Origin of the sequence: Kushneria marisflavi (genome assembly GCF_002157205.1) — a bacterium.
GTDB lineage: Bacteria > Pseudomonadota > Gammaproteobacteria > Pseudomonadales > Halomonadaceae > Kushneria > Kushneria marisflavi.
In genome coordinates this window covers 57672-113909 of record NZ_CP021358.1, presented here as the reverse complement: position 1 = coordinate 113909, position 56238 = coordinate 57672, and the positions used below count along the sequence as shown (strand labels likewise).

The following is a 56238-nucleotide window of genomic DNA, read 5'->3' as shown; positions in this document are numbered from 1 at the left end:
AACCTGACACCCGCAGGGTTACATCCACCCGCGGTCGGCCCAGCAAAAATCCGGGGATGATTTCAAAATCGATCACGCGCTGTGATCCCGAGGCCCAGATCGGGCGCACGCCCATCAGGGCAAAGGCCTGGGCGATATCATCGCCGCCCGTGCGCATGGTGGCGGTGCCCCAGACCGAAAGCCCAAGACTTGTCGGATAGTCACCGTGCTCCTGAAGATGGCGCATGATCAACGCGTCGGCCGATTTCTGTCCCAGCGTCCAGGCGGTTTTTGTGGGCATGGCGCGGCTGTCGACGCTATAGAAGTTGCGCCCGGTCGGCAGCGTGTCAAGTCGGCCACGGCTGGGGGCGCCGCTCGCCCCGGGGGGCACGAATTTACCGGCAAGACCGTCCATGAGCGCAGAGAGTTCGTTGTCCACGCTCTGGTGCAGCAACGGCAGCAGCGTATCGTTCATGAAATCGATCACGGCGCGTGTTTGCGGCCAGTCGTGATGATCAGGCGGGGCAGTATCATGAGACAGAACATGCTGCTCGATCAGCTGTGCGCCGAGCAGTTCAAGACGCTCGCGGGTATGAGTTGAACTGCGCCAACCAGTGGCTTCAAGTGCCTTGAGCCGATCAGGCCACGGCCCCTGCCAGGGCCACGCATCGAGGGCGAGCGGGTCGAAATCGTCATGCACTTCGAAAAGCCCCAGATCCATGGCCATGGCGTTCAAAAGGCTCTGTTCGTGGGGCTGACTGCCGCGCGACAGTCGTACCAGCGCCATCAGCGTGTCGCGCAGCGAGGCATGCTCCGGCAGTTCGCCCAGCACGTGCAGCCCGTCGCGAATCTGCGCTTCCTTGATGTCACAGAGGTAGTTGTCCAGGGCGTCCAGCAGGGTCTGATCGTCTTTTAACGCCTCATCAATGCTCGGACGCTCGCCGACACTCGCCGAAGGCGACAGGCTCAGTTCTTCAAGCACATGAGTGTTGCGCACCCGCTCGATGATGGCCTCGCGCAGAAACTGCTCCCGGCGTTGATCAAGGCCAAGGGCCTGATAATACTCATCGGTCAGTCGCTCGAGTTCGGCCAGGTCATCGTGGATACCGGCACGCGTCATGGGCGGCATCAGGTGATCAATGATGACCGCCTGCGCGCGTCTTTTGGCCTGGGCGCCTTCACCGGGGTCGTTGACGATAAACGGATAGAGATGCGGCATGGGGCCCAGCACGATATCCGGCCAGCAGGTGTCGGAAAGGGCCGTTCCCTTGCCGGGCAGCCATTCCAGATTGCCATGCTTGCCGACATGAACAAACGCATCGACCCCATAGACATGTCGCAACCAGAAATAAAACGCCAGATAGCCATGGGTAGGGGGCAGATCCGGGTCGTGATAGGCCGCGTTCTGGTCGATATCAAAACCGCGCGCCGGCTGGACGCCGACAAAGGTCTCGCCCAGTCGCATGCCGGCGATCATCAAACGGCCCTGACGATGAAGCGGGTCGTTTTCCGGGGCGCCCCAGCGCTCAAGCACGGCCTGTTGACAGACGGTGGGCAGCTGCGCGAAGTGCTGCTCATAGGTCTCAAGCGCCAGACTCTGCGCTGCTGGCCGGGTCTCGATGCCGGTCGCGTCATTGGTTACGGTCTGCGTCAGCCATTCGATCAGTGCCGTCGGGTCATGGGGCAGGGCCTGTGTCACCGGGTAGCCCGCTTCTCGCAGGTGATGGAGAATGTTGAGCGTCGAGGCCGGCGTATCGAGCCCCACGCCATTGCCGATGCGCGCATCGCTTGAGGGGTAGTTGGCCAGCACCAGCGCGATACGCTTGTCCTGATTGGCTTTTTCGGCAAGCCGGACCCAGCGCCGGGCCAGTTCGGTGACAAAGCGGGCCCGCTCCTCGTGAAGCGCATGAATCACGATGTCGTGCTGACAGCGCGTCGAGTGATAGTGCGCCGACTTGAAGGCGATCGGGCGGGTGATGATGCGCCCATCCAGCTCCGGCAGCGCGACTTGCATGGCAATGTCACGCGGTCTGAGCCCCATGGGCTGAGCCTGCCAGTCTTCCAGTGTGGTGCCCACCATGATCAGCTGCAGGATGGGGATGTGGCGCGTCCAGGGGTGCTGATAGCCGGTCTGCGTGACATCCGCGGTGGCGGCCAGGGCAAAGCCGGTGGTATTGAGCATGATGGCGGCATGGCTCTGCTCGATCAGCTCATCGAGGGTGTCCAGACACAGGCGCTCCTTGAGCGAGGCCACGGCGACCGGCAATACATTGAAGCCGCCCGCTTCCAGAATGCCGATCAATGCGTCAAAGACGCTGGTGTTGCCCTGCTGGAGATGGCTTCGATAGAACACCAGTGCCGCCACCGGCTGCTCGGGCTGCCAGCGCGTCCGCCATTGATTCAGGGTGATGTGACCGGGTGTGGCGGTGAGATCATTGGGCGGGGCATGTAAAACGACCCGCGGCAGCGGCTGAGGTTCGCGCCACGGCCGGGGGCGATTCAGGAAGCGATCCTCGAGCCAGTTGAGCAGGGCGCGGGTGTTGTCGGCACCGCCTTCGCGCAGGTAGCGCCACACCCGATGCGCTTCCTGGTAACTCACCGTTCCGGCCTCGAGCAGGCTTTCATCCTCGACGTCTTCACCGGGCACCACGATCAGCGTGCGGCCATCCCGCTGTGCCCACGCCTTCAACTGCTCGAGACCATAGGTCCAGTAGGAAGCGCCCCCCAGCAGGGAGAGCACCACCACGCGAGCGCCCTTTGGCGCCTCATCGCCGCGTTGATCCAGCACCCGGTCGCGATAGAGATCAAACGCGGCGGGTTTTAACAGGTTCATCCAGTTGGCCAGGCGGATGCTGGTATCGCGCTGGGCGTCATCGGCCTCGATCACGGTGGCCAGCAGGGCCAGTGCACTGTCGGCAGCCGACAGGATCACCAGTTCGGCAGGCGACTGACCGAGATCGACAATGCCGTTGTCATCGCTGAACCCGCCGGGCTGGGCGGCGAAAAGGTGCATGCGTCACCCTCCACTAAAGGACTGTCGGGGCTGATATCAGCGGATGTGCTCGTGGTGCTCGGCCTCGGACAGTGCGGCCTGCAGGCGATCGCGATCCAGACCCTTGCCGATCACCACCAGCCGGGTCTGGCGCGTCTCGTCGCTGCGCCACGGCCGGTCGAAGTGATGGGTGAGGCGATTGCCCACCGCGTGCAGCACCTGGCGCATGGGCTTGCCGACATCGACAAATCCCTTGACCCGATAGATGGTCTGTTCGGCCAGTGCCTGTTCCAGCGCCCTGACCAGGGTGGGGCTGTCCACGCTGCCCAGCGTGATGACGCAGGAGTCAAAATCATCGTGAGCATGGTGGTGCTCGCGTCCGTGGGCGTGATGATCATCATGATGGGTGTGAATGTCGTCGGCCCGACCTTCCGAGGCCAGCTGCAGGCCCATGACGGCGGCCACATCGACTTCGCCATGCGTGGCCCAGAGCGTCTTGACCCGCTCGGGCAGCTCCCCGCGCAGCTGTTGCTCCAGTACCCGGCGCGCCTCGTCGTCCAGTGCATCGCCCTTGCTGATAATGACAAGATCTGCCGAGGCGAGCTGGTCATCGAGCAGCTCCTGCAGGCTCGGGTCGTGATCCAGGCTTTCGTCGGCCTGACGCTGCGCTTCGATGCGGTCGTGGTCATGCGCCACGCGCCCGGCGGCCAGTGCCGGGCCGTCGACAACAGTGATGACGCTGTCCACGGTGCAGAACTGCTTGATGTCGGGCCAGTTGAAGGCTTGCACCAGCGGCTTTGGCAGAGCAAGGCCCGAGGTCTCGATCAGGATGTGATCGATCTGGTCGCGTCGCTCGACCAGCTTTTGCATGACCGGCAGAAATTCTTCTTCCACGGTGCAGCAGATGCAGCCGTTGGCGAGTTCAAAGACGCCCTGTTCGCGCTCGATGGCCTCGTTCTCCTCGCAGGCTTCGAGCTGACAGCTGCGTACCAGTTCGGCATCGACATCCAGCTCGCCGAATTCATTGACGATCACGGCGATGCGTTTGCCGTCGGCGTTGCGCAAAAGATGCGACAGCAGGGTGGTCTTGCCGCTACCCAGAAAACCGGTGACGACGGTAGCGGGGATCTTGTGGAGTTCGGGACGCGAGGTCTCGATGGATGTCATGAGAATCTCCTGAAAAGGGGGTGTCGGGAAATGTTCGTGGTGGCGTTCGGTACGGCCAGCGCACAGGTGGCGCGGTCGCACTGCTGGCGGGCTACGAGCAGTCTGGCCGGTGCGTCGCAATGCGCTCTGATGGCAGCCAGAGCTGCGGCCTCGGCCACACCGGGCACACCATGAAGACGCCTTGTGGTATCGCTGGTCTGACTCATGGCCGGCTCGCTTTCCCTCAGAGCCTCTGCCGGGAAGGCCATCAGTGGGCAGCCCCAGGCCTTGGCCAGCGAGGTCATCGCAACTTCATGCTGACGACCCACCAGGGTGGCCACCAGGGTGATCTGATCCGGATGCAGTCCAGTGCGTGTCAGCATGTCTGTCACCAGTTGCATGAGGACCTCTGGCGGACAGTCACGCCGACAGCCCACCCCCAGAGCGATCGGGATGTTGCTGGTGTCATGGCCGCAAGGGTCACTCGACATGCGAACATGACTTGGCATGTGCCGATGCGCCGGGCGTGGGACTGCCATCCATTGTTCCATCCAACAGAGCCGCGACAGCCTCGGGATTGGAAGGGAAAAACAGGTGCAGATAGCTGGCATTCAGCCGGCCGCGGCGAAAGATGGCCTCGCCCGGCGCGGGATGACTGGCACGACGGCCGTGTGCCATCGGTGTCAGGGTGTCGTGGCTTCGAGAGTGATGATGGGCGTGGCCGCGAATTTCACCTTCCGGCAGAGGGGCGCTCTGCATGCCCTGACAGCCTCGTTTGGTACGCATCTCCCCGTGACCGGGCAGCACACCGGCCATGGGATGGCAGGTACCGTGCTGGTCGGTCAGGGTCTGCTGTAGATAGAGCATACCGCCGCACTCGGCCAGAATTGGCAGCCCGCGGGCATCGAAGTGGCGAATGGCCTGACACATGCCGTGATTGGCGCCCAGTGCCGCGGCGTGAAGCTCCGGGTAACCGCCCGGCAGCCACAGTGCGTCGAGACCTTCGGGCAGCGAGGTATCGGCAAGCGGTGAAAACCAGCAGAGTTCGGCCCCCATGGCTTCCAGCAGGCGGACATTGGCGGCATAGATAAAGCTGAAGGCGGCATCACGCGCAATGCCGATGCGCTTGCCGGCCAGAGCAGGCGGGGGCGTATCGATATTTTGCGGCTCAAAGGCCACCGTGGGTGGCAGTTCGGTCAGGGCCTGGCCTTCCAGCAGATTGGCGGCAGCCTCGAGTCGCGCTTCAAGTGACAGGTTGTCCGGGTCATCCTGCTCGCCAGGCTGAACCAGTCCCAGGTGACGTGAGGGCAGGGCGAGGTGCTCCTCTCTGGGCAGGGCCGCCAGTAGCCGAACATCATCAGGCAGGCTGTCTTCGATCAGCTGGCGGTGACGCTCACTGCCGAGTGCGTTGGCCACAAGGCCATGAAACTGCATTTCCGGGCGATAGCGGGCGAGCCCCAGGCCGATGGCAGCCACGGTCTGGGCCATGCCGCGGGCGTTGATGACACAGGCCACTGGAATATCGAAGGCGATCGCCAGATCGGCGCTGGAAGGCGTCCCGTCGTGGAGGCCCATGGCGCCTTCCACCAGAATCAGATCCGAGACCTGAGCGGCGCGATAGAGCTGCTCGCGACAGAAGGCTTCCCCGGCCATCCAGAGATCCAGTGGCTCGACCGGCTGATCGGAGGCCAGTGCCAGAATCTGCGGATCCAGATAGTCCGGGCCGGTCTTGAACACCGTGACGCGTCGACCCTGACGACGATGATGTCGAGCCAGTGCGGCGGTGACGGTGGTCTTGCCCTGACCGGAAGCCATGGCCGAGAGGAAAAGCGCTGGACAGTACGCGGTCGTTGACATCAGTACTCGATCCCCGCCTGTGCCTTGACGCCAAGCCGAAAGGCATGACGTTCATCGTGAATGATGCTGATGGTGTCAGCGATCTCCTGAATCTCGCGCGCCATGGTACGGCCGGTGATCATCACGTTCTGATGCGCCGGCCGTGTGCTGAGAGCCTGAGCAATCCGTTCGGCATCGAGATAGCCGTACTTGATCATGTAGGAGAGCTCGTCAAACAGGAGAAAGTGATACTGATCATCGGCCAGCAGCCTTTCCGCCAGTGCCCAGGCCTCCTGTGCGGCCTGACGTTCGCGTTCCGGGTCGCGGACTTCCCAGCTGAACCCGTGCCCCATAACGTGAAAGTCGACCTGTGGGTGATCGTTGAAGAACAGATACTCGCCGGTGGCACGTCGCCCCTTGATGAACTGGATGACTGCACAACGCTGACCATGTCCCATGGCACGTGCCATGGTGCCAAAGGCAGAGCTGCTTTTGCCCTTGCCGTTGCCCTTGAGCACGATCAGCACACCACGTTCCTGATCTGCGCGGGCAATGCGCTCATCGACAATGCGCTTTTTGGTGGCCATGCGCTGCTGGTAGCGAGTGTCGTCCTGGTCAGTGGCGCTGTCATCACCATGGTGCTGGCTCATGGCTGTCTCCCGGGAACTGTCGTTTTGGTGGCATTCATTGCCGGTGCGGCTGGCGTGCGGATCAGATCGTCAAGGTGATGGCAGGTGGCTTCAAGCGCGGCGGCCAGCTCTTTTGCCCGACCCAGTGCTTCTTCCCGTGGCTCACAGTCCACGATGTGGGTCTCAAGGCCAAACGGCGCAAGTTCGAGATCGTCCCGGCTACGGGCATCGGTCAGTATCCAGAGGTGAATCGCTGTCGGGTCTACAGACTGAAGGCGCGCCAGGCGCTGGCGAGTATCGTCCAGACCACGTCGTAGCGGGGTACCGCCACCCGGTGTGAGCCGGTTCAGCGTGGAAGCCATCGAGCGTGGGGCACGACGAGGGGACATGACTTCGGTGACGCCGTCACCACTCAGGGTCATCAGCATCAGCTGCTCGCGGGCGAGATAGGCATCAAAAGCCAGCTGCTCGACCAGCGCCATCGCCTTTTCAATCTGGCGGGCACGTTGAGAAGAGGTCTGCCGGCTCAGGCTGGAGCCGGAAATGTCCAGCACGATACAGGTGAGTCTTTCAGGACGGCGTCGCTCGCGATGCCATGCCAGTGCCTCAACAGTATCGGGTGTCGGGCGGCCGTGAGTAATGGCTGCCCTGCGTAGACTGCCGGGCCAGTCGATACGCGCCTGCCCAATGGCATGGCGACCTTTCGTTCGTGACGCCTGCTGCCTGATGGAAGCGCTAGCTGATGCAGTCGGCTGTTGAATGCGCCTGCTGGCAGCACTGCCCAGCGTCAGAGGGGGCTGATGAGCCGGCAGAGTGCCCCAGTCACCGCTGCCATGATTATCGCCATCATGATTCTGGTGATCACTCTGACGCTGATCGTTGTCCGTCGGTGCAGGCATTCGAGCCGATTCACTATCAGCCCGAGCGTTTGACGTGTCCTGATCGGAAGACATATCCGGTCGGCCCGGAGCATCGGCTGGCGTTCGGCGTCCTGGATATCGTCCCGTCGGCGGCACGGAGGTAGCCTCCGGGGAGGTCTCTTCTTCGAAAGCAGACGTTTCACCATCATTGTGACGATGACGTCCATTGCCCGGGTTGCCATCATCATGGCCCTGCTCGGGATCATAACCGGGGGCACGATGCGCCATGACCAGCGGAGCCAGAGTCTCGACGTCTTCAAGCGTGACGATATGACGCCCCTGCCATGCGGCGTGGGCCAGTGCGCCACGTCGCCAGGCCAGATCGGCGCGCACGCCTTCCACGCCGGCTTCGACACAGCGGGTGGCAATCACGCGGGCCAGGTCGTCGGAGAGAGTGACCGTCGAAAGTCGCTTGCGGGCAGCGGATAGCCGCTCACCTAACAGCGCCTGCTCTTTCTGCCATTTGGCCGTGAACGCCTCGGGATCCCGATCAAAGGCCAGGCGGCGTTCGACAATCTGCAGACGTTGCTCGATATCCGGTGCGGGATGATCCAGTACGGCGAGTCCGAAGCGGTCCAGCAGCTGGGCGCGCAGCTCACCCTCATCGGGGTTCATGGTGCCAATCAGCAGGAAATCCGCAGGGTGTTGATGGCTGATGCCGTCTCGCTCGACATGATTGATACCGCTGGCGGCGACATCAAGCAGCAGGTCTACCAGCGCGTCGGGCAGCAGATTGACCTCATCAATGTAGAGCACACCGTCATGGGCCCGGGCGAGAAGTCCGGGCTGAAAGGCCACTTCACGATCTCCCAGTGCCCGGCCCAGGTCCAGCGTACCTGTCAACCGGGCCTCATCGGCGCCCAGAGGCAGCGTCACCAGTGATGAGCGCGAGAAGGGCAGCAGCTCGGCAAGGCTTCTTGCCAGTGTCGATTTGGCCGTGCCGCGCGGACCGCTGACGAGTACACCACCCAGGCGGGTATCCAGTGCCGCCAGAATCAGCGCAAGCTTGAGGCGTTCATGGCCGGTGACGGCGGCAAAGGGGAACAAGGGACGCGGGGTAGCGGTCATATCGTCTCCGCAGGTGCAGGACGCGATGATGCGACATGAGGGTGTATTCCCCACTCATGTGATAAAGAGGCGTCATGGAGTACAGCGGCGTCTGGCAAGCGCCGACACCTGATAGGAAAATACGTCACTTGTGTGCTCCTGCGTATCGACCCGTACGCGCGGCAGTCATTACTGATAATGTCGTTGGCATTATCACCCTGTATCATCGCCGGGCCGGTCTCCGGGCTGACGAGCTGGCGGACAATTGTCTGCCGGGCTGAAGCACCTTCCCGACCATGAAGGTCAGTGGTCACGCTTCAAGCCACTCGATTACCGTTGCGGGGACAGCAGTGAACTTGCATCACTTTCCCGATTATCCCGTACAAACCTGCACGGGCACCCGAGCGCTGCTCATCGTGAGCCGGGCCAATGATGGAGTCAAGTCCGACGCTGCGGCGTGGCCGGGCCCGCTGATGAGGCTTTATGACTTTATCGTTGCTCCACCAACTGGCAGCCGGTAGCGTTTGTGCATGTTTAACCGAGTCAATGTCATGACCTTTAATATTTCGCCCCCTGATGATGCGAACGATGCCAGTATTCAGGCCCACATCGACAGTCGGCTAAAACCTCCGGGATCGTTGGGCACGCTGGAAACCACTGCGGCAACGCTGGTGCGTATTCTGGGACTTTCAAAAACGAGCATTGATTCACCGATCATGCTGCTCTTTGCCGGCGATCATGGTGTGGCGTTTGAAGGTGTCTCCATTGTTGATCCTTCAACGACACAGCTGATGGTGCATCAATTTCTGGAAGGAAATGCCGCCATCAATATCTTTTGCCGGCAGGCCGGACTACCCCTGAAGGTCATTGATTGCGGGACGCTCAAGGCGCATGAGCCGCATCCAAAGCTGGTCGATCATCGGCTCGGCGAGAAGACAGCGCCTTTTCACCGTGAGCCTGCCATGACGCTTGAACAGCTTGACGCCGGTTTCGACAACAGCCGACGACTGATTGATGAGCTGCATGCTGATGGTTGCAATCTGATTGCGCTGGGGGAAATGGGCATCGGTAATACGACCAGCGCCAGTGCGCTGATGGCAGCGCTCACGCATCTCTCCTTTGACATGTGTATCGGCGCCGGCAGTGGGGTTACGGCCACGATCATGAAGCGCAAGCAGGATATCGTGCAGCTTGGGCTTCAGCGCCATGCGCAGGCCCTGCAGGACCCTCGGCTGGCGCTGGCGGCGTTGGGCGGGTTCGAGATTGTGGGTATGGTCGGGGCCATGCTGGCCGCTGCTGAAAAAGGCATGGTCATTCTGGTGGATGGATTCATTACGACCGTGGCGGCACTGTGTGCCTGTCGTCTTGCACCTGAGGTACGGGGCTATCTAATCTTCTCGCATTGTGGCGATGAGCGCGGTCACAGGCCGCTGCTGGATCAGCTTGAAGCCGTACCGCTTCTGGATATGGGGCTTCGACTCGGAGAAGGATCGGGGGCGGCACTGGCATTGCCGCTGCTGCGCTCGGCACTGGCCTTTTATCATGAATTGGGTTCGCTCGAAGAGGTGGGCCTGACGCTATGAGCCGTAAGGGCCTGGCTTGTCAGTGGCAGTGGGGCTGTCTGGCGGTGAGTTTTTTGACCCGGCTACCGGTGCGTATTCCCGGTGAAGTCAGCGCACAGGCGCTGGGACGTTGCCATCGCTGGTTTACGCTGGTCGGTGCACTGATCGGTCTGGGGCTTGCTCTGATTTATTGGGGCCTTGAACAGGTGCTCCCTGCCTCTGTCGCGGTGTTTGTGACGCTGGTGCTGTCGCTATGGCTGACCGGTGCCCTGCATGAAGACGGTCTGGCAGACTGCATGGATGGCCTTGGAGGCGGTCAAACCGTGGCCCAGCGTCTGGCCATCATGAAAGACAGCCGGGTCGGTAGCTATGGTGTGCTAGCGCTGATCGCGAGTCTGGTAGGGCGGTGGCTGTTATTGAGTGCGCTGGCGCAGCAGGAGTCCGGGCTTGTGATGATGGCACTGATCACCGCCCATGCCCTGAGTCGTGGGCTGGCCGCTTTCATGATGGGCCTGCTGCCGTATCTACGATGCGATGCCGACAGCAAGGTTCATGCCTTGACCGGGCAGCATCGTGTCAGTGATCACGGCTGGCTGGGTGGCATTGCCGTGCTTGTGGCAGTGCTTTCTGCCGGGGTCGTTTCTGGTAGCGTTCTGCTTTTGGTGACAGCGCTCTCGGGATGGATGCTGTACCGCTGGTTGAAACATCAGCTTGGCGGCGTGACAGGAGATGCACTGGGCGCCGTTCAACAGATCACCGAGGTGCTTTTGTATCTGGTACTGGTGATGATGCATGCATGAGTTGATTCTGGGCGGCGCACGCAGTGGCAAGAGTGGTCACGGTGAAGCGCTGGCCATGCAGAGCGGCCTTGAGGTGACGTATATCGCCACGGCGCAAGTGTATAACGACAGCGAAATGCACGCGCGCATTGAGGCTCACCGTTTACGCAGACCTGCCCACTGGTCGCTGGAAGAGGCGCCACTGGCGCTGGGGGATGCCATTGATCGGCATGCTCGAGCAGATCGTCTGCTGCTGGTAGATTGTCTGACCCTCTGGCTGACCAATGTTTTGCTCGATGGTGATGAGCGATTTGATCACGAGTATGGCCGGCTGTTGGAGGCCCTCGACGAGGCACCAGGACGGGTAGTGATGGTCAGCAACGAGGTAGGGCAGGGAATCGTGCCCATGAATGCCCTGTCGCGACGCTTTGTGGACGAGGCCGGCTGGCTTCATCAGACGCTGGTATTGCGATGCCAGCGTGTCTGGTGGGTGGTCGCCGGGCTTCCCCAGTGCCTCAAGGGAGAGCCGACATGACCTTCCAGGCGCTGATCATCGACTGCCTGCGCCACGGTGAGTGTGAGGGCCCACAGCAGTGCTTGCGTGGGCAGACCGACGTCTCCCTGAGTGTCTCGGGGCGCAGGAATATGCTGGCGGCCGCACGAACCCTGCCTCGCCCTCATGCGATCATTAGCTCACCGCTGATTCGCTGCGCCAGTGCAGGAGAAGTGCTGGCCGAAGAGTGGAACGTACCGCTGCATGTCATGCCTGAAATCATGGAAATGAACTTTGGCGCGTGGGACGGGATAGCCACACAGGAACTGCTGAAGCATTCCAGATCCGAACTGGAACAGTTCTGGTCGAACCCTCGAGCATTTCCTCCACCGAAAGGGGAGACGGTCAATGCGTTTCTGACACGCATCGAACAGGGCTGGAAAAATATTCTTGATAGAGGAACGGCGCTGGCGGATACCGCTGATCATCAGGATGACGCGTCAATACGTCTTCTGGTGTTTGGGCATGCCGGTGTTATCAAAAGCTGGGTGGCGATGCGGATAGGCATGTCGATGCAAAAGGGGGACTGGCTGCACCGTCTATCGTTGCCTTACGCTGGTCTTGCGCGTTTACGTGTCGATATTGATCGACAAAGTCACGAACAGTTCGAGCAGTTATGCCATCTTGGAGCACCAGTCGGCAATGATGTGTAATCGCCAAACAAAATTATACCGTTATCTCCAATGTGGATAGTAATATTAGCAGCAACATTAGTTGATCAGATATGGGGGGAACCTCGACGATTTCATCCCCTCGTAGGGTTGGGATGGTGGATCTCGACCGTTGAAAAGCACGTTTACGGTTCCAGTCAGTCAAATACCGGAAACCTGGTCGCTGGTCTTATCGGATGGTGCCTGGTCATTGCTCCCATTATGCTGGCGGCCATCTATCTCGACCGTCTTCTGGAAGGCTTTTGGCACATATTCCTGGCCGTTTTAACGCTTTATCTGGCTATCGGCCGCAAGAGCCTCATCGAACATGCTCAACGTGTTTATCAGCCCCTCTTGAAAGACGATCTCGAAGATGCACGCCAGCAGGTGGCCATGCTGGTCAGTCGGGATACAGGGCAGCTCGAGGCGTGCGAAATATCACGCGCGACCTGTGAGTCCGTACTTGAAAACGGCAGTGATGCGCTGTTCGCCGCAATTTTCTGGTTCGCAGTCGCAGGAATCCCCGGTGTCGTGCTTTATCGTGTGGTGAACACGCTTGATGCCATGTGGGGGTATCGCAGTGAGCGTTATCTTTATTTCGGACGTGTCGCGGCACGCGTCGACGACATCATGAACTGGATACCGGCTCGACTGACGGCATTGTCCTACGCACTGGCCGGCTGGCATTGGCAAATTTCAAAAAACACCTTCAATGCCGCCATACGATGCTGGTGGGAGCAGGGCAGGAACTGGAAAAGTCCAAATGCAGGACCGGTCATGGCCGCAGGAGCGGGAGCTTTGGGGATACGGCTTGGCGGTGGCGGTATTTATCATGGGCAGCATGTCGCAGGCCCGGTACTTGGTGAGGGACGTCCTGCTGCGGTGATGGATATCGATCGTGCCTGCACGCTTGTCTTTCATGCCCTGTTGATATGGCTTGCCGTGCTTTTGATCATCACATGGGTAGGGTCATGACGCGTGCTTTCGAGGCATTTCCGGCCCACGGCGGCAGGTTGTCTGATGTCAGCCGTCGTTACGGTATCAAGCGAGAGGATTGGCTGGACCTCTCAACCGGCATTAACCCGTGGCCCTATCCGATCACACCTATTGATGCGAGCGCCTGTCAGGCCCTGCCGGATCACGATCTGGCACTTCTTGAGGCATCAAGCTGGTATTATCTGGGGTCACCGCTCGGTGCCGAGGATGATTTCACGCTTTTAAATATTCCAGGCTCGCAGTGGGCCATCGAGCAGTTGCCGCACTGTGTCGAGTCAGGCATCGTGGCGCTCCCCGATATCGGATATCGAGAGCATGAGTGGCGCTGGCAGCAGGCCGGTCATCAAGCATGGTTTTACGACGCTGATCACCCTGAGGCCGTGGTGGCATCGTGGATTGATTCAGACAATCTGCGCGCGATGGTCGTCATCAATCCCAACAACCCTGGTGGGCAGCATATCGCGCCCCGCGATCTACATGCTCTGGCCACCAGACTGCAGCAGAAGGGCGCCGTGTTAATCGTCGATGAAGCCTTCATGGATGCCACACCTGAACAGAGCCTGCTGCCGGATATCGCTGATAACGTGATCGTATTGCGCTCGCTGGGCAAGTTTTTTGGTCTGGCTGGATTGCGTCTGGGCACCGTCATTGGAAGAGTGTCATCAACCATCATGCAAAGACTGTCCGCCTTGCAGGGACCATGGCGGGTAACGTCACCATCTCAACAGGCCGGCGTAGAGGCTCTTGAAGATCATCCCTGGCAGCGCACCATGAGTAAAACGCTCAGGCACGCCAGCGGCCAACAGGGGGCGTGGCTTGAAAAGCAGGTTGGGGTACATGGTGATATCGCCCGCTGGCGTCATGGCGCGCTTTTCAACGGGTTTGATATGACGTTTGAACGCGCTCGTTTCTGGCATGAAGTTCTGTTATCCGAGGGCGTGCTGACACGCCTGTGGGTAATCGATGAGCAGCGTGCCATTCTACGTTTTGGATTGCACGATGAGAGCTCACGTGCGATGCAGCACCTGGAGCAGGCCATAATAGTGGCTGGCAGGGTCACCGGGAGGTTGTCATGAGCCAACATGCCTACAGTGATGAAGACAAGGCTGCGGTCTATCGCGCCATTCGCGAGCGCCGGGATATGCGCCATTTCCTGCCTGACCCGGTAGACCCGGACGTCATACAGCGGATGCTGGAAGCCGCACATGATGCGCCCAGCGTTGGATACATGCAGCCGTGGCGGTTTATCTGCATTCGCGATTCTGCCTTGCGCGAGGCCGTGGCACAGCTTGTTGATGAGGAGCGTCAGGCCACGGCGCAGGCGCTCGACGAGCGTGCTCAAGCATTTCTGGAGCTCAAGGTGGAAGGCATCCGAGAGTGCCCTGAGCTCTGGGTGGTATCGCTTTGTGATGCGCGAGAGCAGTATGTGTTTGGACGTCGCACCATCAACGAAATGGATCTGGCTTCAGCCAGCTGCGCCATTCAGAATCTCTGGCTGGCAGGGCGTGCCGAGGGTGTCGGTGTTGGCTGGGTATCTCTTTTCGACCCTGAAGCATTGAAATCACTGATTCACGCTCCAAAGGGGGCATGGCCCATTGCCATTCTGTGCATCGGTCATGTTAGCGCCTTTTATGATTCCCCCATGCTGGCACAGAAGGGGTGGGATCAGCGTCGTTCGCTCGCGACCCTGATCAGTGTCGATACCTGGCCTGAATAAAAATGTCCTGTTGCCATATCCACGATGACCGGGCCGTGGCTGCCAAACTCTTTTAGTCAATTCCTTAATCACCCGCTATATCGCCCATTTTGACCTGACCGCTTCTTTATCAGCGTGCCTGCTCTCCATTGCATCACCGACAAACACCCTCCAGGTCGCATCCCGTGATGAAAGCAGAAATAAGGTCATGGGATTGGAGCGTCATGCACGTGGCTGAATCATCCGATGACCGTCAGATAATTTGTCAAATCATGATATGGACTATATTGACTGTGCAGGACTTATTGACTCAAGGAGGATGCTGCATGTCTTTTATTAAAAAAGGGGCCACCACGCTGGCCATCGCAGGTGCCATGTTTGCCGTGGCAGGCTGCTCAAGCTCCGAGCCAAAACAGCAGGATCCCAACATTGATAGCGTGATCCAACAGTCAGAGCAGGGCTATCGCAATACCACTGTCGGCTATACCTTTACCTATCCTGAAAACTGGCAAAACAGCGTCGTCGAGCGCGATACGTTCGAATGGAACAATCAGCGCATCGATGCTCAAAATATGGCCGTTTTCTATTACAAGAATTTTGAGCTCAACAGCACTCCGGAGCCGTTGCTGGCACTGGCGACCTATCCGCAGCAGGAGTGGGAGCAAATGCAGCGCCAGGCCAGGGATCGTGTTGGCTCGACACCGGCCCATGTGATGGGCACCAAAAACGATCAGGTGTTGGTTGCCTACATCAACACACAAAATCCATATGATGCCGGCTCAAGTCAGGGGCAGGAGTACGCTCGTCACGTTCTGACGCCCGAGCAGGTCCAAAGCGCCATCAACTGGTAAAGGATCTATTGGCAGGGTCCCTTCACAGGGATTCTGCCATCGATTTTCACTCATGGACCCTGTCACTCTGGTTGTTCTTTCCTTTCTGTTACCACCATTGGCGGTATATCTGGCCGCCGGTTTTGGTGATGCCTTCTGGCTTAATCTTCTTCTCACGCTCATGGGCTATGTGCCCGGTATCATTCATGCACTGATCGTTGTCACGTGACAGGTCAAAATACGCTCGCGTTTCGTTTATGATGCGGCCTTTGCTCAACACTTATCGGAGTCCATGAATGCTCAAGCGATTCGAACGCAATGACAATGGTCATGACTATGTCGTTGGCGATCTGCACGGGCATTACGCATTACTTGAGCGTGAATTGACCCGGGTCGATTTCGATACCGCCAGGGATCGTCTTTTCAGCGTGGGCGATCTGATCGATCGTGGTCCTGATTCCCTGAAATGTCTCGAGCTGGTCCATCAGCCCTGGTGTTATGCGGTAACCGGCAATCATGAAATGATGGCGCGTAACGCCTTGTTCGATAATCACTGGGGACAGTGGCTGAGTAACGGAGGAGACTGGTCTCAGAGCCATGACAAGGTCACTCTGAGAAATCGCCTTGCAGAGGCCATGATGAAGATGCCCCTGGCCTTTGAAGTCGAGACCGCTCACGGCGTTGTGGGAATCGTTCACGCCGAGCCACCCGCCAACTGGTCAGACATTCGCAAGACATCTCGCGAAACGCTTCTGTGGTCACGACAGCGCATCGAGTCAAACAATCAGTCTATCGTGTCCGGTATTGACGGCGTTGTGGTAGGACATACTCCCGTGCCGGAACCCAGAACGCTGGGGAACGTTCGCTATATCGATGTAGGATCGTTTTTTAGCGGTCGGATCTGTCTTGAAAAGCTTGAAGACATCGCAGGGATGATGAAAAAGCACACGAATCCCTGAATGTTCGTGAACATCCTCTTTCCTTTTGCATAACAGTGATGTAGGATACGCCCCGTTCTCGCGAATATCGAGAGCAGCGTCGGGGCGTAGCGCAGCTTGGTAGCGCGCCACAATGGGGTTGTGGAGGTCGCAGGTTCGAATCCTGTCGCCCCGACCAAAAGTTTGATGAAAAGGCCGCTTTCGGTTAATTACCGAAGCGGCTTTTTCGTGTCCGGATGTTGGCAGCCGTGGTATTTCTCTTGCGTATTACAGGAAACTTTCATGCCGACGGCCCTTGTTCCAAATGAAAGAATAAATTTATAAAAGAGGAGAACGGACAATGAAAAAGCTTCCCGGCATGGTCGTCGGTACCGTCATGGGTCTGCTGGCCTGGTGGCCGACTCAAAGCATGGCCTCTGCCATTCTTCTTGGCGTTGCCTGCGGCGTGGCCTGGGATCTCTGGCGTAAACGAGGCGCCTAGATCCATGCCCAGGTGGTAGAAGTACCTGCGAAAATAGTAGGGACAGGGCTCAATGTCGCAGTTATGCTGATGCGCGCGGCCGGTAGTCTTGTCTGCCGCTTAAGAAATTTTAATCTTCAGTCACCGCATGCTCAGGAGAAAGGCGTGACTCGTCAATTAAAAAGCGCGACACGAGGACTGGCCATCATGGCAGGACTCAGCATATTGTCAGGTTGTTCTCTTTTTTCATCAGACAAACCGGAAAACGCTGCTGCCGTAGCGCCGCCACCTCCGTTGGTAGGATATAACGGCATGAGCATGTGCCAGCCTTATAATGACAAGCTCTGGGGCAATTTCCTGATGATCGGGAAGGTTGTTTCTGTAGACTCACCGCAAAACATGCACATCAATATCTTGCGTGCCGAAGCCATGGAGCACCCGGCCATTCAGATGACCGGTTATCCACGCCAGATCATCGATCAGCGCCACAAGTGGTATCCCTGCGAAGGGCAAGGGTAAATCGAATTTTCAACTTCGATAATGATCCTGATTGCCAGATTCAAACCAGATTTGCGTAAGGGTGCGATATACTGCTCACCACATACCATTACTGCTTGATGAGGAGCAGTGACAACCAGCTTATCCTGACTAAACGGCTGGTTGTCCAAACCTCACACCGTCTCTCTGAGGCGGTTTTTTTTGTCCCTGGCAAAGAACGACATCTAATCTCAAATAAAAATTATTCTCTTTTGCATTGATTTACTTTTCAGGATCATTCACAGTATTTCTCAGACGCCACGGCGTCTGGTTCATTTCGGTATGTCAGGTGCTGAAGTGAATTCTCTCCTCATCATCAGGTCCTTTCGCCGCCTTTCCTCTGGAAAGGCGGTTTTTTATGGTTTCAAACCATGACATGCAGGCATGGAAACGCTGAGCTATCCTGCGGTGATAGCGCGTTATATGAACCTGTAAGGGAGACCGATTCATGGCTTACGCCAATATTGTCGACAGCAGTAACAACGTTATCGACCTCTATTACCAGGATTGTGGGGAAGGGCCGGCTGTCGTGTTGATTCATGGGTGGCCACTGAGTCATCGCATGTGGGAATACCAGGTCAATGCCCTGACCGAGGCCGGCTATCGCTGTATCGCCTATGATCGCCGCGGGTTCGGTGACTCGGAAAAACCCTGGGGCGGCTATGATTACGACACGCTTGCCGATGACCTGGCAGGTCTTCTCGAGCATCTGGACATCCGCGATGCCACGCTGGTCGGCTTTTCGATGGGCGGGGGCGAGGTCGCCCGCTATCTGGGGCGTCACGGCAGCAAGCGTATTCGCGGCGCTGTTCTGGTAGGGGCTGTACCGCCATATATGCTCAAGACCGATGACAACCCCGAAGGGGTGGATCAGTCGATCTTTGATGACATGCTGGCCAACGTCAAAAAGGATCGTCCCGGTTTTCTGGGTGGCTTTGGCAAGCTGTTCGTCAATCACGACGGGCAGGCGCCCACGCTTTCCGATGAGCTTCTGGCCTACAACCAGAGCATTGCCAATTTTGCGTCTCCACGAGCCACACAGGAGTGCATCAAGGCTTTCGGGTTTACGGATTTCCGTCAGGATCTGGAAAGCATTGATGTGCCAACGCTGGTAATCCACGGTGACGATGATCAGATTGTGCCGCTGGCCAATAGCGGTCAACGCTCAAGTGATATGATCAAAAACGCCCGCCTCGAAATTGTGAAAGACGGCCCGCACGGTCTTAATTTTACGCATGCACAGGAACTCAACACACTGTTGATCGACTTTCTCGAGAAAGGGCGTTAACGAAACAGGGGAAGGCCTTGATGGCCTTTCCCCTGGAAAAAAGTCGACCAACAAGGGCGCTGGTCGGCAGGGCATAACACGTATCACTGTTACCGAAAGCCGTGCTGAGCCCAGTCAACTTCCTGTCGCCGTCGGACTCCCTGTCCATGTGCTTCCCTGCACCATTTTCTTTTCTTTACCGGCAGGAACATCATGACCTTTCAAGATGACAGGAATGTGATAGCCCCATTTCATTCGACCAAAGGAGGCATCCGTCAGGTATTTTCCCTCTCTTTAACCACTGGATCATCGTCATGAGCGAATTGAGAACCACACTGGTACAGGCCGACCTGCGTTGGGAGGATATTGACGCCAACTGTCATTTACTCGATGAATGGCTCCAGGAGGTTACTACCAGCGATCTGATCGTTTTGCCGGAAATGTTTGCTACCGGCTTTACCATGGCGCCGGAGCGTATGGCGGAGTCCATGCAGGAGAGCCGAGCCGTTGCATGGATGCAAAATACCGCGCAATCGCACAATGCCGTTGTGACCGGCAGTGTAGCCATTGCCGAGGATGGGCACTATTTCAATCGTCTAATCTGGGCTCGGCCTGATGGCACCATGGCGACCTATGACAAGCGTCATCTGTTTCGCATGGGAGAGGAAAATGAACACTATGCGATGGGTAATCAGCGTGCACTCGTATCGCTGAACGGTTTCAATATCCTTTTGACCGTCTGCTATGACCTTCGCTTTCCTGTCTGGCTGCGCAATGTGGACTGCGAATACGATGTCATGCTCTGTGTGGCCAACTGGCCTTCGGCACGACGCCTTCCCTGGCGCACGCTGTTGCAGGCGAGAGCGATTGAAAATTCAAGTTACGTGATTGGGGTCAATCGTGTCGGTGACGATGCCCGTGGGCTGAATTACAGCGGTGACTCAATGCTGATCGACTACAGGGGAGATGCCCTGATCGATGAAGCGCCTGATCGAGCCTTTGTAAGAACCGGTGTCATTGGCAGACAAAGTCTTGAGGATTTTCGTGAAAAATTCCCCGTTCATCACGATGCTGACCGGTTTACGTTACATCCCTGAGGTCAATCACCAGTATGACAAAAGCTCTGACGATGGTGTTCAGGGCTTTTTTTCGGCCGGATCAACGAAATGCGGCTTCTATAAGCTGGCGTGTATAAGAATGACGTGGCTGTTCGATGACGTCATTTGTCAGGCCATGCTCGATCACTTCGCCGTCTTTCAGCACGATCAAACGGTGTGCCATGGCGCGAACCACAGCAAGATCATGACTGATGAAAAGATAGCTGAGCTGGCGCTCAAGCTGCAGTGTTCGCAGCAGCTCGATCAGTTGACGCTGGACGGTGCGATCCAGTGATGAGGTTGGTTCATCAAGCACCAGAACACGTGGGTGCAGGATCAACGCTCTGGCCAGCGAGATACGGGCACGCTGACCACCGGAAAATTCATGCGGATAGCGCTCAAGCGCCTTTTCTGTCAAACCAACACGGGACAGCGCCTGCGCAACCTGCTCGCGCAGCGCCTCATGGCCCAATTCGGGACAGTGAAATCGCAGTCCTTCGCTGACAATTTCTTCAATGGTCATACGCGGTGACAGGGCTCCAAAAGGGTCCTGAAACACGATCTGCATATGTCGGCGCGCCGATCGCAGCGCATGATGGCTAGAACAATCAAGTCGGGCATCGCCCAGCCATATTTCCCCCCTTGAAGCCACCAGACGTAGCAGTGCCTGAGCCAGGGTGCTCTTGCCGGAACCTGACTCACCGACAATGCCAAGGGTTTCTCCCTGACGAAGGGTTAGAGAAACAGAATTCAGGGCCACAAATGGCGCTGGACGAGGCCTGAAAAGCGCTTTCGGTTTTTGAAAAACCACCGACAGGTCACGCGCCGACATTACCTCGGGTGCCGTTGTTGGCACGAGAGCGGGCGCGCCTGCCGGTTCAGCCTCAATCAGTGTCTGGGTGTAAATACTGGTCGGATGTGACAGGACCTCACTGGTCACACCGGTTTCCTGAACTCGCCCATGATGTAATACGCAGACTCGATCAGCCCAGTGGCGCACCAGATTCAGGTCATGCGTGATCAATAACATCGCCATACCCATCGAATCGGCGAGTTCCCGTAAAAGCGCAAGAATGTCGCTTGCGACCGTGACATCAAGTGCCGTGGTGGGCTCATCGGCGATCAAAAGCTCGGGATGATTGGCAATGGCCATGGCAATGACCACACGCTGACGCTGGCCACCGGAAAGTTCATGCGGCCATGCCTTGATCAACTGCTCGGGACGAGGCAAACGCACCTGCTGCATCAGCTCAATAATGCGCTCACGCAAGGCACGGCCGCGAAGCGGTTGATGCAGGGTAATCGCCTCACCAATCTGGCGGCCAATGCGGTGCAGTGGATTAAGGGCGCTCATCGGTTCCTGAAAGACCACGCCAACTCGACTACCGTGAAGCTCTTTCCAGTCACTAGAAGAAAGCTCGGCAAGTCGAACCTCTCCCAGAAGCCGTTCCCCCTCAACACGGATGCCGCCTGGAGCAAGGTTCAGTGCAGCCATTGCCGTCATGGTCTTGCCCGAGCCGGACTCTCCCACCAGTGCCAGCGTTTCACCGGCTGCGATCTTGAGGCTGACGCCATGCACCAGCGGTGTGTTGCCGGCAAATACTCGCAGCTTTTCCAGTGAAAAAATGGTTTGGCCATTGATGAGCCTTTTCATGCTGCACTCCCTTTTATCGAGGGCGTCGCATGGCGCGGGTCAAAGGCGTCCCGTAGTCCTTCACCGATGAACACCAGTAAAGAGAGCAGAATTGCCAGCGTCATGAAGGCCGTGATGCCCAGCCAGGGCGCCTGCAGATTGTTCTTGCCCTGTGCCACAAGCTCTCCAAGTGAAGGCGAGCTAGGCGGAAGTCCGAAACCGAGAAAATCCAGCGCCGTCAGCGTGGTAATGGCGCCTGTAAAGATAAAGGGAAGAAAGGTCAGGGTAGAGACCATGGCATTGGGCAGAACATGACGCCACATGATCAGCCGAGCCGGCAATCCCATGGCACGAGCCGCCCGCACATAATCAAGATTTCGGGCACGCAGGAATTCGGCGCGCACGATATCGACCAGGCCCAACCATGAAAAGGCAATCATGATCAGGGCCAGCCACCAGACACTGGGGACCACCAGGCTCGAGAGGATAATTAGAATGAACAGCATTGGCAGACCGGCCCACAGCTCGATGACACGCTGGCCCATTAAATCCATCCAGCCACCAAAATAGCCCTGTACCGCACCCACCAATACCCCGATCAATACTGATCCCAGCGTGACCAGCCCGGCAAACAGCACCGAGAGACGAAAACCATAGATCACGCGTGCCAGTACATCCCGCCCCTGATCATCCGTCCCCAGCCAGTGGTGCAGGCTCGGTGGCGCCGGCACAGGGCTACCCAGGGACATGTCGATACTTTGCCAGGAGAAGGGGATGGGCGGCTGGATCAGCCAACCCTGATCACGAATCAGCGCAAGCACGGCCGGGTCGCTATAGAGTGCAGTGGTGGGCAAAAAGCCACCAAAGGTTGTTTCGGGATAGTCCACCAGCAAGGGCCAGTACCACTGGCCGTCAAAACGCACGACCAGTGGTGTGTCGTTAGCGATCAGTTCAGCAGGGAGAGTGACTACCAGAAGGGCCATAAACACATAGCCTGCGACCACAGCCCGCCGATTATCGCGAAAGGTATCCAGCCGACGACGCATGATGGGAGAAAGCCGCCATCCGGCCAGGGAAAAGGCGAAAATGGACAAGGGCTAACTCTCCCGTCGTTCGAAGTCGATACGCGGATCGATGGCGACATAAGTCAGATCGGAAATGAGTTTCAGTACCAGACCGATCAGCGTGAAGAGGAAAAGCGTGCCAAAGATCACAGGATAATCACGCTGCAGGACGGCTTCATAACCCAGCATGCCAAGACCATCGAGCGAAAAGAGTACCTCGATCAAAAGCGCGCCGGTAAAGAAAATGCCCACCAGCGCAGAAGGCAGGCCTGCAATGACAATCAGCATCGCATTGCGAAATACATGGCCGTAAAGCCGGCGTCGCTCCGAGGCGCCCTTGGCGCGCGCAGTCATGACGTATTGCTTGTGAATTTCCTCGAGGAAACTGTTGCGAGTCAGAAAGGTCAGGGTGGCAAAGCTTCCGATGGTCAGTGCCATGACCGGTAGAGTAATGTGCCAGAAGTAGTCGATGATTTTCCTGCCCCAGGAGAGCTGGTCAAAATCGGGCGAGGTCAGCCCGCGCAGCGGAAACCAGTCGAGATAGCTGCCCCCGGCAAACACCACGATCAATAGCAGGGCAAACAGGAACCCCGGGATGGCATAGCCCACAATGACCAGTGCCGAGCTCCACAAATCAAATCGACTGCCCTGGCGCACCGCCTTGAGAATACCCAGCGGCACCGAGATGAGATACACCAGTAGCGTGCTCCAGAGCCCCAGCGAAATGGAGACCGGCAGTCGCTCGATAATCAGATCGGTGACGGACTGCCCTCGAAAAAAGCTGTCGCCGAAATCCAGCCGCGCATAGTGACCTACCATAATGACAAAGCGCTGCCACGGAGGCTTGTCGAAGCCGAACTGTGTGTTGAGTTCCTCAATGAACACGGGATCAATGCCGCGCGTGCCGCGGGTAACATCACCGCTGGCCACCACGCCATCACTGCCACCCCCAGCGCCGCACTCGAATTCATTCCCTCGACACGCGACAGCATCTGCTCGACCGGGCCACCAGGCGCCGCCTGAACAATAATGAAATTGAGCAGCAGTACTGCCAGCAACGTTGGCACCATCAGCAGTACGCGCATCACAATGTAGCGTGTCATGAGCGTTATTCCCGGCGGGCGTTGATCTGTCGCGCGCCTTGAGGGTCAATCCACCAGCTATCAGGATCCAGGCCATATTCCGGACTCTGATCGGGCATGGCCATTTTTTTCCAGTACGCCAATCGGGTGACCGGCGAATGATACTGGGGGATCACGTAAAAGCCCCAGCGAAGCACCCGATCCAGCGCCGAGGCCGCCGTATCCAGTGCCTTGCGTGAATCCGCACGAATGATCCGGTCAATGAGGTCATCAACGGCTGGACTGGAAATCCCCGCAAGATTGCGACTCTGGGGTTGATCGGCATATTCGCTGCCCCAGTATTCACGCTGCTCGTTGCCGGGGTTGGTGCTCTGGGCGATCACGGTGGTGGTCATGTCAAAATCGAACTGGCGCAGGCGCACCAGATACTGGCTTTGATCCACGGTTCTGAGCGTGACCTCTATTCCCAGACGCGCAAGGTTGCGCACCATCGGCAGCGCCATACGCTCAATGCTTGAGCTGCCCAAAAGCAGCTCAAATCGCAACGGTCGGCCCGTTTCCCGATTGACCATCCGGTTATTGCGCACTTCATACCCCGCTTCGCGGAGAAGCTCCAGCGCTTCTTTCAATCGGGGCCGCAGGGCCTGCGGTGCCTTGATGGGCAGGGGAGTCTTGAAGACCTCTTCGGGCAGTTGATCACGCCAGGGCGTCAGAAGCTCGCGCTCAGCGTCATCCGGCAGCCCTTTTGCTTCCATGGAGGAATGATCAAAAAAGCCATGGGTACGGGCATAGAGGCCATAAAACAGATTACGATTGAGCCAGTTGAAATCGAACGCAAGCCCCAGGGCACGTCGAACGCGCCGATCCTTGAACACATCACGGCGCAGGTTCATGACGAAGCCCTGCATGGGCGCCGGTTTGTGATCCTCGATTTCAACGCGCTTGATCAACCCCTGGCGCGCGGCAGGAAAGTCATAGCCGGTCACCCAATTGCGCGCGATGGTTTCGATACGCAGATCGACTCGACCCGCCCGAAAGGCGGTAAGGGCCACACTCGGATCGCGATAGTAGTCAAAAATCAGGCGGTCAATATTGTAACGTCCTCGATTGACCGGCAGATCCCTGCCCCAGTAATCATCGTCACGTTCATAAACAATACGCTGACCAGGCTGAACGTCGCTGATGCGATAAGGGCCGGAGCCCATTAGAGGCTCAAGTGTGGGCCGAGTCATGTCACGGCGCTCGATATCCTTTGCCGACAGCACCGGTAGCTGCCCCAGAATCAGCGGCAGCTCGCGTGAGTTGTGCTCACTGAACTCAAAGCGCACGGTGAACGGCGAGACCACCTCTACATCGGTGACATCGGCATAGTAGGCCCGGTACATGGGTGAGCCCTGCGCTTCAAGCGTCTCAAAGGTAGTGACGACATCTTCTGCCGTTACCGGGCTGCCATCATGGAAGCGCGCTCTGGAATCCAGATCGATTTCCATCCAGCGGCGATCCGGGTCCAGCCGAATCCCTGAAGCCAGTAACCCATACAGGGTAAAGGGCTCATCCGGGCTTTCGACCATCAGCGTATCGAAGGGCAGACCGCCAAAGGCAGTGAGCCCGCTGGCCGGATCACCACGCACGATAAAGGGATTGAGCGAATCAAAGCTGCCCATGGCCGATCGCACCATATCGCCCCCCCTGGGCGCCTGCGTATTGACCCAGGGGAAGTGATCGAAGTCGGAAGGCAGTTCGGGCGTATCGTATAGTGAAATGCCATGTACGGTCGGCACGTCACTCACCGGAGCCGCCTGCACCCCGGAGACTGCCAACATCACCAGGGCAGCCCAGAGGGCGCCATGCCACCGGGCCAGGCGTATCATTTCAACGGTTCACCTTTAGAAGCGATCCTTCCAGGCTCGCAGGGTAGTAAAGGTAGACAATGCATCATGCGCCTCTCCCTGTTCAGCGGCGCTGCGCTGAACGCTTTCAAGATGGACACGCATGAAAGGATTGACGAGGCGCTCACGTCCGATAGTGCTGGGAAGTGTGGGGCGATCAAGCTCACGAGCCTTTTGACACTCGGCAAGAAGCGCGTCGCGGTTAGCGTTCTCCAGCTCAGCCGCCTGAGCAAATTTCAGATTGGATAGCGTATATTCATGTGCACCAAAGACCAGCGTGTCATCATCAAGCTCGGCAAAGCGTGTCAGCGCCTGATGCATCTGTTCTGGGGTGCCTTCGAAGAGGCGACCGCAGCCACCACAGAACAGTGTATCGGCACAAAAGAGCAGGGAGGGGGTGCCGCTGGAAAGATAGGAGATATGATCCAGCGTGTGGCCAGGCGTGGCCATGACCTCGAAATGCCGGCCCAGCAAGCGGAAACGATCGCCATCTCTCACAGCATCATCGATCCCCTTGATGGCCGGATTGTCGGGACCAATGACACGTGGGGAGTAACGCGATTTCAGCTCATCAAGCCCGCCGGTATGGTCTCGGTGATGATGCGTAATCAGGATGGCCTCAAGGTGCGCCCCCGAGCGTTCCAGATAATCGATGACCGGCTGCGCTTCACCCGGATCGACCACAACAACGCTGCCGGCATTATCCTGTTCCATCACCCAGATGTAATTATCCTGGAACGCTGGCAATGGTTTGACGGTCAACATGACAATCCTCGAAAAATTGGGTTGCAAAAGGGGATAGAGTACCCGACATGGCAAGCGGGTCGGGTCACTGCCAGCCTCGATCACCGGGGCGCTCATTTAATTCGATAACCATGCGATCAGGGGCCCTGCATGTCAAATCACCACGCAGATCAGGCAACGTTCAGTGAACAGTTCCTTGCCGGACAGCGTTACTGGCAGACCTCCCATGGCAGACGACAGTGGCAGGCCGAGCAGCAATGTCTGCATCAACAACTGTCCAGATCGGGTATGCAACATGCGCTCGAGCTGGGTATGGCACCGCCCCTGCTGGCCATTGACAGCATCCGCCATCGAATCCAATGGGCACCACAGCGTAGTCTGGCCGAGTATCCCTCCACCCTGATCTGTCGCCCCGAGGCTCTGCCACTGGCTGACGAGTCCCTGGAACTGGTACTGGTTCATCATCTACTGGAAGTGTCGCCTCAGCCTACCCATGTCCTGCGAGAAGCTGCACGCGTCACCAGTGACAGTGGGCGCCTGATATTGATTGGCTGGCATCCGCTGGGCATAGCAGGGCCAACACGACTCAAACGCTGTCGCGAACACTTTTATCAGCGTAGTCGCTGGCTGACACCGGGACGATTGCGAGACTGGCTGAGGTTTATCGACTTCAATATTGAACGCATCGATTATTGCGGATTTGTGCCTTTTGAAAACACGCCGGACTGGCTTCTCATGGAACGCTGGGGCCGACGGCACAATCTGCCGCTTGGGCGGGCATGGGTCATTGTTGCCAAACGTCAGATGTGTCGCATGATTCCTCTCAAAAAACGCTTCAACCCAGCCACCATACTGGGCAGCAAGGCCTCCGTGCTGGCCTGCACAGCCCATGAGCCCCCTCAGCCACTGCAAACCTCTTCATCGTTCGTCATCCCTGAAAGGGCAGACATTGAATCCGGCAGTCAGGTTCATGCCGGCAAACGTCACTCGGCAGTCACCCCGGCCGTCGTGGCATAATGGCAGCCTGATTTCGAATACCAAGAGGCACGCAGTGAGTGATGAAGCACGTCCCCATGTCATTATCCATACGGACGGCGGGTGTCGGGGGAATCCCGGGCCGGGCGGATGGGGTGCGGTTCTGCGCAGCGGCCCTCATGAAAAGTGCCTGAAGGGTAGCGAGGCACATACCACCAATAACCGCATGGAGCTCATGGCGGCCATTTCTGCCCTGCGAGCACTGACTCGTCCCTGTCGCATCGATCTCTGGACCGATTCTCAATATGTGCGACAGGGCATTACCCAGTGGATTCATAACTGGGTCAAAAAGGACTGGAAAACAGCGTCAAAGGCCCCGGTCAAAAATGCCGAACTCTGGAAGATGCTGCTGGAAGAGTCCCGCCGACACGACATCGAATGGCACTGGCTCAAGGGGCATGCCGGTCACGAAGGCAACGAGCTTGCCGACCAGCTGGCCAACGACGCCATGGATGAACTCAGAACCCGCGAGAAGACATCATGAGACAGATCATTCTTGATACGGAAACGACCGGCATTGAGGTCAGGGACGGGCATCGCCTGATCGAGATTGGAGGCGTCGAGGTCATCAATCGTCGCCTGACCGGGCGACATTACCATCAGTACATCAACCCCGAACGGCCCATCGATCCTGAAGCCATCGAGGTGCATGGCATTACTGATGCTCGAGTGGCCAATGAGCCGCTATTCGCCGATATTGCCCATGAGTTCTGGGAATTTGTCCAGGGCGCCGAGCTGGTCATCCACAACGCACCCTTTGACGTAGGCTTTATCGATCACGAATTTGCCATGGTCAATCGAGCCCGCGGCAACGATGAACTGGGGCCGCTGGCATCGAAATGCAGCATCCTTGATACCCTGAAGATGGCACGTGACCGCCATCCGGGGCAGCGCAACAGCCTGGATGCGCTATGCAAGCGTTACGATATCGATAACGGCCACCGTGAACTGCACGGCGCCCTGTTGGACTCCGAGATTCTGGCCGATGTCTATCTGGCCATGACCGGCGGTCAGACCGCCCTGACGCTGGGCGCTGATCGCGACGCCGATAGCAGCAACAGCAGTAGCGGTAATACCGGGTTTGGTATTCGCCGGCTGGCTTCCGGGCGTGCGCCGTTGAGGGTCATTACCGCCAGTGATGAGGAAGCACAGGCTCATCAGCAAAAGCTGGCCAAACTGCGCGAGAAGGGCGTCTGTCTCTGGGACCAGCTAGGGGGTTGAGGTGCTGACACGTGATATTCAAACGCTGGCCAACTGTCGTGAAGGTTATCTGATCCGTATCGGAGAGCATGGGATTGCCGACAATGGCCAGGGCGGTATTTTGCAGCCCCGCGCTCGCTGGCCAGACGGCGCCATTGCCCTCGGCTACTGGAACGAGGTGCCTGTTGCAGTACTGTCCGAACCCGGTGATGAGCAGTGGCCACCAGCGCGGCAATGGCTGGGCTCGCTGCCTGAACAGTCCTTCGGGTTGATTTCCACGGCACTACAGATCGTGCGCTGGTCGCAGGACCATCGTTTTTGCGGACGCTGCGGTACTCGCATGCGTCGTCGGTCCGGCGAATTCATGATGGCCTGTCCCGCCTGCAGTTTTCGAAGCTATCCCAGAATATCGCCGTGCATCATTACGCTGGTGACCTGGCGTGACCAGATGCTGCTGGCGCGCAGCCCGCGCTTTCCTACGGGTCGATTTAGTACGCTGGCCGGCTTTATCGAGCCGGGAGAATCAGCAGAGGAGGCCGTGCGTCGTGAGGTGTTCGAAGAGGTCGGTGTGAAGGTGGGGCGCGTCAGCTATTTCAAAAGCCAGTCCTGGCCCATGCCGCACTCATTCATGATGGGGTTCTACGCCGAGGCTGCCAGCCGCGACATCCAGATCGACGGCATCGAGATCGAGGCCGCCGACTGGTTCACTGCCGATCAACTGCCGGGCCTGCCGCCATCCTATTCCATCTCCAGTGCCCTGATCGAAAACTTTTTGAGAGGCAGCGCCGTTCGGGAATAGACCCTCAGGGTAAAGCGCCCGCCGATCAGGCGTCGCTGCGGCGGCGAAACAGGCGCGTCAGGCGAGAGGCCAGCATGATGTCGCCGCGAGCGCGGACCTTGCCGGACATAACGGCCTGCATACCACTGAGCTCCTTGTTGATCAGTCGCTCGAAAGTACGGGTATCCGTCATGAGGGTCACAGACGGGGCATCGTGGTTGCCTTCCTGAACATTGAGCGTTCCATCATCGATCACGACAAAATAGCGTGGCCCTTCATCCAGTTCGAGCTGCAGGGTTTCCTGAACCCCTGCGGCCGCTTCGGCATCAAAACGTTCATGGAGCTTTGCAATCAGTGGCGCGGTATCGACCATCTTCATATCCGGTTAATGATTAAAAATACATGATAGCCAGTTCGTGGCTCGTGATGTCTGGTCTTCAGCACTTTCAGACGTCATGTGCGATGATGGCGCGCATTCTATCCGTTATACCCGGGAGGTTGAAAACGTGGGCGAATGGTTATCCAGCTACGCACTGTTTCTGGCACAAAGTGTCACGGTGGTCGTGGCCATTGCCGTGGTACTGATGCTCGTGGTTCGAGCCCGTGGCCAGCGCCAGGAACGCGGTGCCAGACTTCATGTGCGCAATCGCGGAGAATATTTTCGGCGCCATCGTGAAACACTTGAGGATGCCACACTCAGGCAAGGAGAGCGTGAGCGCAATATCAAGGCTCGATTGAAGGCTCGCAAGGCAGAGCAGAAAACAGCCAAAAAGCAGAAACAGGTCGCTGAAAAGCACCACACCCTCTGGGTGCTGGATTTTGACGGGGATCTGCGGGCCTCAAGAGTGCCGGCCTTTACGGAAGAGATTACCAGCGTCCTCATGGCGGCCAAACCGGGGGATGAAGTACTGGTTCGGCTGCAATCGGGCGGGGGACTGGTCCACGCCTATGGACTGGCCAGTGCTCAACTGGACCGGCTGCGTGAGGCAGGGCTCAGGCTTACGGTAAGTGTCGACAAGGTCGCCGCCAGTGGCGGCTACATGATGGCCTGCTGTGCAGATCATCTGATTGCCGCGCCCTTTGCCGTGATCGGCTCGATCGGGGTGGTGGCGCAGATCCCCAATCTGCATCGGCTGCTCAAGAAAAACGATGTGGACGTCGAGATTCTGACCGCCGGGCGTCACAAGCGAACGCTCACGATGCTGGGTGAAAATACTGAAGAAGGGCGCGAGAAGTTTCTGGACGACCTGGAAAAGACCCATGATCTTTTCAAATCCTGGATCGCCGAGCGTCGGCCGGCACTGAACATTGAACAGGTCAGCGAAGGGGATATCTGGTACGGGCAGCAGGCCATTGACCTGGGCCTGACCGATGAAGTCAATACCAGTGAGGCATGGCTGCAGGCACGCAGCGACCAGTGGCAGATTCTGGAAGTTGGTCTCAGGCCACAGCGCTCGATGCTGGAGCGTCTTGGCAGGGGCAGTGAGGGCGCCATCGAGCGTGGCATAGACCGCACCATTGATCGTGTGATGCGCTTGCGCTGGGAAAAGCAGTAGTACCTTGAAACGACAAGCGGCCTGCCCCTGTCAGGGGGCAGGCCGCTTATTCAAACCACGTGCCAGACTCAGGGCCGGTCAAGCCCTGCCAGCGTATCGATCACTGCTTCGGCGTGTTTGCCACGCAGGGAGTAATAGATGGTCTGGGAAGCACGACGTGTGTTGACGAGCTCCTCACGGCGAAGCACAGCCAGATGCTGTGAAAGCGCCGACTGGCTCAGGTCAAGTTTGCTGTTCAGTTCTGACACCGACATTTCACCTTCTCTGAGAAGACAGAGAATGCGTAATCGGTTTTCATTGGCCATGGCCTTGAGCAGCGGTGCAGAATCGAGAATGACCATTTCGCACCCCGCTGTCGCGATCGGTGCAGTGGCACATACACTCATTTTTAACTCCTTGTGAAAAAAAACGCTCTGCAGGTTGGCGCGCTATTGTCCAAACGTTGTTCTGACAGCGCTCGGCGCTCCAACAATGCAGTACCGTGTGCCATGACCCTGATGAACAGGCTAAGCAACTCGCTCATCAAACGGCCTCTGGATTAGCGCTCACGGTTAGATGATTTTATACCTTTCTGGTTCACAGAAATCGATTAAAAAACCTGATAATGCTCATATTTGACTATGCCAGAATGCGTATTGCGCTTTTGGTGCTCTGTATCTTTCATATTCTGGTGATTGCCGCGAGCAATTACCTGGTTCAACTGCCCATTACGCTTTTGGGGTTTCATACCACCTGGGGCGCCTTCAGCTTTCCCTTTTTGTTTCTTGCCACTGATCTTACCGTGCGTTTGATGGGACGACATGCGGCAAGACGTCTCATCGCCCGTGTCATGCTACCGGCTCTGGTGGTCTCTTATCTGGTCTCCGTTTTATTCCAGCAGGGGCAGTGGCGTGGGCTGGAATCGCTATGGACCTTCAATCTTTTTGTCGGGCGTATTGCGCTGGCAAGTTTCATGGCTTACGCCCTGGGGCAGGCGCTGGACATTCTGGTATTTGACCGATTGAGACGGATGCAACCCTGGTGGCTGGCGCCGGTCGGCTCCACGATTCTGGGAAATTTGCTGGATACTTTTATCTTCTTTTTCGTGGCGTTCTGGCACAGTCCCGACCCCTTCATGGCCGAACACTGGATCGAAATAGCGGTGGTCGACTATGGTGTGAAACTGACCATCAGCCTGCTGCTGTTTCTTCCCCTTTATGCCATGTTGCTGATCTGGCTGAAGCGCTGTCTGCTTCAACTTTCAGGTGTGGAAACCATGCCCTCGGATGAAATGGAACACTGATGATGCATGTTCAGGGATAACCGCTGCATCAATCGCAACACAGTGACGGAGACTTCATGAGTATCGAGCTTCACTACGTGGATTCTGGCGCGCCGGAGCAGGCCGAAACTTCGCCGCTCGTGGTTTTGCACGGCCTTTTTGGCAGCGCGGACAACTGGCGCTCTCACATCAAGCACTGGCGCCAGACACGGCGCGTGGTGGCCATGGACCTTCGCAATCACGGCCGGTCTCCACATGCGCCCGGCATGCACTACGAGGATATGGCCGCAGACGTACTGGGCGTTCTGGATCGTCTTGATATCCGGCAGTGTGATCTGTTGGGGCATTCCATGGGGGGCAAGGTGGCCATGACGCTTGCAAGGCGTCACCCCGAGCGGATTGCGCGCTTGATCGTGGCTGACATCGCACCCGTGGCCTATGAACACGGTCACAATGATGTCTTTCAGGCCCATCGTCTGGTCGAGGACGCCTTGCCGGAATCACGAAAGGAGGCCGATGACGCGATGGCCGAGGCCGTCGATGATCGGACCACCCGACAGTTTCTGGCCACCAACCTGGTGCGCGATGATCAGGGCATTCTCGGCTGGCGTGTCGGTCTTGATTTTATCGAGGAAGGCTACAGCGATATTGTGGCGCCACCGGGTGGAGACACGCCCTACAAGGGGCCGACGCTGGTTCTGAGGGGAGAGCGTTCCAGCTATATCACGGACGATGCATTACTCGTGATTGCCGAAATCATGCCAGAGTCTCGAGTCGACACCATCAGCGGTGCCGGCCACTGGCTTCATGCAGAACAGCCCGAAGCCTTTCTCAAGGCCATTGACACCTTTTTGAAGGACCAGTCGAAAAAGGGCTGATCGAAACAGGGCGCATCGCTCTTAGTCATCCCGCTTGTTGTTCAGCCTTCAAGCGGGATGACACTGATATTCTCATGCTCGTTGGCCAAAAAGCGCGTGAGGATTTTATAGGTGTCGGCATCAAAGGCGATCTCGTCCGTAGCCGGCGCCTGGTCCAGCTGTTCCACGCTGCCCAGGTAGCACCAGTGATCCACCAGATGGTAGACCACGTCCTGATCACTGGCTGTTTCCCTGAAAGCAACGCGGCCTTCCCACGGCCAATGGCGAATGCGCAGTCCCTCAAGCGCCTCACGAGCGCGCTGCGTGTGCGCCTCCAGACTTTCCTGACCACAGCAGGCTCCGGCACAACGGCCAATCTGATAGGCAAAACAGCGTCCCTTGCCGCGCTCCAGCCCCATTACCCGTGGGCAAAGGCGCTGTTGCTCAACAATACTGGTCAGGGCCTGAGTCGCTTCCTTTCGTGACCGGAACATGCCATAGCGCGTGCCCGAGACATCTTCATGCAGCGTTTTTTGCCCGGCAAGCTGTGGCGCCCGTGCCTCCAACGGCCAGTACCAGGTATGTAGTCCGGCACTGCGGCGTAGCCGACGATTATAGATCGGGGAGAGCTGCTTGATCAGACGGGCCTCAAGAAGCTGCGCGCCAAGATCACCTGCCGTTTCATGCCATTCAAGGTGCCGGGTCTGCTGGCAGATCTTCATTTCACGATCGTTGCGGTGATCGTTGTTGAAGTGGCTCAACACTCTTGAACGTAGATTGACGCTCTTGCCGACATAAAGCGGCAGCTGATTGTGTCCATAAAAGAGATACACCCCAGGGCGCGACGGGAGTTCATCGAGCAGGCCGGGATCAAGCTGGGCAGGAAGACTACGCCGGCGCTCCTGATCAAGCACCAGCTTCTCGATCTGTTCAACGCAGTGATGACGCGCCCAGTATTGCCAGACGGAAAACAGCGTCATGGTATCTCCCATCGCCCTGTGGCGTGGCGGATGGGGCTCGAGCTGATAACGTGTCAAAAGGGCATCCAGCCCATGATGGTGCGAGCTTTTATCCAGCGCTCGCGACAGCTTGAGCGTACAGATAACGCGTCGTCGAAATTCCCGACCCAGTCGTCGAAACTCATTGCGCAGGAAGCTGTAATCAAAGCGAGCGTTATGGGCAATCAGCCAGCCATCTCCCAGCCATTGTTCGAATCTGTCGGCGATATCCTCGAAACCGGGCGCACCGGTGACCAGTGCATTGTCGATGCCGGTCAACGTGGCAATGCGTTCGGGAATGTCGATCCCCGGGTCTACCAGAGATTCGAAGCGGTCAACGATCTGACCGTCCAGTATACGAAGTGCAGCGATCTCGGTAATACGGTCGCGAGTGGCACGTGTGCCGGTGGTTTCAAGATCAATGAAGACCAGCGGCGTATCCGCCAGCGGCGGATGCATCTGCTCTCTTGAATGAGACGACATGACCTGAGTCTCCCGACGCTGATGATAGCGTCGTACTGGAACACGAGAATATGAGTGAGCCTGCAACAGTAGGACATGCCGCAGGCAGGGCGCTTCATTCAGGATAGGTATTGAAACGACAGGACGGGAAGCAGGAAACGTTAACGGCTGGTCATGCGGGAAATGGAATCCGGTACCAGGTGAGGATTATCGGCCAGAAAACGGTGCATGGCCGCCACGGTTTCATCGCTGCAGTGATGCTCGATCCCTTCGGAATCGGCCCGTGCAATGCTCTCGGGGACCCCCAAAGCCAGAAGCGCCTGAAGCACGACCCGATGGCGCGCTGCCACCTTGTGAGCCAGCTCTTCACCCTGATCAGTCAGAAAAATTCCGCGGTAGGGGCGTGCATTGACCAATCCATCCCGTTTTAGACGCGTGACCACCTTGGACACTGCGGCAGGACTGACGCCAAAACGATCAGCAAGGTCGCTGGCACGTGCTTCTCCCAGATGGCGATGCAGATGCGCTATTTCCTCGACATAGTCCTCCACCAGTTCACGCTGGTGATCCTGGCGCACGCGCTCAAAATGTTCGTGGTGGGACGTTGATGGCATGACTCTCTCTTGATCGATCGCCGAAACGGGAATAAAAGTAACACATAAAAGTTGACTATTATAATAAGGATTGTAAACAACGCCGTATTCAGAAATGCCTTCAGGAAGCGGCTTCCGGGCCCGAATCCTGAAGGCATTCAGCTGCCTTGTTCTCTCTCACCGACCAGTGGCGTTGATATCTTCTGCCAGTCGATCAACCGGTGCTCGTTTTTTGATGACGCCGCGATCCAGCAGAAAATTCTCGAAATCACGATAGCGCGCCGTGTCCAACGCTGCCGGGCGAAGTGCGAAGCGAGCAATGCTGGCTTCCCAGGCCTTATGATTGACCTCGTTATCCAGTGATCGGTCATACGTCTTGAACGTCTCCCAGCTCTGCTCGGGATGATTCACGATCCACATCGTGGCCTTCTCAACGGCCTTCAAAAAGCGCGATATCAGCGGACGCTTTTCATCCAGCGTTTCGGTGTTGGCCAGAAAGATCAGCTCGTCATAGATGGGAACGCCTTCTTCCTCAATAAAAAAGGCGCGTCCTTCAACCCCTTCCTGCGCCAGTTGAGCCGGCTCGAAATTGCGAAAGGCACCTGTTACGGCATCAACCTGTTGGCTCAACAGGGCAGGCGTCAGGGCAAAGTTGACGTTGACGAGTTCGACATCGCTCATATCAAGGCCGGAATGCTTGAGCATCGCCGCCAGCAGAACCTCTTCGACACCCCCAACCGAGTAGCCGATCCGCTTGCCCTTGAGATCCTCAATCTGATGAATATCACTGTCGGCGCTTACCATCAGTACGTTCAGTGGGGTACCGATCAATGTGCCGACACGTTTGATCGGAAGCCCCTCATCAACCTGCAGATGCAGCTGAGGTTGATATCCCAGCGCCAGATCCTCGCGGCCTGCGGCGACCAGCTTGGGTGGCGCGGTCGGGTCGGCTGGAGCATCAATGGTGACGTTCAGGCCAAGGTCACGAAAATATCCCTTTTGCTGGGCAATGATGATTGGTCCGTGACTTGGGTTGACGTACCAGTCCAGCATCAGACGCAGGGACGACTCGGGAGGCGAGGACAGCGGTGCCGGTGCGTTTTCGTCAGTCCTCTCATCGGCTCTAACGGCACCGGTCAGCAAAACGGTCATGAGCGCCGCGAACCATAAACGATCCCGTACTCTTTTCATGATCTCTCTCCATTGATTAACGTGTGTCTGCCGGTGTGATCCGGCTGCCAGGGCATGGCCAGACGACACAGACGATCGACAGTAAAGTACAGCGTGATGGTGATCAGCAGCAGCACGATCAGGGCAGCAAACATCAGATCGGTCTGCATGCGGCCGTTGGCCTGAAGCATGAGATATCCAAGCCCGGCGCTGGAACCTACCCACTCACCGATGATGGCGCCGATGGGGGCAGCAGTCGCGGCCATACGAAGTCCGGACGCCAGAGATGGCAGGGCGGCCGGCAGTCGAATGTAGAAAAGCTGGCGATTGGCACTGCCCCCCATGGTGGTGACCAGATCAAGCCAGCCGGGCTGGGTCTGACGCAGGCCGTCGTAGCAGGTCGAGGCGATAGGGAAGTAGATGATCAATGTCGCCATGACGACCTTCGACCCCGGTCCGTAACCGAACCAGAGCACCAACAGCGGTGCAATGGCAAAGACCGGAATGGCCTGGGTCAGCAACAGCAACGGCAGAACGGTCGAACGCAGAAAGGCCCATCTCGATAGGGTCAGAGCTGTCACCGTGCCCAGAAGCGTGCCGCAGAGAAAACCGGCCACGATTTCACCGAGCGTGACCAGTGCGTGATGCCATAAAAGCCCGGACTGTTCGATAAGGGTATGCAGGACACTCAAGGGCGCCGGCAGCATGTAGCGCGGCGCGCCCAGAATTACGATCAATTGCCAGAGCCCCACCAGCAACGTGGTCGCCAGCATCAGTCGCAGCAGGGCGGGATAGAGAGATCGCGTCATGAGGCCTGCTCCATCAGCGCCTTTAGAAGCTCGCCGTGATGATGACTGATCGAGGTTGCTGCCGGATCACGCGGTGGAACGCCCTGTGGCGGCATGATTTGCTCGATACGGGCAGGGCTACCCCGCATGACCAGCAATTGATCACTCAGTCGCAGTGCCTCGAGGGGATCATGCGTCACCATTAGTACAATACGGTCTGACAGCAGTTCGCAGGCCTGGGCATGAATATCGAGGCGGGTCATGGCATCCAGCGCAGCGAAGGGCTCATCCATCAACACCAGCGCTGCCTGCTCAAACAGGGTACGCGCCAGAGCAATTCGAGCGCGCTCACCGCCGGACAGAGTTTGCGGATAGCTGTTGGCCGCCCAGTCAAGGCCAACCTTTTCAAGAAGCGACATGGCCCGGTCACGATCATGTCGCTCGCCGCGCATGACCGCTCCCAGCTGCACATTATCGATGACGCGGCGCCAGGGCAGCAGCAGGTCCTGCTGACCCATCCAGGCAATGCGCTGCTCGAAAGGGTGGTCATCGGTATCCACCAGCGACAGGTGGGCATCACTGGCAACCTCAAGTCCGGCCATCATGCGCAAAAGCGAACTCTTGCCACACCCGCTTCGACCCAGCAGGCAGCTCCAGCTGGACGACGGAAGAGACAGGGAGATATCGTCAAACAGCACTCGAGTGCCAAAGGCAAGACGTGCCTTCTGTACACGAAGCCCATCGGGCGCGAGGGCACTGGAAGAGGAATCTGATAATGGCATGGCAGCCCTTTTTAAAGGGCGAAGGGCACGGCGTGCGTGATTCGAAATCCCTCCGCCGGCATGAACCGGATCAGGTAATGGGCGCTGTTTGAACGCCTTGCGGGTTGTGGCTGACCACTCTCAGCATCGATATGTCTCGATACACCCCGTTCGAACATCGCCGAGTCTAGCGCCCCATGACCATGTCGACCATGATTTCATGCATGACTGACACATTATTTCCGCTATCGGCATAAAGGACTTTTTTATCAGGACGTTATTTGCATACTAAAAAGAGGCCAACCGTTTTCGGTGCACTTCATTAAAAAAGGCTGCCTTGAATGACACCACCGTGCGAACTGACCGAGCGACTCTCGTTTTTTCTGGGACGACAGCTCATTGCTCAGCCACTGGACTGGGAAGATGCCTCCAACTGGCGCTGGAAAAGCGAGGCGCTGTCGCCGGAAATGATTCGCATGGCGCGCACCGGTATCAATGATCCGTTCTGGCACGGCCTGTGGGCGCTGTTCGGGTTTGATCGCTGGCAACACGCCGAACACCTGACGCGTCTGGCCGGCAATCTGCCGGCGCATTTGCCCATGCTGCCGCTGCCCATGACCTGGCTGGGCGAGCTTCAGGGGGCACCCGTCTGGAGTCTACCGTGGCGCGCCGGACGTACCGCGACCATGAACACGTCGTTTACCTCACGTCTGGGGGAGCAGATCGGACGTCTTCACGCAGTTCCGGTGTCGGGGTGGGGCCATCCACTGGCCGACATCTGGCCGCTGTCGACATGGCCCCGAAAGGTGAGGCGCTATCTGGATCAATACGCGCCACCGGAGGTGCTGCGCGACCTCCCGGCCCAAATCCCCGAACCGGCAACCGCTGTTTGGAGTCTGCCTGATCTACGTGATGACCAGTTCATACAGGGTGCTACGGACTGGTGCTGGAGTGACTGGGAGGCACTGGTATGGGCACCGCGAGAGTTCGACTGGGCACTGATCGAGCTCTTGATCACCGAGCCTGATCAGCAGCGTCATTTTCTGGACCGCTACTGGCAGTTCTGCGATGTTATCGATATCAATGCACACCGACTGATTTGTCGAGCCATCCTGTGGCGATTCAACTGCTTTGGGCCCTGTCCCTGGGCGGAAATACGTGATGCCCGCTGCTGGCTGAACTATCAATAAGCGTGTCTGTCGCCATGACATGCCTGGTCTTTGCCTTTCACCGGGAGCCTGGATGATAAAGACAAGCGTTCGTGGCACACTACGGCTTATGACAAGAGGTTATTAACGAGACGCCGTGACCGACTTTAACAGCATATTCCTGATTGGTGGATTACTGGTGGCCATGAGCATTCTGGCCAGCCGGGTATCTGCGCGTATTGGCCTGCCATTACTTCCCCTGTTTCTGGGTATTGGCATGCTGGCCGGTGTTGATGGATTGGGGCTGATCAACTTCAGTGACTATAACCTGGCCTACCTGATCGGCCAGCTGGCCCTCGCCATGATCCTGCTGGACGGCGGCCTGCGCACACGCATGAAAACCTTCAGGGTAGGGCTGCGACCAGCGCTGTCGCTGGCCACGCTCGGCGTCTTTCTGACCAGTGGCCTGACCGGCCTGTTTGCCATGTGGGTGTTTGATCTCAGCATCTTTCAGGGGCTGCTGGTCGGGGCCATTGTCGGGTCAACGGACGCCGCGGCCGTATTTTCAATGCTCAGCGGTCAGGGCATTCGTCTCAACGAGCGTGTGGGGGCAACACTTGAGATTGAGTCAGGCACCAACGATCCAATGGCCATCTTTCTAACCCTGATTCTGTCGCAGACACTGGCAGGCTCCATCGACAGTGTGTCCGGCACGCTTTTAATGTTCATCGAGCAGTTCGGCATCGGTGCTCTGGCCGGCATTGCCAGCGGCTGGCTACTGGGTCGCCTGCTGCGCTGGCTTGATCTGGCACCAGGGCTTTATTCATTGTTGGCCGCCGCCATGGGCTTCAGCGTTTTCGCACTGACCAACATGCTGGGTGGCAGCGGCTTTCTGGCCATCTACCTGGCCGGCGTCATGATTGGGAATATCCGCGGCAAGCACCTCGAGTTCATTTTGCCGGTGCATGATGGGCTGGCCTGGCTGAGTCAAATCGGGCTTTTCCTGACCCTGGGGCTTCTGGTCACGCCCAGTGAAATGGTCGACTATGCCTGGTCCAGCGTTTTGGTCGCCATAATACTGATTTTTGTGGCGAGACCCCTGTCGGTATTGCTGAGCCTAAAACCCTTTTTCGGCTTTCGCTGGCGAGAACTTGCCTTTATCTCATGGGTCGGGTTACGTGGCGGCGTGCCGATTGTTCTGGCCATCTTTCCGGTGATCGCAGGCGTTGAAAATGCCTCGCTTTATTTTAATGTGGCCTTCTTCGTGGTGCTGATTTCACTCATCATGCAGGGCACCACGATTGGTCATATGGCTCGCTGGCTCAAGGTCGAGGTACCTGCAGAAACCGCCCCGGCACGCCGTCGTCTGCTGGGCGTGCTGCCTGAAGATGATTATGAGATGTTCGTTTACAAGGTGGACAGCAAGCGCGTTGAAAATACGCCGCTTAGAATGCTTCGCTTTCCTTCCGGCGCCGTTGTGGCCGCCATTTTCCGTGAACACGTCATGATCCACCCCACCGGCAGTACCCGATTGCAGGCCAGCGATGTGGCCTGCGTCATCGCCCGAACCCATGATCTCAATGCCATCAATCACCTGTTCAATGGCGATGCCGAGCTCAAGCGGGAACGTGATTTCTTCGGGGCTTTTGCGCTGTCAGGCGAAGCCTCAATGGGCGATGTGGCAGATGCCTATGGCCTGACCCTGTCGCGCTGGGAACGTGAGGAAACGCTGGGAGCCTTCATTGCCCGGCGTGTCGGCGGCTACCCTGTAGTAGGGGATGATATTGACTGGCACGGCATTCACTGGGTCGTACAGGATGTTGAGGGCAATAACGTCACACGAGTAGGTTTGAGATTACACGGCTAAATCGTGGTTCGTGAATCCCGGATATCCGGACATAAAATCGCCCGCTGTAGAAGCGGGCGATTTCATGTTCAGGGCATGTCCTAGTTCATGACACGCCACTTGTTATTTTTCTGCGAGGTCGGCGGCAATGGCTCGTCGTCGTGATCAAGCTGAATACGTGTTGATTCGTCCAACAGATCTCCCTGAGGTGTACACTCCTGAAACTCACCGGCATGGCCCGGGCGATCACCAACGTTAAAGATACCGGGCGGATTCTCGCCCTGATGCTCATTTTCGCGTTCCATGTTGCCCTTGGTAAAACCGCGTCCGCTGTTGGCCATTTGAACCTCTCCGTGTCGTTCGATCATCCTGAAATGAGCCTAGGCAAAGCATCATCACTCTGCAACCAGAATGGTTTTGTCAGCAACCAGCATCACTTAGCTTCTGAAACGCATACACGGCACTGTTATCGATACCCTGTTGGCGATAATAGGCTTCAAGGTTGATAAAGACTTCCAGCATGTCCTGGTCAAGGTAAAGTTCATCCATCTTATGGCCGTGCTGCCAGAGCTCCAGCCACATAGCGCCAGAATCACACGGCTGTTGAATGACCTCACCGGAAAAGGACTCGGAAGCAGCATCACAGGCTTGCTGTAAACTTACGGGTATCAAAGCCATTGCCTCGGTATGCATGTAAATGAGGCAACAGTAAGTGCAGGTGTTCTGATTGTAAATTTTTGAGGTGTAAAAGTTGTTCGGCAGGATGAAGTCGGAGGAGCTGAAATAACCCGGCGTTTTTGTTCAGGTGCTCAAGACAAGGCAGAACAGCGAAAACAGCAAGACGTCAGAAATGAAAAAAGGCCTGCCAATCATGAATTGGCAGGCCTTTCAAATAGTGGCGGAGGGACAGGGATTCGAACCCTGGAAGGGCGTTAACCCTTGCCGGTTTTCAAGACCGGTGCATTCAACCGCTCTGCCATCCCTCCGGCTTACGGCGATGCATCTTAACAGCCTGTCAGCAAAGGTCAAGGAGCTTAATTCAATCAAAAGGGTTATCGCTTGCAGAGAAAGCGTTTGAAGCTCATTCTTGGTTAAAATTCCACCACAACCAGGCACAATGCAGGGAGTGATCCATGGTCGATAGAACCTATGGGGTCTCGCAAAGCGGGGCCAGAAGTGTCGAATCACACAAGGTATTGCGCAATACCTATATGCTGCTGGCGATGACGCTGCTGTTCTCGGCCGTTACCGCCGGGATTGCGATGTCGATGGGCATCCAGCGCATGAACATTTTTGTTTTCTTCATTGGCGCCTATGGATTGATGTTTCTGGTCCACAAGACAGCCAATTCGGCGGCCGGGCTGCTGGCGACCTTCGCCTTTACAGGCTTTATGGGCTTCACCCTCGGTCCGATTCTCAGCGCTTACCTGACGCTTTCCAACGGCCCGCAGCTGATCATGACCGCACTGGGCATGACGGCCGTGACCTTTGCCGGCCTGTCGGCTGTGGCGCTGATTACCCGCAAGGACTTCAGCTTCCTGAGCAACTTCATCATGGCCGGAGCCATCGTGCTGATTCTGGCCATGGTGGTGGCGATGATCTTCAACATTTCCGGTCTGGCACTGGCCGTGTCCGCAGGCTTTGTTCTTTTCGCCTCGGCCGTGATCCTTTACGAGACCAGCCAGGTGATTCATGGCGGACAGAACAACTACATTCTGGCCACCATTAGCCTGTATGTGGCGATCTACAATCTGTTCATCAGCCTGCTGTCGATTCTGGGCCTGACTTCCAGCGACTGACCCATCGCGACACCATGATCTGGTAACATGAGACCCTGCCTTCGGGCAGGGTTTTTTTGTTTCAGGAAGCTGGTTTCTGGAGGAATATCCCGGTGTCTCAAGGACTGACCTACGCTCTGATGGTGCAGGGGGCGCCCTATAGCCAACAGGCCTCACATAGTGCGCTGCGTTTTGCCGAAGCCCTGCCGGCACAGGGGCATCGTGTGGCAACGGTCTTTTTCTATCATGACGGCATCTACAATGCCGCCAGCATGATGACACCGCCAAGGGATGAGCCCCATCTTCTCGAGCGATGGCGTGCGCTGCATAAGGCCCAGCAGTGTGAACTTCTGGTCTGCGTGGCCTCGGCCGTTCGTCGCGGCTTGCTGGATGAGGGTGAAGCGCGTCGTCATGGCCATTCACATTCTACCCTTGAAGCGCCCTTTGAATTGACGGGGCTTGGGCAGCTCATGCAGGCCGCGTTTTTGCATGATCGATTGATTACCTTTGCCCCTTGAGGCAAGCATGACGGACAGGGCAGTAACCACATGGAATCCAAAAGCATACTGGTGATCGTGCGACACCCACCGCATGGCTCGAGCTGGGTGCGTGAAGGCCTCGAGACGGCACTGGTCGGCGCAGCGCTTGGCCAGCCACCGACCCTGCTGTTCAGCGGCGACGGGGTTCTGGCACTGCTGGCCCAGCAGCAGCGCGGCGCTCTGGGCCAGAAGGGCAGTGCGGCCATGCTCGAAGGCCTGTCACTCTATGACATCGAGCCTCTCTGGTATGACCAGTACTCATTTGAATCGCGTGGTATTGACGTCGAACAGCTGATTCCGGGGTGTCAGCAGGGCTGTATCGCGGAAATGATCGCCCGCCACGATGTGGTCATGAGCTTTTAATGCACCATTGCTTCCATCAACGAGGGTCATCATGAGCACGCTTCACCTGGTCAATCGATCTCCCTTTGCGACCCGTATTCTTGACGAGCTTGCTGCTGCGGTTTGCGAAGGTGATCATGTCCTTCTCATCGAAGATGGCGTCTATGCCGCCAATGGCACCGCATTGGACGATTTTCCCGGGGGCGTCGAGCTCTGGGTACTGGAAGAAGACTGCATATCGCGTGGTGTTGCGCCCTCGGATGCCTCGAGGAGGGTCAGCATGGCAGGCTTTGTCGATCTGACAGCCACGACGCATCGTACCGTTAGCTGGTTCTGATCATCGTGCCGGCTTGATGGTCAATCAATGACACTACACTCCTCATTTTCATGGCATCAGAATTCATGACATCGGATACGGACACGCTCACACTTGCTGATGGCACGATCGTCGCGCTGGATAGCGATGGCCACCTGCAGGATATTGAATGCTGGTCGCCTGAAGTGGCCGAAAAAATGGCCGAACGCGAGGCTCGCGTATTGACGCCCGAACACTGGGAAATCATCGAGCTGCTGCGTGACTTTTACGCGCGCTTTGAGATGGCGCCGGCCATGCGGGCACTGGTCAAGGCGACCCGCCAACAACTGGGTGAAGAAAAGGGCAGCTCGCTTTATCTGATGTCGCTTTTTCCTGAAAGCCCGGCGCGCGTGGCAGCTCGACTTGCCGGGCTGCCACGTCCTACCAACTGTTTGTAGGTCAACGCGTGAACTTTCTGGCTCATGCCCAGCTGGCTCGCCATGGCAGCGACCTTTTCTTGCTGGGTAATCTGGTGGCTGACGGGGTCAAGGGACCGGTATCGGCAACCGCCCATCCCGAACTGGCGCGCGGCATAAGGTTTCACCGCAGGATGGATGCTCTGATCGACCAGCACGACACCACTCTGGCGCTCAAGCGCCAGGCACCCGGGCCACAGCGACGTGTTTGCGGCATTGCGCTCGATATTGTCTGGGATCACTTCCTGGCCAGGCTGCACCACGACGAAGATCTCAATCAGCGCGTTTATCACGTGCTTCGTCGTCACGCAGACATGGTTCCCGAGCGACAGACACGTCTTTTCGATCACCTTTGTCGTGAAAACTGGCTCAAGGCCTACGCAGGTTTCGAGTTTACCTGCCGAGCCATTGCAGGCGTGGGCACTCGCCTGTCAGGCCCCAATCGGCTGGCCGAGCTGAGGCCGTGGCTTGAGCAGGAATATTCCCTGCTTGAAGAGAGCTTTCATGAGATCTGGCCATGGATGCAGCGGGCGGCATGCGAACATGCCGCCGCATCAACTGACCAGTAAAAGACACCTGACGCGCTCACCCAGCGCAATTTTCGAATGTGCCTTGATGACGGCCAGTGCATTGGCCGTCACGCATGAGCGCAGGATGGAGGAGTCCTGATCCTCAAATGCATGCGCGCGGTAGCCATCACCGTCCCACTGCAGAGTGACGCGCATGTAATGATCGCGCCCGGCCGTTTCGGTCTCGAAATCCGCTTGAGCCGTGACTTCCGGCAGGGCCTTCATCTCGTCACATCCCTGCATGCCCCCCAAAAGCGGACGCAAAAAGAGCCATGCACCGACAAAGCTCGACACCGGATTACCCGCCAGCCCAACGAAGCGACACTGATCGATATGCCCCAGCGCCAGCGGCTTGCCTGGTCGAATTGATAAACGCCAGAGATCCAGCTCTCCCAATGATTCCAGAGCACGACGCACATAGTCAGCATCGCCCACCGAGACACCACCGGTCGTCACGATAACGTCTACCTGATGCGAAGCACGCTCAAGTGCCCGGGTCATGGCTTCGAGGGTATCCGGCACCTGTTCCACCAGCGCCAGTTCGGCGCCAAAGCGTACCAGCAGGTCCATCAGCATGAACCGGTTGCCATTATAAATCTGACCGGGCTCAAGCGGTTCGCCTGGCAGCTTTAGCTCATCGCCGGTAAACAGAAGGGCAACCCTGGGTTTTCGATACACCGGTACCCGGTCAAATCCCTGACCTGCCAGAAAGCCCAGTGCGGCACTATTGAGCCGGGTCCCCCGGGAGACCAGCGCTTCACCGGCTCTGATTTCTCGGCCTTTCGGGCGAACGCTGTTGCCTACCTCAAGTCCGGCCGGAATCAAAACGCCTTCGTCACGAGCCTCGACTTCCTCCTGCATGATGACGCTGTCCGCGCCCTCAGGTAGAGGAGCACCGGTAAAGATGCGAGCACAGGTCCCTTCTTCCAGCGCCACGCCACTCTGGCCGGCCATAATGCGCTGACTGACACCTAAAACCCTGCCACTGTCCGCAGCGCGCAGGGCATAGCCATCCATGGCGCTGTTATCGAAAGGGGGCGTGTCATGCCGGGCATAAAGCGTTTGCGCCAGCACACGATCGCCCGCCGTTTCGAGCCTTACCCATTCACAGGGCAACGGTTCAAGATCGGCTGACAGTGCCTCGAGTGCCTCCTGCGGTGTATGTAGCCGATGACTACCCGCCATGCTGACCTCGTCCGGGAATCACCAGGTTGGCAAAGTTGCAGGGCTTGTGCCGGCTATCAAGCTGTTCAAAGAGAATGCCTTTCCAGCCGGTGCGACAGGCGCCGGTAGAGCCTGGCAGGCAAAACACGGCCGTATGATTGGCAAAGCCTGCCAATGCCCGACTCTGTATGGTCGAACTGCCCACATCATCCTGCGAGAGTCGACGAAACATTTCGCCAAATCCTTCAATATGACTATCGAACAAAACACCGACCGCTTCGGGCGTGGAGTCCCGGCCGGTAAAGCCGGTACCACCGGTGGTGATCACGACCTGCACCTTCGGGTCGGCGATCAGGCGCGCGACTTCCGCGCGGATCTGATAGAGCTCATCTCGAATGATCCGGCGAAAGGCGCAGCGATGCCCGGCACGCTCAAGAGCGTCGATCAGCAGGGCGCCAGAGCGGTCGCTGCTTTCATCACGCGTATCGGAGATGGTTAAAACGGCAATATCGAGCGGTATGAAATCATCGTTCACGAGGAGGGCTTCTCCTTCGCCCTTTGACGGGCCTCAAGCGCCTTGAGCTGCTCTTCAGTGGCCGGTGGCTGATTGGCCTTCCATTCACTGTAGGGCATGCCATAAACGTGCTCACGAGCACTTTCCAGATCAAGCTCTACATGCCGCTCTTCGGCTGCTGTCACCAACCACTTTGAAAGACAGTTACGACAGAAGTCGGCCAGAATCATCAAATCAATGTTTTGCACATCGCGATTGTCATCGAGATGCTTGAGCAGCCGGCGAAAGGCAGCGGCCTCAAGCTCGGTCCGGGTCTGCTTGTCCAGTTGGTCCATGCTCAGCTCCTGTAAACGCCCTGAACTCATGAAATCGGTGGTCAGGGCAACATCATTGTAGGTCGTCATTGCTTCCTGCCGTCATGACTTGATCGGAGAGGGTGACAACGTTGACCCGGGATCAGGCGCGCTCGCCTGGCGCGCATACCGAAAGGACGAGGGCATCGGCGTCACTGATGGACACCTTGGCATGCCCCATGTCGCTGTCGAAATAAAGGCTATCACCGGCATCAAGCTGAAGAGGCTCATAAAACTCGCTATACAGCAGAATCGAACCCTCCAGCACGAGTAAAAATTCTTCGCCGCCATGGCGTACCCAATCAGAAAACGCTTCGATGCTGCGCGCATGAACAATCGTCTTGAAAGGGGTCATGAGCTTTTGCGCCATCTGCGCCGATAAAAGCTCATGTTCATAGGTGGGCGTGGGGTGCAGCTCACCCTCACCACAGCGGGTCAGGTCGCGACGGCCAGCATTGCGTGGAGCACAATGCGGGCTTTTTAGAAGCTGTGGCATATCCAGCTTGAGCCCGATCATCAATTTTTGCACCACTACAAAACTGGGCGAGATCAAATCGTTTTCAATCTTTGAAAGCGTTGAGCGTGCCACGCCGGTACGCCGGCTGACTTCTTCAAGCGTCAATTGCTGAGCGCGGCGGATTTCACGCAGGCGCTCCCCGAGCCGCAGTGGCTCGACAAAGGGTTTTTGGCTGCGAGCAACCGTCATGCCTGCCGCTGCTTTTGTGTCACGATCGGTCATTTTTTCAAGAGCGTTCCCGGGCCGCCGTGCGCATGACTGTCAGGGTGCCAGCCGGCTTTTGAGCCAGTGCCCTTCGGCTGACCGCCAGCGATAGCGGATTCGATCATGCAGGCGACTGGGCTGGCCCTGCCAGAACTCCACCATGACCGGCACCACCCGATAACCGCCCCAGTGTGGCGGACGATCAATATCATGGTCCTGATAGGCCCGCTCAAAGCGATGAGTGCGCTCATCAAGCCATTGTCGCCCCGGAATTTCGACGCTTTGCTGGGAGATCCAGGCACCCAGTTGGCTCGCTCTTGGCCGTGAGTGGAAATAGGCATCCGAGGTGTCTTCCGACACCTGCTCCACATGACCCTCAACGCGTACCTGACGCTGCAGCGTGGGCCACCAGAATACCAGCGCCGCATGCGGGCAGGTCCCCAGCTCACTGCCCTTGTGGCTCTGGTAGCTGGTGTAAAATACCAGACCGTTCTCATCAAACCCCTTGAGCAGCACGATGCGCGCGTGTGGAACCCCCTCATTGTCAGCCGTGGCCAGTGTCATGACATTGGCATCATCACGCTCACTTTCTACTGCTGCATTAAGCCATTCCGAAAAAAGAGGCCAGGGGGTTTCAGGCGTATTGTCCTGATCGAGGGCGTCCCCGGTGTAGTCACGACGCAGGTCAGAAATGGTGCTCATGAATGGTTTCCTTGAAGCTTCGAGAGGCATCATCCGATCTGCCTCGCAGTATTGTTCCGGGTCTGATACACCTCCTTGAAAGGCGATTTACCCGGTGCCCGGTGTACCATCATTACGCTGCCAGCGATGGATGTACAACGCATAGCTGCCGGCGCTGAGCAGCAGGGTCAGGGCTGAAAGTACCTCAACCAGCCCCAGCCACCATAGCCCCGGCAACTGCAGCATGACGGCACCCTGGATGATATAAAGCACGCTGACAAATGCCAGCCAGCCATAACCACGACGGCGCTCGGTGCGAAGCACCACACCGAGAAGCAACAGTGGTGCGAGTCGTACCAGTACCGGTAGCAGCGATTCAGCCCCGCCTTGCTGAGCCAGCATCAGCCCTGTCATCAGCGTTACCACCACAAGAACGACCCAGCTGACCGTCACGACACGACGAGCCTTTTGCCGCGCGCCAGAGGCGCCATAACGCTGTTCAAAAGTGCGAAACAGCACGGTTACTGTCCTCGCATCGTTTCAAGTGCCAGCGCCAGTTGGGCCAGACGTTTTCCCTGTGCCATCGCCAATGCACGCTCATGTTCATCGATGCTGCGATCGCTGTCCGGCCCGGCAAAATGGCTGCCTCCGTAGGGCGTGCCGCCGGTCCGCGTGGAAAACATCTCATCGACGCTGTAGGGAATGCCGGCAATCACCATGCCATGGTGCAAAAGCGGATTCATCATCGTCAGCAGGGTGCTTTCCTGACCGCCATGGATGCTGGAAGTCGAAGTAAACACCGTGGCCGGCTTGTCGACCAGCGCTCCGTTGAGCCAGAGCGTACTGGTGCCATCCAGAAAGTATTTGAGCGGCGCTGCCATGTTGCCAAAGCGTGTTGGGCTGCCCATGGCAAGGCCGGCACAGTCACGCAGGTCATCATGACTGGCATAGACCGGGCCGTCATCGGGGATATCGCTGGCCACTGCCTCGCATTCGGGGGAAACCGATGGCACCGTCCGAAGACGCGCATCGATACCGCCTACCGATTCGACCCCGGCAGCGATATGGCGAGCAAGATCTCGTGTTGCACCCTGTCGGGAGTAGTAGAGCACCAGTACGTAGGGTCGGGTCATGACTTATCCTTGTAGGAACGATAAAGACCAATTCTGGCAGGAGTGGCCCTATTGTGCCCATTGAGCTGAGGGTTGTCAGGCCGCGCTGTCTTCAGATTCGATTGGTCAGAGCCCCCGGCGGTCGCTATGTTTCAGGGAGACAGCCAGCATTGATGGTCAGGAGCAGGACAAGGTGAGACGTTTTTCCATACCCCAACCCCTGTGGTGCCTGCTGGCACCGTTCAGGGCAATCATCAAGCTCGTCAAGCGCTTCAACGCTCATGACGGCCTTCAGACGGCCGCCTCACTGACCTATACCACGCTGTTTGCCGTAGTGCCCTTTACCACCGTGGTATATGCCCTGTTTGCGGCCATCCCGGATTTTCAGGATGCCGGCGATCATATTCAGCAGTTCGTGTTTCAGCAGTTTGTCCCCGAAACCGGCCAGACCATTCTGGACACGCTACGCGGATTCACCCAACAGGCACGCGGGCTGACCATGGTGGGTGGCATCTTTTTGCTGATCACCTCGATTTTAATGATGATGACCGTGGAAAATGCGCTCAATCGGATCTGGGGTGTTCGCCACAACCGCCATGGGTTGATGGGGTTTCTGGTCTACTGGGCGGTATTGACGCTGGGTCCCATTCTGATCGGCAGTGGCTTTTTGCTGTCTTCCTATCTGGCCTCCATCAGCGTTTTGAATTCAGCGGCCTCCTGGCTGGGAGGCAGTGATTTGATCCTTCACTTTTTACCCCCGATTCTGAGCTTTCTGGCCTTCTGGTTTATCTATGTCACCGTGCCCAACGCACGCGTGCGTATCAAGCATGCTGCTGCGGGTGCGCTATTGGTATCGATTTCACTGGAGCTGGCCAAGTGGGGCTTTTCCATTTATGTCACCAACTTTCCTTCCTATCAGATCCTTTATGGCGCTTTTGCTGCCGTGCCACTTTTTCTACTCTGGATCTTTCTAAGCTGGTTCATCATTTTGATGGGCGCAGAACTGGCCGCGTGGCTGGGAGAAACCCAGCATGCCGACTGGCGTCGCTGGCCGCAGTTCTGGCAGGCCTTGGGCATGCTGACACTGCTACATCAGAGGCATGTACGTGGTGAGGGCGCCTTGAAAGCGTCAAATGCGCGAAAACGGCTGGGAGGTCACTACCACAGGCTACTGAACGTATTGTCAGAGCAGGGCTGGGTCGTGATCAGTGACGAAGATGAGTGGGTACTGGCCAAATCGCTTGATACGCTTACCCTTAGCGAAATCGTGGCGGGCCTGCCCTGGACCATGCCCGAGCAATATCGACCGCCGGAAGGCTATAGTAAGGTGGCTGACATTATGCGCACGGCCCAGCAGCGCTATCATGAAGCGCTGGATGTTTCGATGGCGTCAGCCCTGAACAATGAATCCGACAGGAAAACACCCATTACCCCATAACGGCATTGGCCGGGAGGTTCGGCACTTCATACCTTATTCCCGACGCGACGCTCTGACATTGATGCTGCCAAAACGGCGGTCCCCCTGTTTGAACGAAAAGCCTATTGGTGACCCGGCCAATACGCGAGGAGTAGCCCGATGAATGCCAATCAACGCGATGAGCAGCTGTTCTTTCATGAAATGGCTGATGTCATTCCGCTGAACAAGGGACGCAACCGCGCCGATGCCGGTAACACCGGTGCGCGACCTCCCAGCGAGGCGCAACTGGCCAGACGCGCCAGCGCCCAGGATGGTGAGCAGGAAAGCAACTTCCTGTCCGATGAATTTGTCGATTTACTGCCCGTCAATGACCCGATCGAGTTTCGCCGTGACGGCATTCAAACCGGTGTGATCGAGAAACTGCGTCATGGGGGCTATCAGGTCGACTCTCAATTGAACCTGTTAAAGCGCCCGGTGGCCGAGTGTCGACGCGAGCTTTTCAGATTTATCCGTGAAGCGCACCAGCATGAGCTGCGTTGCGTGATGATCGTTCACGGTCGTGGCAAAAGCGATGAAAGCCATGCCAACGTGGTGCGTTCCTATGTGGGCAAATGGCTTGAGCAGTTTGACGAGGTTCAGGCCTATGCCACGGCCCAGCCACGTCATGGCGGGCTCGGTGCGACCTATGTCATGCTGAAAAAATCCTATCGTGCCCGCCAGCGTAACCGTGAGCTGCATCAGCGCCGTCGCGCGCCGTAAGTGCCAGCATTACCATCAACAGCTGCCGGCACATGACCGTCATATCAAAAGAGCCTCTCAATGAGAGGCCTTTTTTTATCGCGACACATTGACCGCTAACGGGCTCATGACCTGACAGGACAGGACAGGAAAACCGGACTATTCGTCAGGATTGTAGGACAGAATCGGGGACAGCCAGCGCTCCATGGTGTCACGTGACATGTCCTTGCGCGTGGCAAGCGCATCGATCTGATCGCGACTGATGCGCCCGGTCGAGAAATAACGCGACTGCGGATGTGAGAAATACCAGCCCGACACTGCCGCGGCAGGCCACATGGCGAAGCTTTCGGTCAGCGTCAGCCCCGTATTGTTCGTGGCATCGAGCATCTCGAAAAGAGTGCCTTTTTCCGTGTGGTCCGGACAGGCCGGATAGCCGGGCGCCGGTCGAATGCCGCGATATTTTTCGTTGATCAGGTCATCGTTATCCAGCGTTTCATCCGGGACATAGCCCCAGTGCTCGCGACGCACCCGCTCATGCATGTGTTCGGCCAGTGCTTCGGCCAGTCGATCCGCCAGCGCCTTGACCATGATGGCGTTGTAGTCATCGCCGTTTTGCTCATAGTGCCTGGCCAACTCATCCGCGCCGTGACCTGTCGTGACCGCAAAGCCGCCAATCCAGTCGGCCCGTTCGCTGTCATTCGGCGCCACGAAATCGGCCAGGCTATAGCAAAGACCATCACGATTTTTGGTGGTCTGCTGGCGAATGTGATGAAGCTGATGAATGACATCGCTACGCGACTCATCTGAATACACCTCGATAACATCGTGATCGACCGTATTGGCTGGCCAGAAACCAATGACGCCACGCGCCTGCAGATGGCGCTCGTCGATCAGCTTGTCGAGCATCGCGCGCGCATCCTTGTACAGGTTGCGTGCGGCATCGCCTACCACGTGATCTTCCAGAATTTTGGGGAACTTACCCGCCAGCTGCCAGCTCATGAAAAAGGGCGTCCAGTCGATGTAGTCGACCAGTGACCTCAGATCGATGTCGTCGAAAACACGAACCCCGGTAAAGGCCGGTTGCGGCGGGATATAGTCGGACCAGCCGCCATCGAAGTGCCGCTCGCAGGCCTGAGCGTAATTAAGATCCGCCGATTTGGGACGACGTTTGCTGTTACGCTCACGCACCTTTTCATACTCGGCCCGAATTTCGCCGACATAGGCTTCCTTGAGCCCGGGCGAGAGCAGCTTGCTTGCCACGCCGACGGCGCGCGAAGCGTCAGTAACATAAACCACGGGATGGCTGTAGGCCGGCTCGATCTTGACCGCCGTATGGGCCTTGGAGGTGGTGGCGCCCCCGATCAGCAGCGGAATATCAAAGCCCTGACGCTCCATTTCCTTCGCCACGTGCACCATCTCATCCAGCGACGGCGTGATCAGACCTGAAAGCCCGATAATCTGAGCGTTATGTTCGCGCGCGGCCGCAAAGATTTTCTCGGCGGGCACCATGACGCCCAGATCGATGACTTCATAGTTGTTGCACTGCAGCACCACACCCACGATGTTCTTGCCGATATCGTGAACGTCACCCTTGACCGTGGCCATGATGATACGGCCCTTGCTGTGGTCATCGTCACTCTTTTCGGCCTCGATGTGCGGGATCAGGTACGCCACGGCCTGTTTCATGACGCGGGCGGACTTCACCACCTGGGGCAGAAACATCTTGCCGGCGCCGAACAGATCGCCCACCACGTTCATGCCGTCCATCAGCGGGCCTTCAATGACCTCGATGGGGCGATTGGCCCGCTGGCGTGCCAGCTCGGTGTCTTCCTCGATATAGCTGGTAATGCCCTTGACCAGCGCATGCTCGATGCGTTTTTCAACTTCCCAGCTGCGCCACTCGAGATCTTCCTTTTTCTGGGGGCCGCTACCGTCATCCTTGTAACGCTCGGCGATGTCCAGCAATCGCTCGGTGGCATCCTCGCGACGATTGAGCACCACATCTTCCACGGCGTTGCGCAGCTCTTCGGGCAGATCATCATACACCGCCAGCTGGCCGGCATTGACGATTCCCATCGTCAGGCCGGCATGAATGGCATGGTAGAGGAAGACCGAATGGATGGCCTCACGAACCGTATTGTTGCCGCGAAAGGAGAAGGAGACGTTCGACACACCGCCCGAGATCATGGCATGGGGCAGGTGCTGCTTGATCCAGCGTGTGGCCTCGATGAAATCGACGGCGTAATTGTTGTGCTCTTCGATGCCGGTGGCGATGGCAAAGATATTGGGGTCAAAGATGATGTCCTCGGCCGGGAAATCAATCTCGTCGACCAGAATGCGATAGGCACGCTCACAGATCTCGGTCTTGCGCGCCATGGTGTCGGCCTGACCCTGTTCGTCAAAGGCCATGACCACGATGGCCGCACCAAAACGACGACACTGTCGGGCCTGGTAACGAAAACTGTCTTCGCCTTCCTTCATCGAGATCGAGTTGACGACTGCCTTGCCCTGGACGCATTTCAGGCCGGCTTCGATGATCTCCCATTTGGAAGAGTCGATCATGATGGGCACGCGCGAGATATCCGGCTCGGAAGCGACGAGCTTGAGAAAATGCTCCATCGCCCCCTTCGAGTCGAGCATCCCCTCATCCATGTTGATGTCGATGACCTGAGCACCGTTTTCGACCTGCTCAAGTGCCACCTCAAGCGCGGTGTTGAAGTCTTCTTCCTTGATCAGCCGCTTGAATCGGGCAGAACCGGTCACATTGGTACGCTCACCCACGTTCACGAACAGCGATCTTGCGTTGATGTTAAACGGCTCAAGCCCCGATAGACGGCAGGCTGGAGCTACATCGGGCACCTTGCGCGGCGGCAGGTCGGTCATGACCCGCTTGATGGCGGCAATATGCTCGGGCGTGGTTCCACAACAGCCGCCCATGATGTTGACCAGCTGCTGCTCACCGAAGGTGCGCACGATCTCCGCCATCTCATCGGCTTCCTGATCGTATTCGCCAAATTCATTGGGCAGGCCGGCATTGGGATGTACCGACACATGGGTATTGGCGCGGCGCGAGAGCTCTTCGAGATACGGGCGCAGATCTTCGGCACCCAGGGCGCAATTGAGTCCCACGCTGATCGGGCGGGCATGGCGCACGGAGTTCCAGAAGGCCTCGGTGGTCTGCCCCGACAGCGTTCGCCCTGAAGCATCGGTGATGGTGCCCGAAATCATGATGGGTACCTGATACCCAAGCTCTTCAAACAGAACATCGAGCGCGTATATGGCCGCCTTGGCGTTGAGCGTATCGAAAATGGTCTCGATCAGGATCAGATCGCTGCCGCCTTCGATCAGCGCCCGCGCAGCTTCAACGTAGTTGTCGACCAGTTCATCAAAGGTGACATTGCGCTTTGAAGGGTCGTTCACATCCGGAGAAATTGAAGCGGTTCGGCTTGTAGGCCCCAGCACGCCGGCCACAAAGCGCGGCACCCCGGTCTCGGAGGCCACCTCGTCGCACACGGCCCGGGCCAGGCGCGCAGCCTCGTAATTGAGCTCTACCACCAGCTCTTCGGCGTGATAGTCAGCCTGAGAGAGTCGGGTGCTGTTAAACGTATTGGTTTCGACGATATCGGCACCGGCTTCCAGATATTCGCGGTGCAGACGGGTAATCACCCTGGGCTGGCTGAGCACCAGCAGATCGTTATTGCCCTTGAGATCACTTTCCCAGTGCGAAAAGCGGTCGCCGCGGAAGTCCTGTTCGGTCAGCCGCTCATTCTGGATCATGGTTCCCATACCGCCATCAAGGATCAGTATGCGATCCGACATCAGACGGGTCAGCGTCTCCAGAACCGGCGAATCGGCAGCTTTGGGCATGGAAGGTGATCTCCGGGTAAACAGTGGGGCAGTCGTGAAAGAGGGCGTATTCTAGCAAACCCCTGACAGCCAGACAGACTTACTGCCTGAAAGACATTCACGACGCGCGTGAGCCAAGGTCATGCATATCCCCGGATCAAGCGATGCAGGCCTTTGAAGGCCGGGTTTATTTACCCGAGTATTGCACTCGGATTTGTCGCGAGCGGCTGGCTGGCATAAAATATCGACAGATTTCTTTACCGCGATTGCGTACGAGGCCGTCAATGAGTCAGACCATCGAAATTACCGAAAGCGCCCAGGAGTATCTCGCCGACCTGCTTTCGCGTCAGGACGTCGAGGGCATCGGCGTGCGTGTCTTTATCACTCAGCCGGGTACGCCCTATGCGGAAACCTGTCTGGCCTATTGCAGGCCCGGCGAGGAAGAAGAAAGCGATGAGCGCATCCCGCTTGAAAAATTTGACCTCTTTCTCGAAAAGCACAGCGTGGCCTTTCTGGAAGATGCCGTGGTTGATTTCAATGCCGACCGCATGGGCGGTCAGCTGACCATCAAGGCCCCCAATGCCAAGATGCCGCAGGTCAGCGAGGACAGCCCACTGGAAGACCGCGTCAACTATATTCTTTATAGCGAGATCAACCCGGGGCTGGCTGCTCACGGTGGCGAGATTCGCCTGATTCAGCTGACCGAAGACAATGTCGCCGTACTCCAGTTTGGTGGTGGCTGCCAGGGCTGCGCTGCAGTGGATATCACGCTCAAGCAGGGTGTCGAGAAGACTTTGACCGAGCGCATCCCCGAGCTGACAGCGATCCGTGATGTGACAGACCACACCGATACGACCAACGCCTACTATTGATTCAGTGTCAGGGCTACCTGACAGCATCAAATTCCAGGCGTA

General features: G+C 57.5%; 59 protein-coding genes, 2 tRNA genes, 1 pseudogene and 1 riboswitch (1 of these 63 cut by a window edge). Of the genes and pseudogenes, 33 read left to right on the top strand and 29 right to left on the bottom strand.

Annotation, left to right across the window (positions count from 1 at the left end):
* The 6 genes from cobN to B9H00_RS00570 form a co-directional block, all read right to left on the bottom strand.
* Positions 1 to 2992, bottom strand: partial view of a cobaltochelatase subunit CobN gene (gene cobN, locus B9H00_RS00595; RefSeq protein ID WP_086899019.1) — the 5' portion only. It extends 890 nt beyond the left edge of the window; the window shows 2992 of its 3882 coding nt (coding positions 1–2992); its start codon is at positions 2990 to 2992; its stop codon lies off the left edge, out of view.
* Between the two features lie 36 nt (positions 2993 to 3028).
* Complete coding sequence (gene cobW, locus B9H00_RS00590; RefSeq protein WP_086899018.1) at positions 3029 to 4138, bottom strand: cobalamin biosynthesis protein CobW; 1110 nt, start codon at positions 4136 to 4138, stop codon at positions 3029 to 3031.
* Entirely contained in the window at positions 4135 to 4518 is a 384-nt protein-coding gene (locus B9H00_RS00585; RefSeq protein ID WP_236944314.1) for a cobalamin biosynthesis protein, read from the bottom strand. The genes cobW and B9H00_RS00585 overlap by 4 nt, the downstream gene beginning before the upstream one ends.
* A gap of 79 nt (positions 4519 to 4597) precedes the next feature.
* Positions 4598 to 5974, bottom strand: coding sequence for a cobyrinate a,c-diamide synthase (locus B9H00_RS00580; RefSeq protein WP_086899016.1), 1377 nt, complete (start codon positions 5972 to 5974; stop codon positions 4598 to 4600).
* Positions 5974 to 6603 (bottom strand): cob(I)yrinic acid a,c-diamide adenosyltransferase, encoded by a 630-nt coding sequence (gene cobO, locus B9H00_RS00575; protein ID WP_086899015.1) that lies wholly within the window; start codon positions 6601 to 6603, stop codon positions 5974 to 5976. The genes B9H00_RS00580 and cobO overlap by 1 nt, the downstream gene beginning before the upstream one ends.
* On the bottom strand, positions 6600 to 8570 hold the full coding sequence (locus B9H00_RS00570; protein ID WP_086899014.1) for an AAA family ATPase: 1971 nt from the start codon (positions 8568 to 8570) through the stop codon (positions 6600 to 6602). Before B9H00_RS00570 ends, cobO begins: the two co-directional genes overlap by 4 nt.
* A gap of 194 nt (positions 8571 to 8764) precedes the next feature.
* Positions 8765 to 8969, bottom strand: a riboswitch (cobalamin riboswitch).
* A gap of 131 nt (positions 8970 to 9100) precedes the next feature.
* Between B9H00_RS00570 and cobT the strand changes: the two genes are divergently transcribed.
* From cobT to B9H00_RS00500, 15 genes are all read left to right on the top strand, one after another.
* Positions 9101 to 10132, top strand: a complete 1032-nt coding sequence (gene cobT / locus B9H00_RS00565; protein WP_086901621.1) for a nicotinate-nucleotide--dimethylbenzimidazole phosphoribosyltransferase — start codon at positions 9101 to 9103, stop codon at positions 10130 to 10132.
* Positions 10129 to 10911: an adenosylcobinamide-GDP ribazoletransferase gene (gene cobS, locus B9H00_RS00560; protein ID WP_086899013.1), complete on the top strand. Its 783-nt coding sequence runs from the start codon at positions 10129 to 10131 to the stop codon at positions 10909 to 10911. The genes cobT and cobS overlap by 4 nt, the downstream gene beginning before the upstream one ends.
* On the top strand, positions 10904 to 11425 hold the full coding sequence (cobU, locus tag B9H00_RS00555) for a bifunctional adenosylcobinamide kinase/adenosylcobinamide-phosphate guanylyltransferase (protein ID WP_086899012.1): 522 nt from the start codon (positions 10904 to 10906) through the stop codon (positions 11423 to 11425). The genes cobS and cobU overlap by 8 nt, the downstream gene beginning before the upstream one ends.
* Complete coding sequence (locus B9H00_RS00550) at positions 11422 to 12096, top strand: histidine phosphatase family protein (RefSeq protein WP_157663150.1); 675 nt, start codon at positions 11422 to 11424, stop codon at positions 12094 to 12096. Before cobU ends, B9H00_RS00550 begins: the two co-directional genes overlap by 4 nt.
* Positions 12097 to 12126: 30 nt before the next feature.
* Positions 12127 to 13068, top strand: coding sequence for an adenosylcobinamide-phosphate synthase CbiB (cbiB, locus tag B9H00_RS00545; protein WP_086899010.1), 942 nt, complete (start codon positions 12127 to 12129; stop codon positions 13066 to 13068).
* Positions 13065 to 14165, top strand: a complete 1101-nt coding sequence (locus B9H00_RS00540; RefSeq protein WP_157663149.1) for an aminotransferase class I/II-fold pyridoxal phosphate-dependent enzyme — start codon at positions 13065 to 13067, stop codon at positions 14163 to 14165. Before cbiB ends, B9H00_RS00540 begins: the two co-directional genes overlap by 4 nt.
* Entirely contained in the window at positions 14162 to 14806 is a 645-nt protein-coding gene (gene bluB, locus B9H00_RS00535) for a 5,6-dimethylbenzimidazole synthase (protein ID WP_086899008.1), read from the top strand. Before B9H00_RS00540 ends, bluB begins: the two co-directional genes overlap by 4 nt.
* A gap of 305 nt (positions 14807 to 15111) precedes the next feature.
* Positions 15112 to 15636, top strand: coding sequence for a hypothetical protein (locus tag B9H00_RS00530; protein WP_086899007.1), 525 nt, complete (start codon positions 15112 to 15114; stop codon positions 15634 to 15636).
* A gap of 52 nt (positions 15637 to 15688) precedes the next feature.
* Complete coding sequence (locus B9H00_RS00525) at positions 15689 to 15844, top strand: YqaE/Pmp3 family membrane protein (protein ID WP_086899006.1); 156 nt, start codon at positions 15689 to 15691, stop codon at positions 15842 to 15844.
* 67 nt (positions 15845 to 15911) lie between these two features.
* Complete coding sequence (locus tag B9H00_RS00520; RefSeq protein WP_086899005.1) at positions 15912 to 16574, top strand: metallophosphoesterase; 663 nt, start codon at positions 15912 to 15914, stop codon at positions 16572 to 16574.
* 80 nt (positions 16575 to 16654) lie between these two features.
* Positions 16655 to 16731 (top strand) — tRNA-Pro (locus B9H00_RS00515).
* 162 nt (positions 16732 to 16893) lie between these two features.
* On the top strand, positions 16894 to 17034 hold the full coding sequence (locus B9H00_RS16700) for a hypothetical protein (RefSeq protein WP_157663148.1): 141 nt from the start codon (positions 16894 to 16896) through the stop codon (positions 17032 to 17034).
* A 12-nt stretch (positions 17035 to 17046) separates the two neighbouring features.
* Positions 17047 to 17532 carry a hypothetical protein gene (locus B9H00_RS16695; protein WP_147376522.1) on the top strand — a complete coding sequence of 162 codons (486 nt, stop codon included), beginning with the start codon at positions 17047 to 17049 and terminating at the stop codon, positions 17530 to 17532.
* Between the two features lie 466 nt (positions 17533 to 17998).
* The gene (locus B9H00_RS00505; protein ID WP_086899003.1) at positions 17999 to 18838 is read left to right on the top strand and encodes an alpha/beta fold hydrolase; all 840 of its coding nucleotides are present in this window, start codon (positions 17999 to 18001) and stop codon (positions 18836 to 18838) included.
* A gap of 293 nt (positions 18839 to 19131) precedes the next feature.
* Positions 19132 to 19914 (top strand): amidohydrolase, encoded by a 783-nt coding sequence (locus B9H00_RS00500; protein WP_086899002.1) that lies wholly within the window; start codon positions 19132 to 19134, stop codon positions 19912 to 19914.
* A 61-nt stretch (positions 19915 to 19975) separates the two neighbouring features.
* Here B9H00_RS00500 and B9H00_RS00495 read toward each other — a convergent pair whose 3' ends face one another.
* From B9H00_RS00495 to gloB, 5 genes and pseudogenes are all read right to left on the bottom strand, one after another.
* Positions 19976 to 21568 carry an ABC transporter ATP-binding protein gene (locus B9H00_RS00495; RefSeq protein ID WP_086899001.1) on the bottom strand — a complete coding sequence of 531 codons (1593 nt, stop codon included), beginning with the start codon at positions 21566 to 21568 and terminating at the stop codon, positions 19976 to 19978.
* Complete coding sequence (locus B9H00_RS00490) at positions 21565 to 22593, bottom strand: ABC transporter permease (protein ID WP_086901620.1); 1029 nt, start codon at positions 22591 to 22593, stop codon at positions 21565 to 21567. Before B9H00_RS00490 ends, B9H00_RS00495 begins: the two co-directional genes overlap by 4 nt.
* 51 nt (positions 22594 to 22644) lie before the next feature.
* Positions 22645 to 23714, bottom strand: a pseudogene (locus B9H00_RS00485) (microcin C ABC transporter permease YejB).
* Between the two features lie 5 nt (positions 23715 to 23719).
* Positions 23720 to 25474, bottom strand: a complete 1755-nt coding sequence (locus tag B9H00_RS00480) for an extracellular solute-binding protein (RefSeq protein ID WP_322788258.1) — start codon at positions 25472 to 25474, stop codon at positions 23720 to 23722.
* A 105-nt stretch (positions 25475 to 25579) separates the two neighbouring features.
* Complete coding sequence (gene gloB / locus B9H00_RS00475) at positions 25580 to 26347, bottom strand: hydroxyacylglutathione hydrolase (protein ID WP_086898999.1); 768 nt, start codon at positions 26345 to 26347, stop codon at positions 25580 to 25582.
* A 129-nt stretch (positions 26348 to 26476) separates the two neighbouring features.
* Here gloB and B9H00_RS00470 point away from each other — a divergent pair, with 129 nt between their 5' ends.
* Genes B9H00_RS00470 through nudC form a run of 4 tightly spaced genes read left to right on the top strand, consistent with a single transcriptional unit; the run spans position 26477 to position 29360 of the window.
* A complete protein-coding gene (locus tag B9H00_RS00470; protein WP_086898998.1) occupies positions 26477 to 27343 on the top strand; it encodes a methyltransferase domain-containing protein in 867 nt (288 codons plus the stop codon).
* A 34-nt stretch (positions 27344 to 27377) separates the two neighbouring features.
* A complete protein-coding gene (rnhA, locus tag B9H00_RS00465) occupies positions 27378 to 27845 on the top strand; it encodes a ribonuclease HI (protein ID WP_236944313.1) in 468 nt (155 codons plus the stop codon).
* Complete coding sequence (gene dnaQ / locus B9H00_RS00460; protein WP_086898996.1) at positions 27842 to 28582, top strand: DNA polymerase III subunit epsilon; 741 nt, start codon at positions 27842 to 27844, stop codon at positions 28580 to 28582. Before rnhA ends, dnaQ begins: the two co-directional genes overlap by 4 nt.
* Before the next feature lies 1 nt (position 28583).
* Entirely contained in the window at positions 28584 to 29360 is a 777-nt protein-coding gene (nudC, locus tag B9H00_RS00455; protein ID WP_086898995.1) for an NAD(+) diphosphatase, read from the top strand.
* A 25-nt stretch (positions 29361 to 29385) separates the two neighbouring features.
* Here nudC and B9H00_RS00450 read toward each other — a convergent pair whose 3' ends face one another.
* A complete protein-coding gene (locus B9H00_RS00450; protein WP_086898994.1) occupies positions 29386 to 29712 on the bottom strand; it encodes an SCP2 sterol-binding domain-containing protein in 327 nt (108 codons plus the stop codon).
* A gap of 43 nt (positions 29713 to 29755) precedes the next feature.
* On the opposite strand from B9H00_RS00450, the gene sohB reads away from it, so the two are divergent.
* A complete protein-coding gene (gene sohB, locus B9H00_RS00445) occupies positions 29756 to 30895 on the top strand; it encodes a protease SohB (protein WP_322788257.1) in 1140 nt (379 codons plus the stop codon).
* Positions 30896 to 30963: 68 nt separating this feature from the next.
* Here sohB and B9H00_RS00440 read toward each other — a convergent pair whose 3' ends face one another.
* Positions 30964 to 31236: an ArsR/SmtB family transcription factor gene (locus B9H00_RS00440; RefSeq protein WP_236944398.1), complete on the bottom strand. Its 273-nt coding sequence runs from the start codon at positions 31234 to 31236 to the stop codon at positions 30964 to 30966.
* Positions 31237 to 31499: 263 nt separating this feature from the next.
* Here B9H00_RS00440 and B9H00_RS00435 point away from each other — a divergent pair, with 263 nt between their 5' ends.
* Together B9H00_RS00435 and B9H00_RS00430 are read left to right on the top strand one after the other, a co-directional pair.
* Complete coding sequence (locus B9H00_RS00435) at positions 31500 to 32177, top strand: 7-cyano-7-deazaguanine/7-aminomethyl-7-deazaguanine transporter (protein ID WP_086898992.1); 678 nt, start codon at positions 31500 to 31502, stop codon at positions 32175 to 32177.
* A gap of 56 nt (positions 32178 to 32233) precedes the next feature.
* Positions 32234 to 33034 carry an alpha/beta fold hydrolase gene (locus B9H00_RS00430; protein ID WP_086898991.1) on the top strand — a complete coding sequence of 267 codons (801 nt, stop codon included), beginning with the start codon at positions 32234 to 32236 and terminating at the stop codon, positions 33032 to 33034.
* Positions 33035 to 33075: 41 nt separating this feature from the next.
* On the opposite strand, the gene B9H00_RS00425 is transcribed toward B9H00_RS00430, so the two are convergent.
* The 5 genes from B9H00_RS00425 to B9H00_RS00405 form a co-directional block, all read right to left on the bottom strand.
* The gene (locus B9H00_RS00425; protein WP_236944312.1) at positions 33076 to 34494 is read right to left on the bottom strand and encodes a 3'-5' exonuclease family protein; all 1419 of its coding nucleotides are present in this window, start codon (positions 34492 to 34494) and stop codon (positions 33076 to 33078) included.
* 140 nt (positions 34495 to 34634) lie between these two features.
* The gene (gene mntR / locus B9H00_RS00420) at positions 34635 to 35087 is read right to left on the bottom strand and encodes a manganese-binding transcriptional regulator MntR (RefSeq protein ID WP_086898989.1); all 453 of its coding nucleotides are present in this window, start codon (positions 35085 to 35087) and stop codon (positions 34635 to 34637) included.
* 156 nt (positions 35088 to 35243) lie between these two features.
* On the bottom strand, positions 35244 to 36257 hold the full coding sequence (locus tag B9H00_RS00415) for an ABC transporter substrate-binding protein (RefSeq protein ID WP_086898988.1): 1014 nt from the start codon (positions 36255 to 36257) through the stop codon (positions 35244 to 35246).
* A complete protein-coding gene (locus B9H00_RS00410; protein WP_086898987.1) occupies positions 36254 to 37045 on the bottom strand; it encodes an ABC transporter permease in 792 nt (263 codons plus the stop codon). The genes B9H00_RS00415 and B9H00_RS00410 overlap by 4 nt, the downstream gene beginning before the upstream one ends.
* Positions 37042 to 37806 carry an ABC transporter ATP-binding protein gene (locus B9H00_RS00405; protein WP_086898986.1) on the bottom strand — a complete coding sequence of 255 codons (765 nt, stop codon included), beginning with the start codon at positions 37804 to 37806 and terminating at the stop codon, positions 37042 to 37044. Before B9H00_RS00405 ends, B9H00_RS00410 begins: the two co-directional genes overlap by 4 nt.
* 320 nt (positions 37807 to 38126) lie before the next feature.
* Between B9H00_RS00405 and B9H00_RS00400 the strand changes: the two genes are divergently transcribed.
* Both B9H00_RS00400 and B9H00_RS00395 read left to right on the top strand, forming a co-directional pair.
* Positions 38127 to 38975, top strand: coding sequence for a hypothetical protein (locus tag B9H00_RS00400; RefSeq protein WP_086898985.1), 849 nt, complete (start codon positions 38127 to 38129; stop codon positions 38973 to 38975).
* A gap of 163 nt (positions 38976 to 39138) precedes the next feature.
* A complete protein-coding gene (locus B9H00_RS00395; RefSeq protein WP_236944434.1) occupies positions 39139 to 40800 on the top strand; it encodes a potassium/proton antiporter in 1662 nt (553 codons plus the stop codon).
* Between the two features lie 80 nt (positions 40801 to 40880).
* On the opposite strand, the gene B9H00_RS00390 is transcribed toward B9H00_RS00395, so the two are convergent.
* From B9H00_RS00390 to B9H00_RS00380, 3 genes are all read right to left on the bottom strand, one after another.
* Positions 40881 to 41120 carry a hypothetical protein gene (locus tag B9H00_RS00390; RefSeq protein ID WP_086898983.1) on the bottom strand — a complete coding sequence of 80 codons (240 nt, stop codon included), beginning with the start codon at positions 41118 to 41120 and terminating at the stop codon, positions 40881 to 40883.
* 79 nt (positions 41121 to 41199) lie between these two features.
* Positions 41200 to 41472, bottom strand: coding sequence for a hypothetical protein (locus tag B9H00_RS00385; RefSeq protein WP_147376521.1), 273 nt, complete (start codon positions 41470 to 41472; stop codon positions 41200 to 41202).
* 203 nt (positions 41473 to 41675) lie between these two features.
* A tRNA-Ser gene (locus B9H00_RS00380) sits at positions 41676 to 41765 on the bottom strand.
* 147 nt (positions 41766 to 41912) lie between these two features.
* On the opposite strand from B9H00_RS00380, the gene B9H00_RS00375 reads away from it, so the two are divergent.
* From B9H00_RS00375 to B9H00_RS00350, 6 genes are all read left to right on the top strand, one after another.
* Positions 41913 to 42578, top strand: coding sequence for a Bax inhibitor-1/YccA family protein (locus B9H00_RS00375; RefSeq protein ID WP_086898981.1), 666 nt, complete (start codon positions 41913 to 41915; stop codon positions 42576 to 42578).
* 104 nt (positions 42579 to 42682) lie between these two features.
* On the top strand, positions 42683 to 43075 hold the full coding sequence (gene tusD / locus B9H00_RS00370; protein ID WP_086901618.1) for a sulfurtransferase complex subunit TusD: 393 nt from the start codon (positions 42683 to 42685) through the stop codon (positions 43073 to 43075).
* A gap of 30 nt (positions 43076 to 43105) precedes the next feature.
* Positions 43106 to 43459: a DsrE family protein gene (locus B9H00_RS00365; RefSeq protein ID WP_086898980.1), complete on the top strand. Its 354-nt coding sequence runs from the start codon at positions 43106 to 43108 to the stop codon at positions 43457 to 43459.
* Between the two features lie 31 nt (positions 43460 to 43490).
* On the top strand, positions 43491 to 43775 hold the full coding sequence (gene tusB / locus B9H00_RS00360; RefSeq protein WP_086898979.1) for a sulfurtransferase complex subunit TusB: 285 nt from the start codon (positions 43491 to 43493) through the stop codon (positions 43773 to 43775).
* Between the two features lie 65 nt (positions 43776 to 43840).
* Positions 43841 to 44191, top strand: coding sequence for a TusE/DsrC/DsvC family sulfur relay protein (locus tag B9H00_RS00355; protein ID WP_086901617.1), 351 nt, complete (start codon positions 43841 to 43843; stop codon positions 44189 to 44191).
* 8 nt (positions 44192 to 44199) lie between these two features.
* Positions 44200 to 44778: an acyl carrier protein phosphodiesterase gene (locus B9H00_RS00350; RefSeq protein ID WP_086898978.1), complete on the top strand. Its 579-nt coding sequence runs from the start codon at positions 44200 to 44202 to the stop codon at positions 44776 to 44778.
* On the opposite strand, the gene B9H00_RS00345 is transcribed toward B9H00_RS00350, so the two are convergent.
* From B9H00_RS00345 to wrbA, 7 genes are all read right to left on the bottom strand, one after another.
* Positions 44764 to 45963 (bottom strand): molybdopterin molybdotransferase MoeA, encoded by a 1200-nt coding sequence (locus tag B9H00_RS00345; RefSeq protein WP_086898977.1) that lies wholly within the window; start codon positions 45961 to 45963, stop codon positions 44764 to 44766. The genes B9H00_RS00350 and B9H00_RS00345 overlap by 15 nt on opposite strands.
* Positions 45953 to 46477: a molybdenum cofactor biosynthesis protein B gene (gene moaB, locus B9H00_RS00340; protein WP_086898976.1), complete on the bottom strand. Its 525-nt coding sequence runs from the start codon at positions 46475 to 46477 to the stop codon at positions 45953 to 45955. Before moaB ends, B9H00_RS00345 begins: the two co-directional genes overlap by 11 nt.
* Entirely contained in the window at positions 46474 to 46791 is a 318-nt protein-coding gene (locus tag B9H00_RS00335) for a DUF1244 domain-containing protein (RefSeq protein ID WP_086901616.1), read from the bottom strand. The genes moaB and B9H00_RS00335 overlap by 4 nt, the downstream gene beginning before the upstream one ends.
* 121 nt (positions 46792 to 46912) lie before the next feature.
* Positions 46913 to 47515: a helix-turn-helix domain-containing protein gene (locus B9H00_RS00330; RefSeq protein ID WP_236944311.1), complete on the bottom strand. Its 603-nt coding sequence runs from the start codon at positions 47513 to 47515 to the stop codon at positions 46913 to 46915.
* A gap of 72 nt (positions 47516 to 47587) precedes the next feature.
* Positions 47588 to 48232 carry a pyridoxamine 5'-phosphate oxidase gene (gene pdxH, locus B9H00_RS00325; protein WP_086898974.1) on the bottom strand — a complete coding sequence of 215 codons (645 nt, stop codon included), beginning with the start codon at positions 48230 to 48232 and terminating at the stop codon, positions 47588 to 47590.
* Positions 48233 to 48319: 87 nt separating this feature from the next.
* Positions 48320 to 48730: a DUF2069 domain-containing protein gene (locus B9H00_RS00320; protein WP_086898973.1), complete on the bottom strand. Its 411-nt coding sequence runs from the start codon at positions 48728 to 48730 to the stop codon at positions 48320 to 48322.
* 2 nt (positions 48731 to 48732) lie between these two features.
* Positions 48733 to 49344 (bottom strand): NAD(P)H:quinone oxidoreductase, encoded by a 612-nt coding sequence (wrbA, locus tag B9H00_RS00315; RefSeq protein ID WP_086898972.1) that lies wholly within the window; start codon positions 49342 to 49344, stop codon positions 48733 to 48735.
* Positions 49345 to 49516: 172 nt separating this feature from the next.
* On the opposite strand from wrbA, the gene B9H00_RS00310 reads away from it, so the two are divergent.
* Both B9H00_RS00310 and smrA read left to right on the top strand, forming a co-directional pair.
* Entirely contained in the window at positions 49517 to 50761 is a 1245-nt protein-coding gene (locus B9H00_RS00310; RefSeq protein ID WP_157663147.1) for a YihY family inner membrane protein, read from the top strand.
* 138 nt (positions 50762 to 50899) lie between these two features.
* Entirely contained in the window at positions 50900 to 51499 is a 600-nt protein-coding gene (smrA, locus tag B9H00_RS00305; protein WP_086898970.1) for a DNA endonuclease SmrA, read from the top strand.
* Positions 51500 to 51637: 138 nt separating this feature from the next.
* On the opposite strand, the gene metH is transcribed toward smrA, so the two are convergent.
* A complete protein-coding gene (metH, locus tag B9H00_RS00300; protein WP_086898969.1) occupies positions 51638 to 55345 on the bottom strand; it encodes a methionine synthase in 3708 nt (1235 codons plus the stop codon).
* A 263-nt stretch (positions 55346 to 55608) separates the two neighbouring features.
* On the opposite strand from metH, the gene nfuA reads away from it, so the two are divergent.
* A complete protein-coding gene (nfuA, locus tag B9H00_RS00295; protein WP_086898968.1) occupies positions 55609 to 56196 on the top strand; it encodes a Fe-S biogenesis protein NfuA in 588 nt (195 codons plus the stop codon).
* Positions 56197 to 56238: the final 42 nt, after the last annotated feature.

Excerpts from the sequence above, each read along its gene's own strand:
- cobW (WP_086899018.1), bottom strand. The coding sequence starts at position 4,138 with ATGACATCCATCGAGACCTCGCGTCCCGAACTCCACAAGATCCCCGCT.
- B9H00_RS00585 (WP_236944314.1), bottom strand. The coding sequence starts at position 4,518 with ATGCAACTGGTGACAGACATGCTGACACGCACTGGACTGCATCCGGAT.
- B9H00_RS00580 (WP_086899016.1), bottom strand. The coding sequence starts at position 5,974 with ATGTCAACGACCGCGTACTGTCCAGCGCTTTTCCTCTCGGCCATGGCT.
- cobO (WP_086899015.1), bottom strand. The coding sequence starts at position 6,603 with ATGAGCCAGCACCATGGTGATGACAGCGCCACTGACCAGGACGACACT.
- B9H00_RS00570 (WP_086899014.1), bottom strand. The coding sequence starts at position 8,570 with ATGACCGCTACCCCGCGTCCCTTGTTCCCCTTTGCCGCCGTCACCGGC.
- cobT (WP_086901621.1), top strand. The coding sequence starts at position 9,101 with ATGACCTTTAATATTTCGCCCCCTGATGATGCGAACGATGCCAGTATT.
- cobS (WP_086899013.1), top strand. The coding sequence starts at position 10,129 with ATGAGCCGTAAGGGCCTGGCTTGTCAGTGGCAGTGGGGCTGTCTGGCG.
- cobU (WP_086899012.1), top strand. The coding sequence starts at position 10,904 with ATGCATGAGTTGATTCTGGGCGGCGCACGCAGTGGCAAGAGTGGTCAC.
- B9H00_RS00550 (WP_157663150.1), top strand. The coding sequence starts at position 11,422 with ATGACCTTCCAGGCGCTGATCATCGACTGCCTGCGCCACGGTGAGTGT.
- cbiB (WP_086899010.1), top strand. The coding sequence starts at position 12,127 with ATGTGGATAGTAATATTAGCAGCAACATTAGTTGATCAGATATGGGGG.
- B9H00_RS00540 (WP_157663149.1), top strand. The coding sequence starts at position 13,065 with ATGACGCGTGCTTTCGAGGCATTTCCGGCCCACGGCGGCAGGTTGTCT.
- bluB (WP_086899008.1), top strand. The coding sequence starts at position 14,162 with ATGAGCCAACATGCCTACAGTGATGAAGACAAGGCTGCGGTCTATCGC.
- B9H00_RS00530 (WP_086899007.1), top strand. The coding sequence starts at position 15,112 with ATGTCTTTTATTAAAAAAGGGGCCACCACGCTGGCCATCGCAGGTGCC.
- B9H00_RS00525 (WP_086899006.1), top strand. The coding sequence starts at position 15,689 with ATGGACCCTGTCACTCTGGTTGTTCTTTCCTTTCTGTTACCACCATTG.
- B9H00_RS00520 (WP_086899005.1), top strand. The coding sequence starts at position 15,912 with ATGCTCAAGCGATTCGAACGCAATGACAATGGTCATGACTATGTCGTT.
- B9H00_RS16700 (WP_157663148.1), top strand. The coding sequence starts at position 16,894 with ATGAAAAAGCTTCCCGGCATGGTCGTCGGTACCGTCATGGGTCTGCTG.
- B9H00_RS00505 (WP_086899003.1), top strand. The coding sequence starts at position 17,999 with ATGGCTTACGCCAATATTGTCGACAGCAGTAACAACGTTATCGACCTC.
- B9H00_RS00500 (WP_086899002.1), top strand. The coding sequence starts at position 19,132 with ATGAGCGAATTGAGAACCACACTGGTACAGGCCGACCTGCGTTGGGAG.
- B9H00_RS00495 (WP_086899001.1), bottom strand. The coding sequence starts at position 21,568 with ATGAAAAGGCTCATCAATGGCCAAACCATTTTTTCACTGGAAAAGCTG.
- B9H00_RS00490 (WP_086901620.1), bottom strand. The coding sequence starts at position 22,593 with ATGCGTCGTCGGCTGGATACCTTTCGCGATAATCGGCGGGCTGTGGTC.
- gloB (WP_086898999.1), bottom strand. The coding sequence starts at position 26,347 with ATGTTGACCGTCAAACCATTGCCAGCGTTCCAGGATAATTACATCTGG.
- B9H00_RS00470 (WP_086898998.1), top strand. The coding sequence starts at position 26,477 with ATGTCAAATCACCACGCAGATCAGGCAACGTTCAGTGAACAGTTCCTT.
- dnaQ (WP_086898996.1), top strand. The coding sequence starts at position 27,842 with ATGAGACAGATCATTCTTGATACGGAAACGACCGGCATTGAGGTCAGG.
- B9H00_RS00450 (WP_086898994.1), bottom strand. The coding sequence starts at position 29,712 with ATGGTCGATACCGCGCCACTGATTGCAAAGCTCCATGAACGTTTTGAT.
- B9H00_RS00440 (WP_236944398.1), bottom strand. The coding sequence starts at position 31,236 with ATGGTCATTCTCGATTCTGCACCGCTGCTCAAGGCCATGGCCAATGAA.
- B9H00_RS00435 (WP_086898992.1), top strand. The coding sequence starts at position 31,500 with ATGCTCATATTTGACTATGCCAGAATGCGTATTGCGCTTTTGGTGCTC.
- B9H00_RS00430 (WP_086898991.1), top strand. The coding sequence starts at position 32,234 with ATGAGTATCGAGCTTCACTACGTGGATTCTGGCGCGCCGGAGCAGGCC.
- B9H00_RS00425 (WP_236944312.1), bottom strand. The coding sequence starts at position 34,494 with ATGTCGTCTCATTCAAGAGAGCAGATGCATCCGCCGCTGGCGGATACG.
- mntR (WP_086898989.1), bottom strand. The coding sequence starts at position 35,087 with ATGCCATCAACGTCCCACCACGAACATTTTGAGCGCGTGCGCCAGGAT.
- B9H00_RS00415 (WP_086898988.1), bottom strand. The coding sequence starts at position 36,257 with ATGAAAAGAGTACGGGATCGTTTATGGTTCGCGGCGCTCATGACCGTT.
- B9H00_RS00410 (WP_086898987.1), bottom strand. The coding sequence starts at position 37,045 with ATGACGCGATCTCTCTATCCCGCCCTGCTGCGACTGATGCTGGCGACC.
- B9H00_RS00405 (WP_086898986.1), bottom strand. The coding sequence starts at position 37,806 with ATGCCATTATCAGATTCCTCTTCCAGTGCCCTCGCGCCCGATGGGCTT.
- B9H00_RS00400 (WP_086898985.1), top strand. The coding sequence starts at position 38,127 with ATGACACCACCGTGCGAACTGACCGAGCGACTCTCGTTTTTTCTGGGA.
- B9H00_RS00395 (WP_236944434.1), top strand. The coding sequence starts at position 39,139 with ATGAGCATTCTGGCCAGCCGGGTATCTGCGCGTATTGGCCTGCCATTA.
- B9H00_RS00390 (WP_086898983.1), bottom strand. The coding sequence starts at position 41,120 with ATGGCCAACAGCGGACGCGGTTTTACCAAGGGCAACATGGAACGCGAA.
- B9H00_RS00385 (WP_147376521.1), bottom strand. The coding sequence starts at position 41,472 with ATGCATACCGAGGCAATGGCTTTGATACCCGTAAGTTTACAGCAAGCC.
- B9H00_RS00375 (WP_086898981.1), top strand. The coding sequence starts at position 41,913 with ATGGTCGATAGAACCTATGGGGTCTCGCAAAGCGGGGCCAGAAGTGTC.
- B9H00_RS00365 (WP_086898980.1), top strand. The coding sequence starts at position 43,106 with ATGGAATCCAAAAGCATACTGGTGATCGTGCGACACCCACCGCATGGC.
- tusB (WP_086898979.1), top strand. The coding sequence starts at position 43,491 with ATGAGCACGCTTCACCTGGTCAATCGATCTCCCTTTGCGACCCGTATT.
- B9H00_RS00355 (WP_086901617.1), top strand. The coding sequence starts at position 43,841 with ATGACATCGGATACGGACACGCTCACACTTGCTGATGGCACGATCGTC.
- B9H00_RS00345 (WP_086898977.1), bottom strand. The coding sequence starts at position 45,963 with ATGGCGGGTAGTCATCGGCTACATACACCGCAGGAGGCACTCGAGGCA.
- B9H00_RS00335 (WP_086901616.1), bottom strand. The coding sequence starts at position 46,791 with ATGGACCAACTGGACAAGCAGACCCGGACCGAGCTTGAGGCCGCTGCC.
- B9H00_RS00330 (WP_236944311.1), bottom strand. The coding sequence starts at position 47,515 with ATGACGGTTGCTCGCAGCCAAAAACCCTTTGTCGAGCCACTGCGGCTC.
- pdxH (WP_086898974.1), bottom strand. The coding sequence starts at position 48,232 with ATGAGCACCATTTCTGACCTGCGTCGTGACTACACCGGGGACGCCCTC.
- wrbA (WP_086898972.1), bottom strand. The coding sequence starts at position 49,344 with ATGACCCGACCCTACGTACTGGTGCTCTACTACTCCCGACAGGGTGCA.
- smrA (WP_086898970.1), top strand. The coding sequence starts at position 50,900 with ATGAATGCCAATCAACGCGATGAGCAGCTGTTCTTTCATGAAATGGCT.
- metH (WP_086898969.1), bottom strand. The coding sequence starts at position 55,345 with ATGCCCAAAGCTGCCGATTCGCCGGTTCTGGAGACGCTGACCCGTCTG.
- nfuA (WP_086898968.1), top strand. The coding sequence starts at position 55,609 with ATGAGTCAGACCATCGAAATTACCGAAAGCGCCCAGGAGTATCTCGCC.